Annotated in this window: 39 protein-coding genes, 2 pseudogenes and 1 riboswitch (2 of these 42 only partly in view); of the genes and pseudogenes, 19 read left to right on the forward strand and 22 right to left on the reverse strand. The window is 70.0% G+C overall.

The genetic code is table 11. The annotated features are described in order from the left end of the window. On the reverse strand, window positions 1-594 hold the start of the coding sequence (locus ABUW04_RS29210; protein WP_380567395.1) for a S53 family peptidase. The gene continues 1,053 nt to the left of window position 1, outside the view; 594 of the gene's 1,647 nt are visible here — the first part of the coding sequence; it begins with the start codon at window positions 592-594; its stop codon lies beyond the left edge, outside the window. A 324-nt stretch (window positions 595-918) separates the two neighbouring features. Here ABUW04_RS29210 and htpX point away from each other — a divergent pair, with 324 nt between their 5' ends. Continuing rightward, the gene (gene htpX, locus ABUW04_RS29215; RefSeq protein ID WP_380567396.1) at window positions 919-1,833 is read left to right on the forward strand and encodes a zinc metalloprotease HtpX; all 915 of its coding nucleotides are present in this window, start codon (window positions 919-921) and stop codon (window positions 1,831-1,833) included. Window positions 1,834-1,868: 35 nt separating this feature from the next. Here the strand turns inward: htpX and ABUW04_RS29220 are convergent, their stop codons facing one another. The 6 genes from ABUW04_RS29220 to ABUW04_RS29245 form a co-directional block, all read right to left on the reverse strand. Further along, window positions 1,869-4,649: a helix-turn-helix transcriptional regulator gene (locus ABUW04_RS29220; RefSeq protein ID WP_380567398.1), complete on the reverse strand. Its 2,781-nt coding sequence runs from the start codon at window positions 4,647-4,649 to the stop codon at window positions 1,869-1,871. Window positions 4,650-4,773: 124 nt separating this feature from the next. Continuing rightward, window positions 4,774-5,265, reverse strand: coding sequence for a hypothetical protein (locus ABUW04_RS29225; RefSeq protein ID WP_380567400.1), 492 nt, complete (start codon window positions 5,263-5,265; stop codon window positions 4,774-4,776). 69 nt (window positions 5,266-5,334) lie between these two features. Further along, complete coding sequence (locus ABUW04_RS29230; protein WP_380567402.1) at window positions 5,335-6,186, reverse strand: geranyl diphosphate 2-C-methyltransferase; 852 nt, start codon at window positions 6,184-6,186, stop codon at window positions 5,335-5,337. Next, entirely contained in the window at window positions 6,183-7,334 is a 1,152-nt protein-coding gene (locus tag ABUW04_RS29235) for a family 2 encapsulin nanocompartment cargo protein terpene cyclase (RefSeq protein ID WP_380567404.1), read from the reverse strand. The genes ABUW04_RS29230 and ABUW04_RS29235 overlap by 4 nt, the downstream gene beginning before the upstream one ends. Window positions 7,335-7,483: 149 nt before the next feature. Beyond that, window positions 7,484-7,876, reverse strand: coding sequence for an SRPBCC family protein (locus ABUW04_RS29240; RefSeq protein ID WP_030250023.1), 393 nt, complete (start codon window positions 7,874-7,876; stop codon window positions 7,484-7,486). 12 nt (window positions 7,877-7,888) lie between these two features. Continuing rightward, the gene (locus ABUW04_RS29245; RefSeq protein ID WP_380567406.1) at window positions 7,889-11,044 is read right to left on the reverse strand and encodes an ATP-binding protein; all 3,156 of its coding nucleotides are present in this window, start codon (window positions 11,042-11,044) and stop codon (window positions 7,889-7,891) included. A 96-nt stretch (window positions 11,045-11,140) separates the two neighbouring features. Between ABUW04_RS29245 and ABUW04_RS29250 the strand changes: the two genes are divergently transcribed. Both ABUW04_RS29250 and ABUW04_RS29255 read left to right on the forward strand, forming a co-directional pair. Then, complete coding sequence (locus tag ABUW04_RS29250) at window positions 11,141-11,512, forward strand: nuclear transport factor 2 family protein (protein ID WP_380567407.1); 372 nt, start codon at window positions 11,141-11,143, stop codon at window positions 11,510-11,512. A 54-nt stretch (window positions 11,513-11,566) separates the two neighbouring features. Continuing rightward, entirely contained in the window at window positions 11,567-11,926 is a 360-nt protein-coding gene (locus ABUW04_RS29255; protein ID WP_380567409.1) for a cupin domain-containing protein, read from the forward strand. Window positions 11,927-11,957: 31 nt separating this feature from the next. On the opposite strand, the gene ABUW04_RS29260 is transcribed toward ABUW04_RS29255, so the two are convergent. After that, a complete protein-coding gene (locus ABUW04_RS29260) occupies window positions 11,958-13,085 on the reverse strand; it encodes a HoxN/HupN/NixA family nickel/cobalt transporter (protein WP_380567411.1) in 1,128 nt (375 codons plus the stop codon). A gap of 34 nt (window positions 13,086-13,119) precedes the next feature. Continuing rightward, window positions 13,120-13,340, reverse strand: a riboswitch (cobalamin riboswitch). 80 nt (window positions 13,341-13,420) lie between these two features. Between ABUW04_RS29260 and ABUW04_RS29265 the strand changes: the two genes are divergently transcribed. Further along, window positions 13,421-13,783: an ArsR/SmtB family transcription factor gene (locus ABUW04_RS29265; RefSeq protein WP_030250035.1), complete on the forward strand. Its 363-nt coding sequence runs from the start codon at window positions 13,421-13,423 to the stop codon at window positions 13,781-13,783. 92 nt (window positions 13,784-13,875) lie between these two features. Here ABUW04_RS29265 and ABUW04_RS29270 read toward each other — a convergent pair whose 3' ends face one another. Continuing rightward, window positions 13,876-14,712, reverse strand: a complete 837-nt coding sequence (locus ABUW04_RS29270) for a siderophore-interacting protein (protein WP_030250037.1) — start codon at window positions 14,710-14,712, stop codon at window positions 13,876-13,878. Between the two features lie 147 nt (window positions 14,713-14,859). On the opposite strand from ABUW04_RS29270, the gene ABUW04_RS29275 reads away from it, so the two are divergent. Beyond that, window positions 14,860-15,549, forward strand: a complete 690-nt coding sequence (locus tag ABUW04_RS29275; RefSeq protein WP_380567413.1) for a (2Fe-2S)-binding protein — start codon at window positions 14,860-14,862, stop codon at window positions 15,547-15,549. 81 nt (window positions 15,550-15,630) lie between these two features. On the opposite strand, the gene ABUW04_RS29280 is transcribed toward ABUW04_RS29275, so the two are convergent. The 4 genes from ABUW04_RS29280 to ABUW04_RS29295 all read right to left on the reverse strand — a co-directional run bounded on the left by ABUW04_RS29280 (window position 15,631) and on the right by ABUW04_RS29295 (window position 22,137). Beyond that, window positions 15,631-16,716, reverse strand: a complete 1,086-nt coding sequence (locus tag ABUW04_RS29280) for a glycoside hydrolase family 19 protein (RefSeq protein ID WP_380567415.1) — start codon at window positions 16,714-16,716, stop codon at window positions 15,631-15,633. A gap of 166 nt (window positions 16,717-16,882) precedes the next feature. Continuing rightward, window positions 16,883-18,946: a phosphocholine-specific phospholipase C gene (locus ABUW04_RS29285; protein WP_380567416.1), complete on the reverse strand. Its 2,064-nt coding sequence runs from the start codon at window positions 18,944-18,946 to the stop codon at window positions 16,883-16,885. A gap of 106 nt (window positions 18,947-19,052) precedes the next feature. Continuing rightward, entirely contained in the window at window positions 19,053-21,803 is a 2,751-nt protein-coding gene (mgtA, locus tag ABUW04_RS29290; RefSeq protein ID WP_380567417.1) for a magnesium-translocating P-type ATPase, read from the reverse strand. Continuing rightward, window positions 21,787-22,137 (reverse strand): ArsR/SmtB family transcription factor, encoded by a 351-nt coding sequence (locus ABUW04_RS29295; RefSeq protein WP_051724888.1) that lies wholly within the window; start codon window positions 22,135-22,137, stop codon window positions 21,787-21,789. The genes mgtA and ABUW04_RS29295 overlap by 17 nt, the downstream gene beginning before the upstream one ends. A gap of 216 nt (window positions 22,138-22,353) precedes the next feature. On the opposite strand from ABUW04_RS29295, the gene ABUW04_RS29300 reads away from it, so the two are divergent. From ABUW04_RS29300 to ABUW04_RS29310, 3 genes and pseudogenes are all read left to right on the forward strand, one after another. Beyond that, on the forward strand, window positions 22,354-23,985 hold the full coding sequence (locus ABUW04_RS29300) for an LCP family protein (RefSeq protein WP_380567418.1): 1,632 nt from the start codon (window positions 22,354-22,356) through the stop codon (window positions 23,983-23,985). Between the two features lie 165 nt (window positions 23,986-24,150). Beyond that, the gene (locus ABUW04_RS29305) at window positions 24,151-25,419 is read left to right on the forward strand and encodes an FG-GAP repeat domain-containing protein (RefSeq protein ID WP_380567419.1); all 1,269 of its coding nucleotides are present in this window, start codon (window positions 24,151-24,153) and stop codon (window positions 25,417-25,419) included. A 115-nt stretch (window positions 25,420-25,534) separates the two neighbouring features. Next, window positions 25,535-25,681 (forward strand): annotated as a pseudogene (locus tag ABUW04_RS29310) (DUF255 domain-containing protein); the annotation flags it as partial. 275 nt (window positions 25,682-25,956) lie between these two features. Here the strand turns inward: ABUW04_RS29310 and ABUW04_RS29315 are convergent. The 5 genes from ABUW04_RS29315 to ABUW04_RS29335 all read right to left on the reverse strand — a co-directional run bounded on the left by ABUW04_RS29315 (window position 25,957) and on the right by ABUW04_RS29335 (window position 31,818). Further along, window positions 25,957-26,631, reverse strand: a complete 675-nt coding sequence (locus ABUW04_RS29315) for a hypothetical protein (RefSeq protein ID WP_380567421.1) — start codon at window positions 26,629-26,631, stop codon at window positions 25,957-25,959. 435 nt (window positions 26,632-27,066) lie between these two features. Beyond that, window positions 27,067-27,474 (reverse strand): PIN domain-containing protein, encoded by a 408-nt coding sequence (locus ABUW04_RS29320; protein ID WP_380567424.1) that lies wholly within the window; start codon window positions 27,472-27,474, stop codon window positions 27,067-27,069. After that, window positions 27,471-27,743, reverse strand: coding sequence for a hypothetical protein (locus ABUW04_RS29325; protein ID WP_380567426.1), 273 nt, complete (start codon window positions 27,741-27,743; stop codon window positions 27,471-27,473). The genes ABUW04_RS29320 and ABUW04_RS29325 overlap by 4 nt, the downstream gene beginning before the upstream one ends. A gap of 128 nt (window positions 27,744-27,871) precedes the next feature. Then, a complete protein-coding gene (locus tag ABUW04_RS29330) occupies window positions 27,872-29,686 on the reverse strand; it encodes a UvrD-helicase domain-containing protein (protein ID WP_380567427.1) in 1,815 nt (604 codons plus the stop codon). Beyond that, the gene (locus tag ABUW04_RS29335; RefSeq protein WP_380567429.1) at window positions 29,683-31,818 is read right to left on the reverse strand and encodes an ATP-dependent nuclease; all 2,136 of its coding nucleotides are present in this window, start codon (window positions 31,816-31,818) and stop codon (window positions 29,683-29,685) included. Before ABUW04_RS29335 ends, ABUW04_RS29330 begins: the two co-directional genes overlap by 4 nt. A gap of 611 nt (window positions 31,819-32,429) precedes the next feature. Here ABUW04_RS29335 and ABUW04_RS29340 point away from each other — a divergent pair. From ABUW04_RS29340 to ABUW04_RS29385, 10 genes and pseudogenes are all read left to right on the forward strand, one after another. Next, window positions 32,430-32,609: a hypothetical protein gene (locus tag ABUW04_RS29340; protein ID WP_380567431.1), complete on the forward strand. Its 180-nt coding sequence runs from the start codon at window positions 32,430-32,432 to the stop codon at window positions 32,607-32,609. Window positions 32,610-33,370: 761 nt separating this feature from the next. Next, window positions 33,371-36,022: a tetratricopeptide repeat protein gene (locus ABUW04_RS29345; protein WP_380567433.1), complete on the forward strand. Its 2,652-nt coding sequence runs from the start codon at window positions 33,371-33,373 to the stop codon at window positions 36,020-36,022. A gap of 103 nt (window positions 36,023-36,125) precedes the next feature. After that, window positions 36,126-36,281, forward strand: a pseudogene (locus tag ABUW04_RS29350) (DUF255 domain-containing protein); the annotation flags it as partial. A gap of 57 nt (window positions 36,282-36,338) precedes the next feature. Then, window positions 36,339-36,473: a hypothetical protein gene (locus ABUW04_RS29355; protein WP_269664950.1), complete on the forward strand. Its 135-nt coding sequence runs from the start codon at window positions 36,339-36,341 to the stop codon at window positions 36,471-36,473. A 204-nt stretch (window positions 36,474-36,677) separates the two neighbouring features. Beyond that, window positions 36,678-37,655: an Lrp/AsnC family transcriptional regulator gene (locus ABUW04_RS29360; protein WP_030250061.1), complete on the forward strand. Its 978-nt coding sequence runs from the start codon at window positions 36,678-36,680 to the stop codon at window positions 37,653-37,655. Between the two features lie 134 nt (window positions 37,656-37,789). Then, window positions 37,790-39,223, forward strand: a complete 1,434-nt coding sequence (locus tag ABUW04_RS29365) for an amidase (protein ID WP_030250063.1) — start codon at window positions 37,790-37,792, stop codon at window positions 39,221-39,223. Between the two features lie 92 nt (window positions 39,224-39,315). Further along, the gene (locus ABUW04_RS29370) at window positions 39,316-39,552 is read left to right on the forward strand and encodes a hypothetical protein (protein WP_051724889.1); all 237 of its coding nucleotides are present in this window, start codon (window positions 39,316-39,318) and stop codon (window positions 39,550-39,552) included. Continuing rightward, window positions 39,549-41,003 (forward strand): sodium:solute symporter family protein, encoded by a 1,455-nt coding sequence (locus tag ABUW04_RS29375; RefSeq protein ID WP_030250068.1) that lies wholly within the window; start codon window positions 39,549-39,551, stop codon window positions 41,001-41,003. Before ABUW04_RS29370 ends, ABUW04_RS29375 begins: the two co-directional genes overlap by 4 nt. Window positions 41,004-41,028: 25 nt before the next feature. Next, window positions 41,029-42,348 (forward strand): malonyl-CoA decarboxylase domain-containing protein, encoded by a 1,320-nt coding sequence (locus tag ABUW04_RS29380; protein WP_051724890.1) that lies wholly within the window; start codon window positions 41,029-41,031, stop codon window positions 42,346-42,348. Between the two features lie 74 nt (window positions 42,349-42,422). Further along, window positions 42,423-43,994, forward strand: a complete 1,572-nt coding sequence (locus tag ABUW04_RS29385; protein ID WP_037594325.1) for an AMP-binding protein — start codon at window positions 42,423-42,425, stop codon at window positions 43,992-43,994. Between the two features lie 1,011 nt (window positions 43,995-45,005). Here the strand turns inward: ABUW04_RS29385 and ABUW04_RS29390 are convergent. Then, window positions 45,006-49,307, reverse strand: a complete 4,302-nt coding sequence (locus tag ABUW04_RS29390; RefSeq protein WP_380567435.1) for a carboxypeptidase regulatory-like domain-containing protein — start codon at window positions 49,305-49,307, stop codon at window positions 45,006-45,008. A gap of 442 nt (window positions 49,308-49,749) precedes the next feature. Here ABUW04_RS29390 and ABUW04_RS29395 point away from each other — a divergent pair, with 442 nt between their 5' ends. Next, the gene (locus ABUW04_RS29395; protein ID WP_449341759.1) at window positions 49,750-54,012 is read left to right on the forward strand and encodes a carboxypeptidase regulatory-like domain-containing protein; all 4,263 of its coding nucleotides are present in this window, start codon (window positions 49,750-49,752) and stop codon (window positions 54,010-54,012) included. Between the two features lie 89 nt (window positions 54,013-54,101). Here ABUW04_RS29395 and ABUW04_RS29400 read toward each other — a convergent pair whose 3' ends face one another. From ABUW04_RS29400 to ABUW04_RS29410, 3 genes are all read right to left on the reverse strand, one after another. Further along, entirely contained in the window at window positions 54,102-55,034 is a 933-nt protein-coding gene (locus ABUW04_RS29400; protein ID WP_232242021.1) for a LuxR family transcriptional regulator, read from the reverse strand. A 110-nt stretch (window positions 55,035-55,144) separates the two neighbouring features. Beyond that, complete coding sequence (locus ABUW04_RS29405) at window positions 55,145-56,131, reverse strand: DUF389 domain-containing protein (protein ID WP_232242922.1); 987 nt, start codon at window positions 56,129-56,131, stop codon at window positions 55,145-55,147. A gap of 134 nt (window positions 56,132-56,265) precedes the next feature. Then, a protein-coding gene (locus ABUW04_RS29410) for a DUF2252 domain-containing protein (RefSeq protein WP_380567439.1) crosses the window boundary here: on the reverse strand, window positions 56,266-57,671 show its 3' portion. 16 nt of this gene lie beyond the right edge of the window; 1,406 of the gene's 1,422 nt are visible here — the last part of the coding sequence; the start codon falls outside the window, past its right edge — the gene reads right to left on this strand; its stop codon occupies window positions 56,266-56,268.

A 57,671-nucleotide genomic window follows, 5' to 3' on the forward strand; every position in this document is an offset into this window, starting at 1 on the left:
GCTGTAGTGCGAGTACTGCGCGTAGGTGTTGAGGCCCGACACGTCGGTGACGGCCGAGGCGATCGCGGCCGGCAGCACCGGGGCCGCGGTGTTCGCGTAGAAGTCCCGCTTGGTGCTGGCGTCGTGGTACGTCGCCAGGGTGGTGCCGAAGGCCTTCTGGACCTGGGCGGCGGTGCCGCTGGCCTGCAGGGTCAGGTGGTTGCCGGTGACCGCGCCGACGGTCAGGCCCTGGGAGCGCAGGTAGTCGGTGACCTGGCTGACGGTGGCGCTGGAGGCGCCGAAGCGGTCCGCGAACTGCTTGGCCGTCAGGTAGTGCTTGTACTGGCTCGACGCGGGGTCGGTGACCTGCTTCAGGAACGTCTGCAGTCCGGCCGGGTCGCGCTGGGCAAGGCTGACCGTGACGGATATCGCCTTGTTCGCCGCGACCTGGCCGGTGCGGGTGGAGTGGGCGATCGCGGGCAGGACGTCGCTGCTCAGCGCGGTCTTCTGGGTGTTCGGCTGAACGGCGGCGTGGGCGGCCGGGGCGACGGCCAGCGCGATGATGGGCAGGGGGGCGGCCAGCAGTCCGATGGCGGCGCGGAGGGGCAACTTCACGGGTGTCCTCCTGGGACGGATGAGCGCGCAGCGTCCTTGTCCCGGTGGGGACTTGTGCGCTGAGGCGCCGGAAGCGGTCGGGTCTCACGCTAGGAGCGCGCTGTCCCCCGCATAAGCGGGATAACCCTTGCCCCCCGCGTGAACGCCGCGTGTCCTCCGGTGTCCGTGTTGTGCAGGGTGCGCACGGTGCCGAGGGTGACCGTGTGGCGGCCGCGGGGCAGAACGGCCCGGTCCGGCCCTGGTCGTCCGGCGGCCGGACCCGGATAGTGGAAGCAGGCTGTGGACGTGGTGGCCGCACCGCAGACGAAGGAGTCCGATCCGGAGATGAGTGCCAACCAGGGCCGTTTCGCGCCCGATCGGGGACTGACCGCCCGCATGCTGCTCACGCTGTTCCTGCTGGGACTGCTCTACGTGGGCTTCATGGCGGCGCTGGTGGTCCTGCTCAGGTCCTGGATCGCGGTGGTGCTGATCGCCGCCGGGCTGCTGGCGGCCCAGTACTGGTTCTCCGACCGGATCGCGCTGTTCGCCCTGCACGCCCACGAGGTGAGCGCCGAGGAACAGCCGCAGCTGCACGGTCTGGTGGACCGGCTGTGCACCATGGCGGACCTGCCCAAACCACGGATCGCCGTCGCCGAGACGGATCTGCCCAATGCGTTCGCCACCGGCCGCAGCGCCGACCACGCCGTGCTCTGCGTCACCACCGGGCTGCTGCGCCGGCTGGAGGCCGACGAGTTGGAGGGCGTGGTCGCCCACGAGCTGTCGCATCTGGCCCACCGCGACGTGGCGGTCATCACCGTGGCCTCCTTCCTCGGCGTGCTGGCCGGGCTGCTGGTCCGGTTCGCGTTCTACTCCCAACTGCTGCGCGGACGGCGCGATCCGACCTCGGCCGCGCTGATCGGGGCGGTGGTGGGGGTCTCCGCCGGCGTCTATGTGATCAGCTTCCTGCTCATCAGGAGCCTGTCCCGCTACCGGGAGCTGGCCGCGGACCGCTCCGCCGCCCAGCTGACCGGCCGCCCCTCGGCGCTGGCCTCCGCACTGACCAAGGTCAGCGGCGACATCGCCCGCATCCCCGACAAGGACCTGCGCACCACGCAGCCCTTCAACGCCTTCCTGTTCACCCCCGCCGACGGCAAGGGCGGGCCCGGCGTGATGCGGCTGTTCTCCACCCACCCCAGCCTGGAGCGCCGACTGGAGGAACTCGCCAAGATCTCCAGTAACTTGAACCAGCCGGTCGCTTGAACCAGCCGATGTGACCCGGGTGGTCCGACGGACCGTCAGTGCGGGGTGGTGAGCACGGCCCGGCCGGGGGCGGCGACGGCGCGGGTGAGGGCGGTGCGGGAGCGGACGCCGAGCTTGCGGTAGACCCGGGACAGGGTGCCCTCGACGGTCTTGATGCTGACGAACAGCGCCGCGGCGACCTCGCGGTTGGTGGCGCCGCCGGCGACGAGTTCGGCGACGCGGTGCTCACTGGCCGTCAGGTCGTCCGCCGCGCCGGCCCGGTCGCCCGGTTCCAGGCGTTCGCGTTCCTGCTCGATCCGCAGCAGCAGCGGTTCGGCGCGCAGCGTCCGGCAGACCGTCTCGGCCTCGGCCAGTACGGCGCGGGCCGCCGCGCGGTGCCGGGCCCGGCGTTCGACCGCGCCCCAGGCGATCAGGGTGCGGGCCAGCTCCAGCGGGAGCGGCAGGTCCTGCAGCCGGGAGGCGGAGACTCGCAGCGCCGCGATGGCCTCCTCGGTCTGTCCCAGGGCCGCCAGGACCAGGCCTTCGGCGCGGTCCAGCGCCGCCACCGCGCCCGTGCCCCAGGAGCCGGGCCAGCCGCCGGTGAGCCTGCGCGACTCCGCGAGCACGGTGCTCGCCTCCGTGGTCTCGCCGGACTGCAGCAGCGCCTCCACCAGGTCGGCGAGACGCCGGACCGTGTCGGGATCGGCCAGTTCCATGGCCTCGCTCAGCTCGCGGGCCCGCTGCAGCGCCTCACCGGCCCGGGCGGCGCCCTCGGCCCGGCCGGTCAGCAGCAGCGCCTGGCCCAGCACCCCCAGCGCGCGGACCTGGAACAGCCGGTCGCTGGCGGCCGCGCAGCCGTCGACGGCGTGCTGGGCCAGCTCGGCCGCGCGGGCGGTGCTGCCGCCGGCCGCCTCGGCCAGCGCGGCGGCGTAGGCGGCCAGCGGAGAGGGCTGGCCGGCGTCGGCGACCAGCGCGGTGCAGCGTTCGGCGGTGGCCAGGGCCTGGCGGCACTCCCCGGCCCTGGTCTGGATCCGGACCAGGGCGACCAGGGTGGCCAGGGTGTCCTCCACCCCCTCGGCCCCGGCGCCGGGGTCCAGCAGCGCGGTGACCCGGCGTCGGGCCTGCGGCACCTGGTCGGCGTCGAGCTGGGCCAGGGCCAGCCGGCGCAGCAGGCTGGCGCTCTGCTCGGCCGCGGCCAGGTGCAGTGCCAGTTCCAGCGCGGCGTCGGCGGCCATCGGGTTGCCGCGCAGCCCCTGCACGGTGGCGACCAGGCCCAGCGCCTCCACCCGGGTGGCCCGGTCCTCGGCGGCGAAGGCGAGGGTCGCCGCCCGCTGCGCCTCGGCCGCGGCGGTGCCGGTCCGGCCGCCCAGCAACTCCCGGACGGCGGACCAGAAGTAGAGCGGTGCCAGCAGCGCCGGGTCGTCCCCGGCGTCGGTGAGCCCGCCCTGGATCAGGCCCCCCGCCTCGTCCAGTGCCTGTCCCACCGTCTCCAGCAGGATCATCCGGGCCCGGACCCGCTGGGCCGGGTCGGCGGAGTCGGTGAGCACCCCGGCGGCGCAGCGGCGGGCGTCCTCGTGCAGGCCCGCGTCGGCGGCGTGGGCCGCGGCGGCGAGCAGGTGCGCGGTGCGTTGCCGGGGGTCGGCGGCGGGGGTGTGCTCGGCGGCGAGGGCGGTGAGCTCGTAGGCGGTGTCGGCTTCGCCGCGGTGCCGGGCCACGTCGGCGGCGGCGGCGAGGGCGGCGGCCACCTCGGCGTCCTCCCTGGGGCGGGCCAGGGCCAGGTGCCGGGCTCTGGCGATGGGTTCCACGGTGGCCGCGGCGAGGGCCGTGTGGACCGCGATCCGCTCCCGGAGCAGCGCCTCGGCCTGCAGCGCCGCACCCAGCAGCGGGTGCCGCAGCCGTACCCGGCCGTGGGCCGCGACCGAGACCAGGCCCAGGCGTTCGGCCTCGGCGAGGGCGGCCACCGGATCGGCGACGCCGGCGGCGTGCAGCAGGCCGAGCGTGGGCTGCGGCGAGCAGGCGGCCAGCAGCAGTGCGGAACGGGACTGCGGGGGCAGCGCCCGGGTCGGGGCCAGCAGCAGGTTGCGCAGCCGGCGCGGTACCGGCGTCTCCTCCTCGGCCCAACGGCCGCCGGGCTGCGGACGGTTGTGCACGGCCAGGGCCAACTCCCTTGCGTAGAAGGGGTTTCCGGCGGAGAGCTGCTGGATCCGGCGCAGCTCCCGGATCGGCGTCGCGCCCCCCTGGCGGAGGATCAGCTCCTCGACGGCGTCCTCGGAGAGCGGGGGGACGGCCAGCTCCAGCGCGGTCGGCGGGCAGAGCCGGTTGCGCAGCGCGGATTCGCCGGAGCCGGTGCGTTCGGCGGCGGCCACGGTGACCGCCAGTGAGGCCGCCCGGCGGGTCAGGAAGGAGAGCACGGCGGCGCTGGGCGGGTCGAGGTCCTGGAGTCCGTCCAGGACCAGCAGCACGGGGAAGTCCTGGACCAGCGTCCGCAGCAGCCGGACCGCGGCCGTGTGCAGGGCCAGCCGGTCCTGGGCGGTGCCGGGCGCGGTGCGCAGCAGCAGCGGCGGGTGCTGGGCGAGGAGGTCGGGGGGCACGCAGGACAGCAGGTCGCCGAGGGCGGCGTAGGGGAGTACGGACTCCTCCGGGACGGGTGCGCTGCGCAGTACCAGGACGCCGGCGGCGGCGGCCTCCGCGGCGAGGGCGTCCAGCACCGCGCTCTTGCCGATCCCGGCCGGACCGGTGAGCAGCAGCCCCCGGTCGGGGCGGAGGGCGTCGCGGGCCGCGGCGAGGAGCAGGTCGCGGCCGATCGGAGGGGTGCTGCCGCTCGGTACTGGTTGCATGGAACCGTCCGTCCTCCTGAGTACCCCCGCCGCGCCTGCTACGCCATGGACCTGACACCCCGACATGGAGTGACAGCAATCCCAGCGTGCCGCGGGCGCGGCGTCAAGAAGGCGTACCTGTGAGTCAGGAGTTCTGCGGCACATTCGTCGAGGGTGCCCAGGCGACGGCGACGGCCCAGACCACACCCGACGGTGCGGTTACGGAGTAGACGTCGGTCGCCGCTGAGAACAACCCGGTGGCGTCCTCGTTGGTCTCCCCGGAGGGCGACTTGGTGCAGGGGAAGGTGAACGAGGTAACGCCCATCGTGACCGTCAGCTTCCCCACGCCCTGGCACTCGATCGCGGTGTCGACCGTCCCGCCGTCCCGGTGCGCCGCCAGGGTGCCCTGGTAGCCGTTGAGGGTCTGCTTCCCGCTCCGGGCGATCAGCTTGAAGCCGTCCTCCGCCAGCAGGTTCTGGGCCGGGTCCACCCACGGTGCGCTGCTCGGTTGCGTCGCCGGAACTGCTGCGTCGGCGGAGGCGGTTGCGGCGGGGCGGTGCGGCGAGGCCGCCGAACACCCCGCCGCCAGCAGCGCGACCGCGACTGCCGAGCCCGCCCGACCTGCTGTTCCGTGCATGCTGAAGACCATCGGTACTACCCCCCGTTCGTGGACCTCACTGGTCCGGAGGGCAAGAGTACGCGGTGGTCAGACCCGGTCGGCGGCGATCAGCAGGTACTGGAAGCTGCCGTCCTTGTAGGCGCTGAGGAAGGCGTCCTCGATCCCGGTGGTGAGGGACGACTGCGCGCGCAGTTCCCAGTAGGGGATGGTGGCCGCGGTGAGGTCGACCACGGTGACCGGCACCAGCCGGTTCGCGGCCATCTCCCTGAAGTAGGTGCTGCGCGAGTGGATGTCGCAGATGTAGTGGGCGTTGATCTGGCTGACGGCCCTGGACGGCAGGCCGTAGGTGTCGTTGTAGCAGCCGGTGATGGTGGCGTAGCGGCCGCCGCGGGCCAGCAGCCGCGAGTACTCGGCGAACAGCAGGGACAGGTCCACGTACATGGTGCTCTCGTTGTTCCAGATGCCGCGGAAGGAACCCGTCCCGAAGCCGGTGTCCAGCATGTTCTTGAGGTGGAAGCGGACCTTGCCGTCCACCCCCGCCTTCCGCGCCTGCTCGTTGGCGAAGGCCACCTGGGTCTCCGAGATGGACACCCCGTCCACCCGGCAGCCGAACCGCCGGTTGGCCACGAAGCTGCCGCCGCCGCGGCCCGAGCCGGAGTCCATCAGCCGGTCCTCGGGGGTGATGTCGCCGAGGTGGTCGGCCAGGAGGTCGGCCTGGGCGCACTCCAGGCGGTGCAGCTCCCTGATGGTCCGCTCCTCGCGGGTCTCCTCCGGTCCCTCCAGGACGGACCAGTCCGCTTCGCCGATGCCGTAGTGGTGGTGGTAGGTGCCGTCCACCTCGCCGAGGCGGAGGTTGACCGGGTTCTTCTCGGCGTTCCAGTACGAGGCGACGGAGTGCTGGTAGGGGCTGGCGAGGGGGGAGTCCTGAGTGGCGGTCAAGTCGCGTCCTTCTCTTCGGGGGAGGGGGAGTCGTTGTACCGGGCGCTGGTGGCGTGCCATTCCTTGCTGCCGCCCATCCAGGCCCACAGCCCGGCCAGGAACCGCCGGAGCTGGGGCGAGCCGGCCGCGCTCAGCAGCGCGGCCTCCGCCTCGATGGTGTACATCAGCTCGTCGTGGATCTGCGCCGCGCGGTCCACCGCCTCCTGGAGCGAGCAGTGCTCCTCCGCGGCGATGAGGTTGGGCAGATTGGTGTCGGTGGGGTCCTCCTTGCTCATCGAGTAGAGGTCGTTGAGCAGCACGTTGGCGGTGGCCGCGTAGAGGTAGGTGCGGCGGACCCGGGCGTCGGCGAACTCGTGGGCGGGCAGCTCGTAGCCGCCGATCGGGTCGATCAGGACCATGCAGGGGAAGAAGGCGTTCTCGTAGCGGTGCAGCAGGTACTCCCAGACCGCCGGGGTGCGGCCGGAGGAGCGCCAGTGCGCCTCCTGGGAGTAGCCCACGAACATCACGGCCAGTTCGTGCCGGAGCCGGGCCATCTGGGTCGGGCTGGCGATCCCGGCCAGGTGGTCGAGGCAGGAGCGGAAGGCGCGCAGCACCGGCTCCTGCCGCACCACCTGCTCGAACTGCGCCAGGTAGCGGGCCGGGAGCCGGACCGGGTCGACCACCGCATGGGTCAGCGCCAGCCGGTGGCCGAGCAGTTCCGGGGTGGTGTCCTCGCCCTCGTCCACCCAGTGGTCGTCGACGGCCCATTCGGCCAGGCCGCACCTGGCCGCGACCAGCAGGCGGTCGGGGTCGTCGCAGTCGGGGTGGGCCAGCATGAACAGCCGTCCGAACTGGTGCGAACGCAGCCGCTCCAGCCGTCCCTGGAAGAGCCCCATCTCCTCGGCCCAGTCCACCAGCCGGTTGTTGACCTCCTCCCCGAGCGCCGGATCGTCCCGTACCGCGTCGGGGCAGTGCAGCGGCGGCACCCGGACCGAGCCGCGGGCGGCGCCGGGGGAGGAGCCGTCCGACTCCTCCGGCCCGTCCTCCGGCGGACGGCGGGCGCGGGGGACCCGGGCCGCGGAGGTGCCCAGCCCGGTGGGTCCGGAAAGGGCGTGTTCGATTCTTCGCCATTCCGGGCCGGGTTGGGAAATGCGGTCGAAAAGCGACACACCTTCTCCTTCGCTCAGGCGTTCCCGTGGAATTCAACTCCCCCTGGAAGAAGGATTTCCGGGGATGCAAAGTCCGAATCGGGCGTCGGCGAACCAGTGCGCGCAGAAGTCGGCGCAATAGGAGTGCGGGAGGGCGCGCCGCGCGGTGTTCACTCCGATTCGGCGGCCAGGGTCGCCAGGCGGTGCAGCGAGGCGCTGATCGTCGCGGTCTGTGCGGCGAGGCGGTGGGCCTCGGCCGGTGGGATCACCACATGCGCGCTGATCTCGGTGCCCCCGGCGACGGGACGGAGCCGCCACTCGAAGCGGAGGTCGGAGACCAGGCAGGAGATGGTCACCGTGCGCCCCGCCGGGTCGGAACTGACCAGTTGGGGCATCGGGAAGTCCGGGTAGCCCTCCGGGTACAGGGTGAACCCGGCGTCCGTGCGGCTGTCCACGGAGCCGACGCCGGCCCACCACTGCGGGAAGCGGGACGGGTCGTAGAGCAGCTTCCAGACCTCCTCCGGCGCCGCCGCCGCGATCACGCTGTCGTCGAACTCCGGCATGGTGACGCCTCCTCAGCTGGTCGAGTGGAGTGCCGCCGCGAGCGCGGCGAGGTCGGTCCGTACGGCGGCCAGTTCCAGGGCGGGTTCGACCAGCGAGCCGATCGGCGGCCGCCCCAGGTCGATCAGCGCCCCGAGGACGGCCTCGCCGTCGAACCTGGTGCCCCGGCGCTCCCACGCCGCCGCGGACTCCGCGAGCCGGCGCAGCGCCAGCGCTCCGTCCCCCCGGGCGACCGCGATCAGGCCCTGGACGTGGCACATCCGGGCGACCAGGGTGTCGGGGAAGTCGCTCGCGGCGACCGGCTCCAGCGCCGCCGCCCTGAGCTGCACCTCCGCCTCGGCCGGCCGGCCGGAGCGGGCCAGTGCCTCGGCCAGCAGCAGCCGGGTCCGCGGTCTGCTGACCGGCGCCTCGGGAGCCAGCGCCAGTTCCAGCTCGTCGGCGGCCGCCTCCGGGCAGCCGGTGGCCAGGGCGAGCAGGCCGAGGTCGTGGTGGACCAGTGCCTGCAGCTCCGCCAGCCCGGTGAGCTCCGCGATCGCCCTGGCCTGCTCGCAGGCGGTCCGGGCCTCGGCGGTGCGGCCCAGTCTGCGCAGCGCCGAGGCCCGCGCGCAGTGCGTGCCCACGGTGTTGCGGAGCAGCCCGTTGGGGACGACCAGGGCCAGGCAGCGGTCGGCGAAGTCCAGGGCCCGGTCCCACTCGCCGGCCGCGGCGGCCGCGCTCGCCGCGTTCATCATGCAGCCGTAGGCCAGGTCCGGGCGCCCGGCCCGCCCCGCCGAGGCCGCCGCGGCCACCAGCGGCCCGTAGCTCTGCACCAGCCGTCCGGTGCGGATCAGGGCATGGCCGCGGGCCGAGCCGATGTCGTGGGCCAGCAGGTCGCCCGGGGCGCGGTGGCCGGTCACCTCGGCGACCTGCCGCAGGATCCGCTCGACCTGGTCCGGGTCGCCCGCGACGGCCTGGGCCCAGGCCAGCCCGGCCAGGGCCTCCGCCCTGGCCTCCGGGTCGTCCTGCGGAGCCCGGTCGAGCAGGTCCAGCGCGCTGAGGTAGGAGCGCCGCGACTCGCGCGGGTGGCAGACGCCGCCGCGGAGCCAGTGCCCGCGCCGCAGCCAGGCCCGGGTCAGCGCCGGGCCGTCGGAGGGGGCGAGCTGCTCCACGGCCCGCTCGAAGGCCTCGTCGGAGCTGGGCAGCCGCCCGCGCCAGGCCTCCACCTCGGCGAGGTCCAGCAGGATCTCGACCGAGTCCGGGGCGAGCTCGCGCGCCTCGCGGAGGAAGGCGGCCGCCTCCGGCAGGGCGCAGACGGCGCGGGCCGCCGCGGCCGCCTCGGCGAAACGGGCGCCGGCCGGGCCGTCCTGTCCGGACAGCCGCAGGTGCCGGCCCAGCTCGGCGGCGGAGCGGGCGCGGCTCGCGCTGCGTGCGGTGCCGGTGCCGGTGGCCGCCGACCGGGCCGCTCCGGCGGCCAGCACCTCGGCGAGATCCGCGTGCAGCGCGCTGCGCTCCGGCGCCGGCAGGTCCGCGTAGCAGGCCTCGCGCAGCAGTGCGTGCCGGAAGCCGACCCCGGCCGATGCCTCGGAGTAGACCAGCAGCCCGGAGCCGAGGGCCTCCCCGGCCGCGCGCCGCACGTCGGCCAACGGCAGCGCGGCCAGCTCCGACGGTCTGAGCTCGCGTCCGGCGGCGGCCAGGTAGTCGGTCAGCCGGCGCGCCCCGGGGCCGAGCCGCTCGCAGGCGGCGCGGACGGCGCCGCGCAGTCCGGCCGGCAGATCCGCACCGCGCAGGGCGACCCCCTTGGCGGTCTCGACCGCGAGCAGCGGGTTGCCGTCGGCGACACGGGCGATCCCAGACGCCTGATCCTCCGTCAAGTTGCCCTGGCAGAGCGCGATGCGACGGATCGTCGGCAGCGGCAGCGGGCCGAGTTCGATCTCCCGGCCGAGGCTGCCCGAGGCGCGCAGCGCCGCCACCGCGGCGTCCAGTTCGGGGCGTCTGGGCATCCGCCGGCAGGTCGCCACCAGCAGCGCGGGCAGCTGCCCGGCGATCCGCCGTCCGACGTAGGCGAGCAGTTCCAGGCTGGACGGGTCGGCCCGGTGCACGTCCTCCAGGACCAGCAGCAGCGGCTCCGCGCGGACGGCCCGCAGCAGCGCCTGGGTGGCCCGTTCCAGCTGCCGGATCCGCTCCGTCCTGGGATCGATCAGCGGGTCGGCCCTGGTCGGATCGTCGACCAGCAGGCCCAGCGGGTCCACCCACAGGGCGAACGGGGCGCCCCCGCCGGGGCCGCCGGCATAGCCGGTCAGGGTGCGGGCGCCCTCGTCGGCGGCCAGCTGCCCCAACTCCTGGACCAACCGGGTCTTGCCCATCCCGCCGTCGCCGCTGAGCAGCAGTACCGAGCCCCGTCCGGCGGCGGCCTCGCGCCAGGCACTGGTCAGCGTCGCGGTCTCCTCGGCCCTGCCGATGAGGCGGGACCGCCCGGTGCCCGGTCCGGTCGGCCCCCGGGCGGCGGCCCGCAGCCTCCGGGCCAGGGCGGCCGTCTCCGGTCCGACGCCGGTGTCCAACTCCTCGGCCAGCTGCCTCCGCAGCCGTGCGTAGGCCTCCAGGGCCGCGGGGGTGTCGCCCGACTCCGCCAGCAGCGCCATCAGCGTCCGTGCGGCGGCCTCGTCGAAGGGGAGCAGCGCGACCTGTCGGCGGACGGCCGCGATCGCGGCCGGGAGGTCCTCCTCCTGCCGGTAGCGCTCGGCCAGGGCCGAGAGCGCGGCGGACAGCCGGACGGCGTGCTGTTCACGGGCCTCCACCGCCCAGTCCTGCCCGAAGGACGGCAGCAGCTCGCCCCGGCAGAGGCCGACGGCGTCCGCCGGCCGTCCCAGGTCGACCAGGCGCCGGAACTCGTCCAGGTCCACGGTCAGCCCGTCCCGGCACAGGCCGACGCTGCCGCGGTCCGCGGTCAGCTGCCGGGCTCCGGCCGGGCCGAAGGCCGTGCGCAGGGCCCAGACGGCGCTGCGCAGGCTGGCCCTGGCGGCGCTGTCCGGGGCGTCGGGCCAGAACCGGGCGGCCAGGCGCGGCCGGGGCTGCGGCCCCGGGTGCAGCGCCAGCCAGGCCAGCAGCTCGCAGGCTCGTCCGGCCGGTAGTCCGATCCGCTGCCCGTCGAGCTCCGCTTCGAGCTCGCCGAACAGCCGGATGCTGAGCGCCACCGTTTCAGCGTACCCGCGTACCCGCCGGTCACCTGGGGCTTGACGGTGGATTGACGGTGCCGGCGCAGGGTGGGGGCCGGAGGAAGGGAGAGGGCGATGAACACCTTGCAGACGGCTTCCGGTTTCGACACCGAGGCGCTGCGGCGCGGGGTCGAGGAGCGGGACGCGGCGGCCCTGATCGGCCTGTACGCCGATGACGCGGAGTTGTTCCTGGTCGACCGGCAGTCACAGCCGAGCAGCCCGCGGTCGCTGAAGGGCCGCGAACAGATCGCGGACCACCTGGAGGAGATCAGCGGCAGGGACATGACGCACACCCTGGAGCGGGTCCTGGTCGACGGCGGGCACGTCGCCTTCCTGGAGTCCTGCCGCTACCCGGACGGCGTGCGGGTGCTCTGCTCGGCCGTGCTGGACCTCGGCGACGACGGACGGATCGTCCGGCAGACCTGCGTGCAGGCCTGGGACGAGTGACGAACGACGAGTGACGAACGACGAGTGGCGAGAAGGAAGAGAAGGGACGCGATCATGAAGCAGACCGAGCACCGCGATTTCGCCGCACCCGACGAGGTCCGCCGGTTCGACCACGGACGTGCGGAGATCCTCACCGTCGAGGGCGCCGCCATCGGCCGCCTGGTGCTGCAGCCCGGCTGGCGCTGGTCCACGGACGTCAAGCCGATCGCCGGCACCGAGTGGTGCGAGGCGCCGCACTTCCAGTACCACGTCTCCGGCACCCTGCGGATCAGGATGGCCGACGGCACCGAATTCGACGCCACGCCCGGTCAGGTCACCGCGCTGCCCTCGGGACACGACGCCTGGGTCGTCGGGGACCAGGAGGTCGTAGTGGTGGACTGGATGGGCGCGCTCGACTACGCCCACGGGGCCTAGCGGCACCTGGCGGCACCGCGGGGCACCGGTCTCAGGCCCGGTGCCCCCAGCGGTGCTCCACCTTGGCCAGCCGCCAGTAGGCCAGCGCGCAGGCCCAGACGGCCACGAACAGCCCGACGATGACGAAGCCGACGTTGTTGAGGTTGACCGCGGAGATCCAGTTGCTGACCGGATCGTCCAGCCCGAGCTGGTCGTGCAGCACCCCGACCAGCTCGATCGTGCCGATCAGGAACGCGACGGCGATGGAGAGGCCGGTGATGGTGAGGTTGTAGTAGACCTTGCGTACCGGGTTGGAGAAGGCCCAGTGGTAGGCGAAGTTCATGAAGGTGCCGTCGAGGGTGTCGAAGAGGCTCATCCCGGCGGCGAACAGCAGCGGCAGGCACAGGATGGCGTACCAGGGCAGGCCCGCCGCCGCGCCGGAGCCGGCCATGACCATCAGGGTGACCTCGGTCGCGGTGTCGAAGCCGATGCCGAACAGCAGGCCGACCGGGTACATCTGGCCGGGGCGGGTGATCGACTTGGTGAGCCGCCCCAGGATGCGGTTCATGAAGCCGCGGCTGTCCAGGTGCTTCTCCAACTCGTGCTCGTCGAACTGCCCCTGGCGCATCGCCCGGAACACCCGGTGGATGCCGAACAGGGAGACCAGGTTGAGCGCGGCGATCAGGTAGAGGAAGCCGCCGGAGACACTGGTGCTGACCACGCCCAGGGCCTGGTGGGTGCTGGAGGAGTCGTTGGTCAGGGTGCCGGCGAAGCGCGCCCCGGCGGCGATGCCGGCCGCCAGCACCACCACGATGGTGGAGTGGCCCAGCGCGAACCAGAAGCCGACCGAGATCGGCCGCTTGCCGTCGGCCATCAGCTTGCGGGTGGTGTTGTCGATGGCGGCGATGTGGTCCGCGTCGAAGGCGTGCCGCATGCCCAGGGTGTAGGCGGTGACGCCGAGACCGAGACCGAAGACCTGCTTGCCCACGGTGTAGTGGTGCGGGGCGACCATGACGGCCAGGATCCCGAAGGCGACGACATGGAGCGCGGCGATCACCGCCATCAGCCCGCCGGTGCGGATCCAGTCGCGGCGCTCCCAGCGGAGCACGGGCGTGGTCGGTATCGCGGTTGCCGGTGCGGTCGCGCCGGTCGGCGGGGTGGGGATTCCGGGCATGGACATATGGGGGCAGCCTCTCCAGCACCTCGTGGACAGTGAGTCGTGCGGTGCCGTGGCCGGTCTCCTGGCTGACGGGTATGACACCTCCGTCCCCGGCCTTCCCAGGCGCGCGGGCGCGCCCAGTGGCCGCCTGCTCCCCGGTCGAGGAGCAGGTGCGGTGCGGAGATTTCCCGATCACAGTGGCGAGGGCCGCTCCGGTCTGGGACCCCTGAGGGCCCGTCACCGGTCTTCCCGAACACCACGGCTGAACCACCGTAGGCGGGCGGAGGCAGATCAACAAGCCTGCACAGCTGTGCAGGTGTTGCATCTCACTCGGGTTCTGGGGTGGAGTGGGGCGCATGCATCTGGTTCCGGAGGAGCGCGCGCACCGGCGCACCATCGACGAGCACACCGTCTGCGAGGCCATCGAGGGCATCGGCGACACCGCCAGGATCGCCGAGTGGTCCTCGCGGTTCGCGCTGCTGGGGGAGCCGGGGCGGCTAGCCCTGCTGCTGGCGGTGCACCACGGCGGCCCGATCGCCGTCACCGACCTGGCCATCGCCACCGGGATCTCCGACACCGCGGTGTCCCAGATGCTACGGCTGCTGCGGGCCTCGGGCACGGTCACCCCGCACAAGGACGGGCGCATCGTCCGCTACCGGCTCAGCGACGCCCGCACGGCCGCACTGCTGGACTCGCTCGGGGCCGCCGCCCAGGGGTGACCCGAGGGGCCGACCTGAGGGGCCGGCCCGCAGGGCTGACCCGCGCCGCAGTTGTCCCCGGATCGTGGACAACTGCGGCGGGTCGGGCGGTCTCAGCCCTCCTGCTCCTCCTCGACGCTGCGGTTCCACTCCCGCTTGGAGGACTGCCAGCCGTCCTCGTCGTGGCCGGTCCGCCAGTAGCCGGAGATGGACAGCCGGTCCAGCGGGATGCTCCGCTCGACCCGCAGCAGCCGGCGCAACTCCTTCACGAAGCCGGCCTCGCCGTGCACGAACGCCTCGGGGAGGCCGGCCGGGAAGTCCAGCGCGGAGACGGCCCGCACCAGGGGCTCGCCGATCCGCTCGGCGCCGCGGTGCAGCCAGGTGATCTCGGCCTCGCCCGGGGTGGACAGCTTCTGCTCCTCCTCGGGGCCGGCCACCTCGACGAAGACATGGGCGGTGGCACCCTCGGGCAGCTGCTCCAGGGCGGCGGCGATGGCCGGCAGCGCGCTCTCGTCGCCGGCCAGCAGGTACCAGTCGGCGTCGGGGGACGGGGCGTAGCCGCCGCCGGGGCCGCCGAAGTGGATCTCGTCGCCGGGTCGGGCCTGCGCGGCCCAGGGCCCGGCCACGCCCTCGTCGCCGTGGTGGACGAAGTCCACGGTCAGCTCGCCCGCCTCCGGGTCCCAGCGCCGCACGGTGTAGGTGCGGGTCACCGGCCAGTCCTCGCGCGGGAGTTCGGCACGGATCACGGCCAGGTCGAAGGGGTCCGGATAGACCACGCCGGGGCGCGGGAACTGGATCTTGATGTAGTGGTCGGTGAGTCCGCGGGTGGCGAAGGCCGCCAGGCCCTCGCCGCCGAGGACCACCCGGATCATGTGCGGGGTGAGCCGCTCGACGCGCTCCACCCGGCCGCGGTGGGTCTGCTGTGGACGACGCTCCGGTCGGCCTGCCATAAACACTCCCTGGGGATTTCGAACCTGTGACCCCCATAGTGCAGGGGAGGACCCGGCGATCCCGGAAACCTTACCTTTCCAAGCCTTTGCGAGCTGCCCCGTTATGCTGCGACGGCATGATCACGGTCCCCTGAAGGAGGCTCCTCCGTGGACCAGCTCGCGGCCCTCGGGCCGTTCTTCGCACTCGACACCCACCATCGGGACGAACCTGCCCGTCCGCCGTGGCAGGAGCTGCGCACCCTGGTCGAGGATCCGGCCGTGCTGCGGGAGCGGGTGGACGGCGTCCGCGGCCACCTCGCCGCCGCCGGTGGGCAAGCCGTCGCGGTCGTGGAGCTGCGGGTGGCCGCCTCGGTGACCCAACTGGGCCTGACCGCCAGGCTGGTCTCGCCGACCCTGGGCGTCGCCGTGCTGTCCGGCCGTTGGCCGCGCCCGGCTCTGGACCTGGCCCGCTGGCAGCCGGTCCCCGGCGGGGCGTTCCCGCTCTCCTTCGACGCCGCCGCCTTCGAGCCCGGGACGCCGGACGACCTCCTTGCAGGCCCGGTCCGGGAACTGGTCCTGGCCACGGCCGGACTGTCCGTCAGCCCGAAGGTGCTGTGGGGCAATGTCGCCTCCGCGGTCAACGGCGCCGCGACCGTGCTGGCCGGGGCGCGTCCGGAACTGGCCGCCGAGGCCCGGGCCGCGGCCGCGTTGCTGCTGGCGCATCCGCTGCTGCGCGACACCGTTGCGCCGGTGCCCCCGGGTACCGGCCGGTTCCGTCGCCGCAGCTGCTGCCTGATCTACCGTGCCGCCCCCGGCGGGGCCGGCGCGCTGTGCGGGGACTGCGTGCTGTCCCGCTGAACGGGACGGCTGAACGGGACGGCGCCGCCCCCCCCGCCCGGAAGGGGGCGGGAGACGGCGCCGTGTCGGCCGCGAGCGGTTCTAGCAGGTGAGGTTGGAGCCCGGGGAGACGCCGAGGATCGCGGCGTAGGACTCGTACTTGTTGACCCGGTCCTGCATTTCGGCGGTGTTGCCGCCGTTGCACTCGATGCTGCCGTTGATGGCCCAGATGGTCTGGCCGAAGCCGGCGCCGTTGACCATGGCGTTGTGGCCGGTCATGGTGCCGGGGCCGGTGTCGGTCATCCAGTACCACAGCGCGGTCTCCCAGGAGACGGCCGCGTCGGTCGCGACCAGGCCGGGGTTGTCGAGCAGGTCGACGCCCAGCGCGTTGCCGGCCGCCTCGTAGTTGAAGTTCCAGCTGATCTGCATCGGACCGCGGCCGTAGTAGGCGTAGGTGCCGGCCGGGCAGCCGTAGGACTCCGCCGCGCAGTAGTTGCCGGACTGGTCGACCTCGTTGATGTAGACCAGACCACCGGTCTCATGGCTGACGTTGGCCAGGAACGCGGCGGCCTCCTGCTTCTGCACCGTGCTGCTGCCGGTGGTGGCGAAGCCGGGGTACTTGCTGAGCGCCGTGACCAGGCCGCTGTAGGTGTAGAAGGAGTTCCGGCTCGGGAACATCTGGTCGAACTGGGCCTCGCTGACCGGGAATCCGGTGCTGGGCGCGGTCGTGGTGCCGCCACCGGTGCCGGTGCAGGTGTAGGGGGACCAGTACCAGGTGCTGATGGTCGGGTCGTAGCCCGGGTTGTCGTGGGTCGCCTGGTAGTAGAGCCCGTTGCTGTACTGGACGATGGTCCCGGCCGTGTACGAGGTGCCGGCCACCCAGGCGGGGTAGGAGCAGCCGCCACTGGCGGGCGGCGTGGTCGTGCCGCCGCCGGCGCCGTCTCCACAGGCTCCCTGGTCGGCCCAGACGCCCACCGAACCACCGGGGGTGTCGTTCTGGGTCCACCACTGGGCCTTCCAGTTGTGGCTGTTGTACGAGGCGATGTTCCCGTTGGTGTAGACGGTCGTCGAGCTCCAGCTTGCCGCGCAGCTCACCGTGGCGGCATTGGCGGTGGGAAGGACCGCGGCGATACCGAAGGCGAGGGCGAGGGCGGCGAGCAGCGCGAATATCCGGCGCTGTTGGCGCATGGGTCACTCCTTCGTGCGGGTGGGGCCGCACGTCGTGGGGGACGGATTCGTCCCCCTTGGAAGCGCTCTCAACGAGGGACGTGATGAAGACTCAACTCCATTGGTCTATACCTGTCAATACCGGACGGGCCCGACTTTCCGATTTCTCGCCGACCGGACGACCGGTTCAGCCGCTGACGCTGGCCGCTCCGGTCTCGATGTGGCCGGTCACCCGGCGGGTCCAGCTGGCGTCGCTGCTGACGGTGACCGTGAAGTCGTACCAACCGTTCTGGTACGCAACGGCGTTGAAGTAGTCGGACACGGTCGCTCCGGCGGCGGCCTGGTAGGTCCAGGGGCCGTCGGTGCGGTAGTTGTTCGAGGTGACGGTGAAGGTGACGCTGCTGGTACCGGTGTTGGTCAGATGGACGAAGAGCGCCTCCTCGCCGGTGTCCGGGGCGGCTGCGTAGCTGGTGGTGGCCTCACAGGTCTTCCCGGCCGCGGTGGTGTCGCCGGTGAAGCGGCGCAGGAACCGGTTGGGGCCGACGCAGGTCAGGTCGTACTTGCCGCTGCCGTAGCCGGTGCCGACGTTGAAGTAGTCGCTGGTGGTGCCGTCGGTGCCGGTCGACGCGGTGTAGGGGGCGACGGTGTACTGCCAGGGGCCGCCGCTGCGGTAGGCGTTGGCGTAGATCGAGTAGTGCGCGTAACTGGTGGCCTGCGCCCCCTGGTTGGCCATCCGGATCCAGACCAGGGTCTTGCCGCCGGAGTCGAACTCCAGGTGGTCGACCCAGGCGTTGGGCTGGTAGGGCAGCGCGCGGGCCGGCCTGGTGCCGGACTCCTGCGCGGGCAGCGCGTTGGTGGTGGGGCCGGGGTTGGGCAGCGGGTCGCAGTTGGCCTGGCCGAAGACGGTGCTGGTGGCCGGGAGCGACGGCGCGCCGTAGACCGGGTTGGCGAAGTCGAAGGCGCCGGTGAGGTCGCCGCAGACCTGACGGCGCCAGGCGGAGATGTTGCCGCAGACGGCCGGGGTGCCCAGGGCGGCGGTCCAGGTCTCCAGGAAGCGGATCACCGAGGTGTGGTCGTAGACCCGGGAGTCGACGTGGCCGCCGCGGGTCCACGGCGAGGCGATGATCATCGGAACCCGGAAGCCCAGGCCGATGTTGGTGCCGGAGTAGAACTCCGCGGAGGTCCCGGACGGCGCGGCCGGCGGCGGGACGTGGTCGAAGAAGCCGTCGTTCTCGTCGTAGTTGAGGAACAGCACGGTCGAGTTGAAGGTGGTGGTGTCGGCCGCGATGGCCTGCAGCACCAGGTTGACGAAGTGCGCGCCGTCGTTCGGCGGGCCGTCGGGGTGCTCGGAGAAGGCCTGGTTGGCGACCACCCAGGAGACCTGCGGCAGCGTCCCGGCGAGCGCGTCGGCCTTGATCGCGGCGGCGATGTCGTCCGGCGTCGAGCCGGTGCTGGGCACCGAGCCCATACCGCGCTTGTAGAGGTCGCTGCTGGTGGCGGCGGAGCTGAACTGCTTGAAGTAGGCGAGGCCGTTGTCACCGTAGTTGTCACTGGCGTTCTGGTAGACCTTCCAGCTCACCCCGGCGTTCTCCAGCGCCTCGGCGTAGGTCTGCCAGGACAGGCCCGACTCGTCGCCGCCGTCGTAGGCCGGGCCGCCCGCGCTGCCGGACGGGTCGATCATGCCGGACCACAGGTAGGTGCGGTTGGGGCCGGTGGCCGAGAGGATCGAGCAGTGGTAGGCGTCGCAGATGGTGTAGGCGTCGGCCAGCGCGTAGTGGAACGGGATGTCGCTGCGGGACAGGAAGCCCATGGTCCGGTTGGTGCCCTTGGCGGAGATCCAGGAGTCCATCTTCCCGCTGTTCCAGGCCTTGTGCTGGGTCGACCAGGAGTGGTCCAGCGAGCCGTCGCACTGGGCGATGGTCTCGGCGGTCTGGCCGGAGGCGGGCGCGGTGGTGCTCATCTGCCAGGGGTACTGGCGGCTGCTGCCGTTGGGCTGGTTGAAGACGCTGTAGCCGCCCGAGAGCTGGACGGTGGCGCGGTCACCGAAGCCCCGCACGCCCTTGAGGGTGCCGAAGTAGTGGTCGAAGCTGCGGTTCTCCTGCATGAGCACGACGACGTGCTTGACGTCGGCGATCGTTCCCGTGGTCGCGGCCTCCGCGCTGGGCGCGGTGCCGGGCAGTGCGTCCAGGCCGAGCACCGCGCCGAGTGCGGCGGCGGAACCGAGGAAGGTACGGCGGGTTACGGGAGCCACGTGAGTCCTCCGGAACGAGAGAGTTCGACGTGGGGACTATGGAGCGCCCCGATGGCCTGGGTGTGACGGGGACATGAAGCCGGGCCGACCACCTGGCCTAGACTTGTTACCTTTGCGTTATCTGTGGCCGGCGGCGTACCGCGCCCCCGCGCCGCCGGCGGATCGCGCGTGCCGCGAACAGGGCGAGGACGTAGCCGCCGAGGATCGCCGTCAGCAGCGGGTAGTAGGCGAGGGGGAGCGCCCCCATGCCGAGCGAGCGTCCGGGCGGCGTCAGCGGCAGGAGCAGGCCGACGGCGACCAGGGCGCCGTTCCCGGCGCGGACCGGCCAGGGGGCCGGCAGGCGCGGTCGGCCGCCGGGGGATCGCAGGATGTGGATGGTGACGGCCTGGGTGATCAGGTTCTCGGTGAACCAGCCGGTGTGGAAGAGGACTTGGGTCCGCGGCGCGGAGAGCCCGTGGGCCAGGTGTCCCAGGACGGCGAAGGTCGCCAGGTCCGCTGCGGCGTTGACCAGGCCGAAGCACAGCGCGTAGCGGGCCAGGCCGCGGGCGTCGAGCGGGCCGGGGCGGTGCGCCCCGGTGGTGAGCGGCCGGTCGAAGGCCAGCGAGAGCTGGGCGGCGTCGAAGCACAGGTTCTGGACCAGCACCTGCGCGGGGAGCATCGGCAGGAACGGCAGGAAGGCTCCGGCGGCGAGCATGGTGATCACGTTGCCGACGTTGGCGGACAGGGTGGTCCGCAGGTAGTTGCCGATGCCGGCCAGCGAACGGCGGGCGGTGGGCAGGCTGCGGCTGACGGCGGCCAGGTCGGAGCCGGTCAGCAGGATGTCGGCGTGCTCACGGGCGGCGTCGACCGCGGTGTGGGGGCAGATGCCGAGGTCGGCCGCGCGCAGGGCGGCGATGTCGTTGGCGCCGTCGCCGAGGAAGCCGACGGTGCGGCCGGTCGACCGCAGGGCGCGGACGATGCGGGCCTTGTGGGCCGGAGTGGCCCGGGCGAAGAGGGTGGTCGTGGTGGCGAGCCGGGCCAGAGCCGCGTCGTCAAGGCGGTCCAGGTCGGGGGCCAGGACCGGGCGTCCGGGCCGGATGCCGACATCGGTGCAGGCCCGGACCGCGGTCTCGGGGTGGTCGCCGGTGATGACCTTCACGGTGACGCCGTTCGCCCGGAGGGTGGCGACGGCGTTACCGGCGCTGGGTTCCGGCTCGTCGCGGAACCCGACCAGCCCGACCAGGGTGAGGTCGTGCTCGTCCTTCTCGGTGTAGCGGAGGCCGCGGGCCGGACGGTGCGCGACCGCGACGGCGAGCAGGCGCTGACCGTCGGCGGCCTGCCGCCTGACGAGGCGGTGGATCCGAGTGCGCTGGTCGGCGTCGAGGGGCAGGGTGTCGTCGCCGTCCCCATCGTCACCGTCGCTGACGGTCAGTCGGGTGCAGCGGTCCAGTACGTCCTCGACGCCGCCCTTGACGACGAGCGTGTGCCCGCCGGGGCGACCCGATCCGCGCACCACGGCGGTGGCCAGGCGGCGCACCGGATCGAAGGGGATCACCTGGAGGCCGGCCGTCGCCGCGGCAGGGGACGGCTCCAGTTGGTCCGCGGCTTCCAGCAGCGCCTGGTCCAGGCTGTCCAGCACCGGCGGGTCGCCGAGCTGCAGGCAGACGAGGCTGTTGGTGGCGGCCCACCGCAGCACCCGGGGATCGCTGCGGCCCTGCGGGTCAAGGGTGCTGTGCACGGTGAGCCGGTCCCCGGTCAGGGTGCCGGTCTTGTCGACGCACAGGACGTCCATCGCGCCCAGGTCGTACAGCGAGCGCTGCCGCTTGACCACGACCCGTCGGCGGCGCAGTTCCGCCACACCCCGGGCCAGGACGGTGGTCACCACCACCGGCAGCATCTCCGGGGTCAGGCCCACCGCGACGGCGATCGCGAACGGCACCAGCTCCCAACCCCGTCCGCCCAGCAGCGTTCCCGCCGCCAGCACCAGGGTGAGGGAGGCGAGCATGAACCGGATCAGCAGCCGCGCCACCGAGCGCGTGGTGCGGTCGAACGCGGTGGCCCGCCGGTCGCGCTCCAGATGCCGGTGGGCGGTGGCGAGGTGGGTGTCCCGGCCGGTCGCCACCACCACCGCGGTAGCGGTTCCGGAGGCCACCCGGCTGCCGAGGAAGCACAGCTGCGGCTGGTCCAGCAGCGCCGGGCGGCGGTCGCCCCGGGACTGCGGATCGGATCCTGCCTGCTTGGGCACCGGCGCCGACTCACCGGTCAACGGGGCCTGGTCGACGGTGAGTCCGACGCTCCTGAGCAGGCGCAGGTCGGCGGGGACCAGGTCGCCCGCGGTGAGCCGAACCAGGTCGCCGGGGACGAGCTCGCCCAGCGGTACCTCGCGGGCCGTGGGTGCCGATCCGTCAACGGTGCGGCGCACCACGGTCGCGGTGCCGCAGGCGATGTCGCGAAGCGCGGCGGCGTCCTGGTCCGCGCGGCTCTCCCCGGCCATCCGCAACGCGCAACTGACCGCCACCAGCACGGCGATGACGGCCGTGCCCTGACGCGCCCCGTTGGCCGCGGAGATGACCGCCAGGAAGCAGAGGACCAGCGTGAACGGGTCGCGCAGCGCGCGGCCGAGCCGCCGCGACCAGGACGGCGGCTCCACCGTCGCCAGGACGTTCTCGCCGCAGGCCATGAGCCGGTGGTGGGCCTGGTCCTCCAGCAGCCCGCGCGGCCCGCTCCGGAGCCGGCGCAGCACCTGCAGCTCGGTGAGGTCAGCGGCGACGGCCGGGGGGATGCAGACGACGTCCTGTTTCGCGTGGTCCCCGTGGTCGGGATGGTGGGGCTGCCCCCGGTCCCGTGCCGCCTCGGACGCCTCAGACAGCCCGGCCACGCCGGTTCCCTTGCCCGGGGGTCGGGCCGGTGAGGTGGTTGATCATCGACTGGACCAGGGACACCAGGTGCGGGTCGTCCACCAGGTAGACCTGGCGGTGTCCCTCGCGTCGGGAGCGCACCAGGCCGGCCAGCTTCAGCTTGGCGAGGTGCTGGCTGACCGCCGGCAGCGCGCCGCCGACCTGTTCGGCGAGCCCGCTGACGTCGCACTCGCCCGAGGCCAGGATCCACATGATGTGCAGCCTCACCGGGGAGGCCAGCATCCCGAAGGAACTGGCGGCCTCGGCCAGTACGTCCGGGCTGGGGACAGCGCCGACGGCACTGCTGCGGGTCACCTGTGTCTCCCTGTGGTGGAGTGTCGTACCGCACCAGGGTACGGACCCGCGGAGGCCGCAGGAGCGCACAGCCACTGCGCGGGCCCGGCGCGGAGTTCCGCCACCGCGACTGACGATTACTTGCTAAGTTGCGCATCTATGTAACCGATCGCTGAGGATTCGCGTCCAGTCCTTCTGGCAGCACAAGACCGAGCAGGACTCTCCGAGGATGTGACGATGACTGGGCATTCAGCCGGCCGACGGGACCGCGATCCAGCACCTGTGCCCGGCGGCCGGGCCGCCGCACGCAACGGGCGGAAGGGTGGCCACCGCAAGGCCCTGAAGGTCACCGCCATGGTCACCGGAGGCCTGCTCGTGGTCGGGGTCGGCGGGGCCTACTACGAGTACCGGAGGCTCGACGGCAACCTGGCCACCGCCTCCCTGACCCAGGGGGACAACCCCGGGAGCGCCGGGACGGAGAAGGCGGACGCCTTCGGCCGCACCCCCATCAACATCCTGGTGATGGGCTCGGACGGCCGGCTGACCGCGGCCGACTGCAAGCTGGGTGGCGACTGCGGCAGCGGGGGCGGCGAGCGGGCGGACGTGGAGATGGTGGTGCACATCTCGGCCGACCGCAGCAGCGCCACGGTGATGAGCATCCCGCGCGACCTGGAGACCGCGCTGCCGGCCTGCACCGACAGCCAGAACCACACCAGCACCGGTGCCCGTACCGACATGGTCAACAGTGCCCTGAACTGGGGTCCGAGCTGTCAGGTCGCGGCCGTGCACCAGCTCACCGGGATACCGATCGACCACTTCGTCAAGCTCACCTTCTCCGGCGTGGTGACGATGTCCGACGCGGTGGGCGGGGTGAACCTGTGCGTCAGCAACGACGTCTACGATCCGGACTCCCACCTCAAACTCGCCAAGGGCACACACACCCTCAAGGGCGTCGCCGCCCTGGAGTTCGTCCGCACCCGGCACGGTTTCGGCGACGGCAGCGACCTGGGCCGCACCTACGCCCAGCACCTCTTCCTCAGCTCGATGATCAGCAGGATGAAGAGCGCCGGCACGCTGACCGATCCCGTCGCCGTGCTGAACCTGGCCGACGCCGCGACCAAGGCGCTCACCGTCGACACCGGCCTCGGCAGCGTCGCCAAGCTGACCTCGCTGGCCCTGGACCTGAGCAAGGTCCCCACCAGCCGCATCACCTTCACCACGATGCAGACCGAACCCGACCCCAGCAACACGTCGCGGGTGGTCATCGCCCCCGGAGCACAGACCCTCTTCGACACCATCGCCAACGACCAGTCCCTCACCGCCGCCGCCACCGCAAGCCCGCCGATCGCGAAGGCCCCCGCCACCGCCCCCACCACCACTGTTGCGATCGACACCAACACCGTCGCCGTCGAGGTCGAGAACGGCACCGGGATCACCGGCCGCGCCGGTGCCGTCGCCGCCTCGCTGATCAGCAAGGGCTACAGCAGGCAGACCTTCGCCGCCACCGGCAGCGCGGCGCCTTCGACCACCCTGAGCTACCCCGCGGACAGGAGCGCCGAGGCCCAGGCCGTAGCCAGGACGCTCGGCCTGCAGTCCTCCGCGCTGCGCCAGGGCACCGGCTCCCGCATCGTGCTGACGATCGGTGCGGACTGGAGGTCCGGCCTGACCTTCCCCGGCAGCGGCACCACCCCCAGCGCGGCCGACACCAAGGCCGCCCTGGCCAACGCCCACGCCCAGGCAGCCGACGACACCAAGGGCTGCGCCCAGGTCAGCACCTACAACGACGTGGTCACCCTGCCCGGCTACGGCTCCATGTCACCCACACGCGCCTACGCCCTCAGCCCAGGCGTCCCCGACTCCGCCCCCTGAGCCCGGTTCGGAGCGTCTCCAGCACCCCAGTCGGCTCACCCCCATTGGCATACAACTGCCGGCTTCGCCCCGGTATCTGATACCGCGCCGGTGATCAGAACGATGGCCCGCTGTCAGTGCCGGCCCGTAGCCTCGCGGGTGCGAACACCGAAACCAGGGGGGACCATGTTGCGCACCACCACGTCACGCCGTCTCACACTTGCCACCGCGATCACGGTCGCGGCCGGCTTCGTGCTGGCCCCGGGCGCACACGCCAGCGATGCACTGCCCGCGCCGAGCGTCAGTTCCAGCTACTTCCCCAACGTCGGATCGGGCGGTACCGCCCCGCTCATGCGCACCCCGGGAACGGTGACGTTCACCGTGGGCGCGGGCACCACCGGGGATCCCGTCCGCTTCCAGTACGACCTCAACAGCGAACTGTCCACCGTCGACGGATCCACCCCCTCACCGACCATGGCAGGCTCCGGATCCGGGTGGGTTCCGATCGCCGCGGACGGCACCGCGACCGTCACCTTGGACCCCACCGAGTGGGACAACTGGATCGACGTGCGCACCGAGAACGCGGACGGCCAGACGTCCCAGTCCACCCGCTACATGTTCTTCACGACGTGGAACGGACCCGACGCCCGCAGCGACCTCAACGGTGACAAGGTCCCCGACCTGGTCGCCACCGGCAAGGACGGAAAGCTCTACATCCTGTACGGCAGCGGCGGCGGGGCCCTGCAAGCAGCCACCAGCTACGCCGACTCCGGAACCGACTGGGCCTCCACTCTGATCGCCCAGAACGGTGACCTGGCAGCCGGCGACGGCTTCCAGGACATCCTGCGCATCAACGCCGCAGGATATGCCGGCACCGAGGTCAACAACGGCCTCGGCGACTTCAACCGCAGCTCCACGGGCTGGTACCGAAGTGACGGCAACACCTGGGCGGGTGCCACCCAGATCGCGCTCCTGGGCCCGGACACCGTCAGCGCCGGATCCGGCGGCGGAACCCTGCTCAGCGTGGAGAACGGGCAACTGCTCGACTGGCCGGGCACTCGCTTCGGCATCCAGGGCACATCCACCGTCATCGACCCGGGCTTCGGCACCGACGCCACCCTGGTCGCCCCCGGCGACATGAACGGCGACGGCCACGGCGACTTCCTGGTGCGCCAGGCCAACAACGGCAAGCTGTTCCTAGCGCCCAGCAACGCGGACGGCACCTTCGGCGGCCCCAGCACCTGGAAGGAGATCGGCAAGCACTTCAAGGCCTCCGACTATCCGCTGCTGACCTCGCTCGGAGACGTCAACGGCGACGGACTGCCCGACCTGTACGCCGTCACCTGCGCCGGCACCCTCGTACTGTTCCCCGGCACCGCGACCGGCGGCTTCGGTCCCGCACAACCCATCGTCACCTCGGGCATCGACTGGAGCCAGATCACCGCGATTGCCTGACCACCCGCCTGACGGTGGGCCGCGCTCCATGGAGCGCGGCCCACCGCGCACCCCCGCCACTCCGCGGCCTCGGTCCCAGCAGGCCGTTGGAGAACGGCGTGAGAAGCTTGGCCGTATGAACCGGTTGGCTGGTGCGACCTCGCCTTATCTGCTTCAGCACGCCGAGAATCCGGTCGACTGGTGGCCCTGGACGCCGGAGGCTTTCGAGGAGGCGCGGCGGCGCGATGTGCCGGTGCTGCTCTCCGTCGGGTATGCGGCGTGCCAGTGCATGTAGGGAAGCAGTAGCTTCTTAGCTGGCGTGATGTCACGAGGTCACATGGCAGGCACCAGCAGTGATGATCTGGGAGCTGCGATCGACGCCTGAGTGGGGAGCACCTCACTCGCTCACCCGCCTGGTCGCCGGAGAGGTGGGCGGAAATCTTGGCCGTCCTCGGGAACAGTCCCGGTGAGCCGAGTGAGCCCACCGAGCTGTAGTCGAGCCCGTCGGATGTGAGCCCGCCTTGCTTTGTGGCGGGCACACACTCCGGCACCGACGGTCTACTCGTCCGGTTCTTCGAGCGGGATTTCGGCTTCGAAGATGTCGACGACGAACTCCGAGGTCCCGCTGCCTTCGTAGTCGATGTCCCGATCGCTGTGCAGAAGCGTGTGGATCCTCACCATGCGTCCCTGGTCGCTGGCGGTGCCGGCGACACCCAAGGCGCTGCGTACAGGCCCGAGACCGGTGGTCAGACGAAGGCTCGTCCAGGTTTCCAGGAGCTTCACTTCTGCGGGGAGTGACCATGTGCGGGGCTCAGAACTGGCCGGCACGGTGACCTCGTCGCTCAGCAGTTGGAGCATCCATCCGACACTGCCGTCGACACCGCGCTCGTTCTGCATGCGGATGCCAAGGCCGATCATGTAGGCGCCCTGGATGTACTCCTCCAACTCCTCGTCGTTAGAGGAGAAGTAGACAGCAGAGCGCACGACCTCCACAGGGCCGAACTCCGTAAGGGCACCAACCTCAGGCTGGGGGACATTGCTGAGGTACTGCCTCGCGGCCATGCGCACCGCATTCGGGACTTGCTCGAGAACCTCGGCAAGGGAGTTGCTGTCGTGGTCAGCGAGGAAGCAGTTCAGTGCTCCGACCAGCTCGTCTGTGAGCTCCGCGTCGGCCGCGCCCAAGGTTGTGACAGCCTCCAGACGCTCATGCGGGTCCTTGACGAGGGCGTACACCCTGCTTCGCCCCGGACTCTTGTGCGCAATGAATGAGTGAATCATGACGGGTCTCCGATCGTCCTGGGTTGGTCATGCCTGCGTGAGCACAGGCATGACCAACTCACAAGAAGTCTGGGAATCCCGCTGGTTGGCGTGTCAGGCGAACTACATGCTCGTCTGCATGACCAACAACCGGGCGGCCGTCAGTCCCGGCACGGTAGCCCGGCACTGCATAGCCGGGCACACGTTAGCCCTGTGCAAGTCAGAACAGCAACGGCGCAGCAGAGTCGACGGATTACAGGGCGAACGATTCCCATGTCAGCGGACTGAGGCGAACGGTTTGGAGCGCCTCGTCCGATCGTCACGGTTGTCGAGGAGGTTCCGGAGCCGTGATCATGCCGTCTGCTCTGTAGCTTGGACAGGGCACGAGTGAGTCATCGTGGCTACAGGAAATTACACGTCCCGGATGATGACACGGTTGCCGCAGAGTTTCGACCAGTCGTCGCGGTCGGACGTCAGGACGACTACGGGAGCGGGCGCGCGGAGCGCGAGCGCAGCAACGAGGGCGTCGATCGCATACTTGTGACCATGGAGGCCGCCTGCCTCCCGCAGTAGCGAGACAGCAGTCAGAGAATCCTCCTGACTGACCGGCTCCACCTGTAGCCGTGAGAGCGTCCACTTCAACCGCGCCAGATCGGTCTTTCCCTGCACGGCTTCCACGACTGTCAGAACAGACAGAAGTACAGGGACTCCGGCCTGCCGTGACGCCTCGATGCGCACCGCCATCCTACGGTCGTTCTGCACGAGCAGCGAGAACGCCTCAGAGTCGAGCACCAGGGAGCGGGCCGGCTGCTCCTTCACGCAGCGCCCCGTTCTACGTCGCTGGCACCCTCATCGCCGAACAGCTCGCGACGGGCAGCCTCGACCTCTCGCTCAGTCAGCGCGCCGTGCTCCTCCTCATGAGCTGCCACGATCTCGGCGAGTCCGTCCATGGCGAGTTGGTGCCTGACGGCCTCGGTGATGTAGCCGGACAGTCCGCGGCGCCCGGTCCGGGAGCGGAGCTCACTGACCAGGTCGGCGGGCATGGACACGGAGATGTTCTCGGTGCTCCCAGCGCGTGTTGGCTTCATGGCTCCCAGTGTACGACGGAGAGTATTACAACTGAACCGGTGGGACGCACTCCGCACAGGCAGGACGGATCCGGTCCTGGAGCGACCTGCACGCACCGCACGTCACTCACTTTCTGAGAGGGAGTCCCTCAGCAGCCTGATTCTGAACTGACATTTCCCGGATGGTTGATTCGAGGAGTGCCGTCAGGAGAGTATTCAACCGTAACGATATTGAGTGGACCAATCCATTCCTCCATGGTTGCCAGAGCTTCTTCGGAGAGTTCTGTGGTGAAGAGTAGAGCGAGATTCTCTTGAGCGCGCGAGCAAGCGACGTAGAAGAGATTCCGCGACCGCTCGAACCTCTTGCGATCGTCCTCGTCGAGCGAGTGGCGGCGAGGGAAGTCAGCGAGCATCTTCGGGAAGTTGTATAGGGACCAGCCACCGAACACGGCCAGTACAGATGGGTATTCCTCCCCCTTGACACCATGCTGAGTGGAGAACGGCGTCTTTTCATCCACGTACGCGCGGAGTGCTACGACCTGGCGGTACTGGACTTCTCGGAGTTTCCCGTACTCGACGATCTGGCGTGGCTCAGACAACGTCTGGTCGGACTCCAAAACGCTCAGCGCGGCCGCCCATTTCTGTTGACGGTCGTGGACGGCCCGAGGGGGGGAGAAGTAGCTCTGATTCAGCACTAGGTCTAGGACGTCTCCGACCGTACCACTGGCACGAGTCTCGTCGAGCCGATGGAAAAGGTCCGTCCAGCCGGTTTTGTCACTGCGAAGTCTCATGCGAGGGCGAGAGCGTTTCAGAATATCGAACATTAGGCCGTACTGCCTGTTGCGAAAGTATTCGTAAGCCGGCTCCAGCGTCTCTAGTAGGAACGCCACGACCTCGTCCTGCTTGCGGACATAGTCGTCGTTGTATCTGAAAGCCTCATTAATCTTGCCGAAGCCTAGCTCTCCGGCGATGGACGAGTGGGTGAGCATGAGAGTCTTAAATGGCCGGTTCTGGGGGACTTGATTTCGCAGCAGGGCGTCCTCTGCGACACAGCGAAGCGTTTCTTTCAGCGCTCCATCAGAGATCTGACCCTTTTTGGAGCGCGACTCCCTAGGACCGGCCCACGAATTCGTGTGGTAGATCACGACGGAGCCGGTCTTGCGGCCTGGGACCGGAGCCTGGGGAAGCTCAGGTCGCATGCGGTTGAGAAAATCTACTACAGCCGGACTGGAACGCCAGTTCGCTCGCTTGTCGATTGCAGTGACCGGAAGGTGATCTATCCTTCCGCATGTTCGATCATAGATCTGCTGCCAGTGGTCCCCGAAGAAGCCATAAGTCGATTCACTGGAGGAGTCCGCAATATTTCCGATCATGGCTTCCGCTAGGCCAGCGGGAGTGTCTTGATATTCGTCGATGAAGATAATTGGGAACCTGTCGGCGACAAGCGACCGAAATTTCTTTCGACCGAAGAGCCTGATGGCAAGTGCCGGAACGTCGTCGTGATGGATACGGATAACGCCGTCCCTGACACGGCGGAATCCTAGGTCGTAGCTGATCGAAAATCCGTCTACAGGCCCCGCATCGGCCAGAATTCCATCCCAGCCAGGAAGCGTTTTTACTTCCTGTGCGAGTATCTTTTGGAACCTGGAGATGATCTCCCAGAGAAAACCATGGATGGTCCCAGCGAACACATGGACACTAGCGTCAGTGCGTCTAATAATTTCATTGCGGGCGACGTTAGTGTAGGTGACACACGCGACTTGCTGGCCTTCTCGGGGCAAGTATTTCGCACGGTCGTCCAGGATGTGGCGGAGCGCGTCGATGAGCGAGTGAGTCTTTCCTGCGCCTGCGCCGGCCTCTAGTTTGAAATTGCGTCGATCGTCTAGAGATGCGAGGATCTCGCGCAGTGAATTTTCACTTTCCTGGTTGGCTGTAGTGATGCCTTCAAAATGCGCGATATTCACTTTACTGTCACCCGACTCTCCGATGGCGTTTCGCCGGCCTCCGCGCCGGGATCCTGAATTACCGTCTCAGCTAGCGTCGGCGTCTGGTGGAGTAGCCATTCGAGACCTCGCGTGATGTAGCGAGGCGTCTTCCATTTCTCCTCCACAACAGCGAAGCGGAGGGCAAAATTGCTCTTCTTTTGTCCTTCCGCCAGGGATCTGGCCCATTGCTCCTGCTCTGCAGGGCTCTTGGATGCGAAGTCTCTCAGTATGAAGATCTCAGGATTGGCCAAGATGAATGCATCTTCGAATGTTCGCCCACATGCACCGCCTGGAAATTCCGACACCTGGTAGGCGAGTCCGCGCCTCTCGATCACGGGCACCTCTTTGTCGGCAAGCTTTTCTAGTTCAGCAAGGGTGATTTTTTCACTGTTGAACCACTTCTTGATCGCCTCGTTGGAGGTTGTGGTTCCCATGTTCACGCAGCATTTTTTTAGCTTCTTAGAAGAGCTGGGCTTAACCGGATCGAGGTCGGTGATGACGAGCGTCGGAAGCCCCAAGAAGTCCAGGAAGGGATAGAACAGGTGGGCGTAAGCACCGCCGACTTCCAGGACAGTGATGTACTGGCTTGTCAGGCTTTCCTTCCCTTTCTCGTCAGGTTGATCAAACCTCGCGATTGCGGCGGGGATGAAGAGGCGTTCGCTCGCTCCTTCGATTAGGATGGCCTTGTCGGCGAAAAATAGGTCGGCCCGTGTCAAGGTCAGATACTTGTGCAGGAACTCCTTGCTTACTCCCGGGGCATCGGCAAGATTCAGGACCTGCGAGCGCGTGGTGCCTTCTGGTTCGCTGCGCTCATCCAGTCGGAAGTATCGAACTGCGGAAAAGCCAACTCTGTTGGCAATATGAGCGGAGTGAGTGGTCACCAGAAATTGTACGTTCCATGATTCCGACTCTTGGTCCGCTGCAGGAAAGTTCTTTTTGAAGACCCCGAGCTTGTGAATGAAGATTTCCTGCATCTGGGGATGCAGATGGGCTTCGGGTTCCTCAATGAAGACCAAGTGGATGCAGGACTTGTTGCGTTGGGCCGCATAGTCTCGATAGTAACTGTATAGCGTGAGCAGGATAAGGAGGAGATTTCTTGACCCTAGGCCACTGTATGACTCGGGGAGTTCGATGCCGGCCGACCCTGGGTATTTGATGCTCGTGAAGTTTGAAAGAAGACGTTTCGCATCGAGAGTAGTCCGAGTAGAGAAATTTCGGTTCCCCAGGCCCGGATAGCCGAAATCAGAGACTGTTGGTGCCATCTTGTCGTACATGTCCTGGATTTTTCCATCCAGGCTTGAAAAGATCTCCTTTAGGGCATCTCCAGCAGCATCGGCAAAGTCTCGTAGGGGGGAATTTTCATCTGCTTTCGATGCGCCGATGAAGAGCGATTCGAAGACCTTTCCGATTGGCTCCTTGGGTCGCTCCGTCTCGTCATCAAGACCGCGTTGCGCTTTGACGAAGTCAACCTTGATCGCTCTGGCGACCTCGCTCATTGAAACGATGCGAAAATTCGTCGGATCGGCTGGGTCTACAGCCGTGGCAGAGCGCTCGAAGAGGTGCGGAATCCTAGGGCCAATAAGGGAAAGGAGGAGTGAATCTCCCCAGCCGTCCGCCAGATTGTCCGGTCCGTCGCGGAAGAGATCCTTCATTGCGCCGGGCTTCAACGCGTAACGGACGGTCACAACTGCCTCGGTGCAGTCCGGGTCGAGATCGACGATGAGCGAGCCGAGAGGGCCGTACTCCGTGGTCTCCTTGTCGTAGCTGATGAAGACAGTCAGCGAGATCTCTGGGAGCAGTTTCCGTGCTGCTTCCTCGTCTCCGGTCATGAACATCTTGTACGCCAGGCCGAACTCCGAGTAGGCCTCTGCGGAGAAGTCCTCCACGCGGAGTTTGAGGTCGCCGGGGCGGAGGAACCTGCTCAGTACCTCCGCCAGTGACGTCTTGCCGGTGTTGTTGCGGCCAACGCAGACTGTGACGTCCTTGTCGAAGGCGATGCGGGCGTCCCGCAGAAGACGGAAGTTCTTGACGTCCGTCCTCGTGACTCTGGGCGGGCACAGCTTCGGCAGGACCCGCGACTGCTCGGACGACTCTGGCTGACTTGCGCTCACGATCGCTCCTGTCAGGGCATGCACTTGGGCCAAAACAGTAGTCGCGTAACGGTGTTGGTGTGCCGGTTGTGGCGAATGCACAGGCTGGTCGGCTTGGAGAGCGGCCTGCTCGACAGCTTCGGAGAACTGGCCGCCTGCGGCTGGTAGCCGCTTGATTAGGGCGCCGATGCCTTGGCTGACCGCAGCTTGGAAGCCGCGCTGCATCGGCGCTGGCTCTGAGCAGTACATCCACAAGGTGCTGACTGATCGATCCTCTCTGGTCTCAGCGTGGAAGGACGCCCTGAGGTTCGGGCTGCACGTCTCCCCAGACTGGCGACACGTCAGAAAGTCGGAGTAACGCCAACGGCCTTGAGAGCCTGGTCGAGTTGGATCGGCCGTACCCGCGACTGGGCGTTGGGCACCAACGGTCCCCATGACCGGAGCGGAGCTTGCCCAGATCACCGAGTGCGGCCGCACGGCTCGCGCCGTCCCCCTACCTCGCGGTGCGGTCGAGGTCTCGGCCGCTGGCGCAGGCCCGGGAGCACATGCTCGTGGAGCCCTTCCTGCTCGCAGCGCTGTCCACCGCTGGCGATGATGGCCCACACCAGGTCGGTACATAGATTGGCGCTGCTGTGGTGGTGGACCCGTACGCCGCGGAGGTCGTCGTCCACACCCAGCCCACTGGCTCCGGTTACATCGCGGCCCGCTCGCATAAGTACGGCTCTGGCAAGCTGTCCGTCGAACTGGCCGACGGACGCACCTACACCCTCGACCTGGACGAGCTGCCCGGGCCCGAGGCAGACGCCCGCTGACAGACGGAGCCGGCTCCGTTCATCGCCCGACTCGTTGGCACTCTGCTCCCGGTCCACAGGACACAGGCACGGCGGATAGTCGAACCGTGTGTCCGGCCGCAAGTTCTGGCCATCGGAGGTGACGAAGATCAGCCCCCTCCGTCGCGCAGGAGCGAGGTCCCCGCTCGGGCGGGGATGCCCGCCTTTTGGGCAGCAGGGTCGTCATGGCCGGAGGCTTCCGGATGATGTGTTGTGATACCGATTCCGCTCCAGGCTGTCAGAAGTGGGCGTTAGCGTTGTCGGCAGGGCTCGCCTCGCAAGGAGGCGTAATCGGCGCCGCCGCTCACGTCGGGGGTCCGGCGGCAGATGAAGGGGAGATCTATGCCGACTATGGTCAGCAGGGGCGCGGCTGCGGCGACGGCCGTGGTTGCCGGCGCGGGAACGGGCGTCGTCACCAACGTCGCAACCAATGGGGCCTCTTGGAGTTGGTGGCTCGCTCTTCTTGTGCTGGTCGCGGTGGGAGCTGCCCTTGCGTTTTATGTGAGCCGCTCGTCCGGGCCGGACGTGAGGGGTAACGCGGCGGCACTGGGGCCCGGATCCGTTGCGGTCGGCGGCTCCGTGCAGGCCCCGATTACGACGAAGGCGACCCATGTCGCATCACGCATCGCGCCCGCCGTTGGTTCGGGCAGGGCGGAGGGCACCGTAGCCGCCGGCCCCGGCGCCGTCGCAGTTGGCGGGGATGCCACGGCATCGATTCAGACCGAAGTTCAAGGACGACTGTGATGCACCGTCACGACGCACGAGCATCAGGCGACGCAGCGGTTGCCATTGGTGGGGACAACAGCGCCGGAGTGATCACCAATCCGACGTTCATCACCTTCACCGCCACGCAGGCAGACCGTTCCTTGCAGGAGCGCCCATGCCTCCTCCCGCCCAAGGCTCCCAACTTCACTGGACGTGAAGCCGAGATCGATGCGTTGAGGTCGGGCTTCAGTTCCCCTGAGGGAAGCCCCGGACCCCGGTTAGCCGTCATTACCGGAAAACCGGGTATCGGGAAGAGCGCGCTCGCCATTCACATCGCGTACGAATCACGTAGCCTGTATACGGGCGGGGAGCTTTACGCCGATCTGCGTGGAGTGAATGATCGCCCAGCGTCGCCAGAGGAGATCATGGGTCGTTTCCTGCGGGCGATGGGCCTGCCCGAACAGGAAGTCCCCACCGACACCCATGCACGCCTCGACATGTACCGCCGCTTGACCGCCGATCGCCCAATTATTCTAGTGCTTGACAATGTCGCTGACGAGAAGCAGGTTCGCCCGCTGCTGCCGCCCGGTGATTCGGCATTGGTGCTGATCACCAGTCGTAACCGACTCTCCGGTCTTGAGGGGGCACAACGTACCGATCTCGACGTCTTCCCCGTCTCGACTTCACTAGCATTCCTTTGCGCCATCGCAGGGTCCGCCACGGTGGAGAATGATCCCATTAATGCCCGGGACGTTGTCTCCTCATGTGGTCATCTTCCGCTCGCGCTGCGGATCGCTGGCAACAGGCTGGCAACGAGACGCAATATGAGTATGGCCGATCTTGCCACGGAGTTGCGTGATCAACGTCAGCGACTGGAGCTCCCGGAGACCGGCGATCTCGCCGTGCGCGTGGCCTTTGGCCTCTCTTATCGGAAGCTGGGCAAGGGGGCAAAGAACGCGTTCAAAAGGCTGGCCCTTGTGCCCGGTGAAGACTTCGGCTCCGGCCTGTGCTCGGCGCTCATGGACTGCGACGCACGCCAGGCTGCTCGGCTGCTTGACAAGCTGTACGAAGCTAACCTGATCGAGCCGGCCGCCACCTTCGGGCGATTCCGCTTTCATGATCTATTGAAAGTCTACTCACGTGATAAGCTGCAGGCAGACCCGGAGAAGTCCTGGCGGGCTGCACAGAGCCGCATGCTGGAGTGGCTGAAACAGTTCAGCAGCCGCTCACACTTCACTCTTGTCGGCCAGATCAGTGCCCTGGGAATCGAGTCGCCCCGGGCCCCATCCGTGACCGAAACTGAATCGGCTCTCGCATGGGCGAATGCTGAGCTTCCCAACGCCGTGGCGGCTCTGCCTGTCCTGCTCGCTGACAAGGCCTCAGCCGATGCCGCCCAACTAGCTCTGTCGCTCAGCGCACTCTGCGAGATCCTCGGTGAGTGGCTGTGCTGGGACGAGGTGATCCGACATGGGCTCACCGCAGCTCAATTGATTGGTCAATCTCTGGTCGAGATCATGTTCCTGAGTTCAAAGACGAACCTTGCCCGCTCGCGCCGGGAGTTCGCCGCAGGGCTGGAACTGGCCCGCACGGCTCACGCCAAGGCCATCCAGGCTGGGAATGAGCTGGCTGTCGCGTCCTCGGCCAATCTACTGGGCTGCCTGCTGATGGATGTCGGCACACCTCACGAGGCCACTCCACTCCTGGAGCAGAGCCTGGCCCTCTTTCGCCAACTCGGCCTTAGGCATGAGGTTGCGCAGGGTTTGTACAACCTTGGGACGATACATCGGATGTCTGGCAACACTTCGGAGGCCATCGGGCTCTTTGAAGAGGACCTGCGCGTTTGCACGGAAATGGGCGATGAGTCCGGCGCCGCGGAGACGCTGAACACGCTTGGCCTTACCTACGGTGAGCTTGGACTACATGAAGAGGCCGAGGAACTTCAGCGGCGGTCGCTGGCCATCTTCGAGAAGATCGGGAATCCGCACAAGGTCAGTATGGTCTGCAATGACCTCGGGCTTACACTGAGAAACCTGAACCGCCCAGAGGAATCGCTCGCGCTGCACTTGCGGGACATTGAGATTTCGCGGCAGTGTGGGAACGTCTCTGGTGAGGCACTCGCACAGGCTAACGCCGCAGAGACGCTCCACGTTCTCGGCCGCTCCGGAGAGGCTCGCCCTCTCTTCGATTCCGCGCTCGCCACTCTCGCTGAGATCGGCGACGAGCTGCGGCTAGCCCGGACTCTGCTGGGCGAGGTGGCATACTACTTCGACATCGGCGCTGCCGACCAGGCAATGGCTTGCGCAGACCGTGCGATTGCCATGCTGACCACCTGGGGAGAACTCCGCGACGTGGTTGCCGCCCACCAAATCACCTCCACGCACAGCGGCAAGACGGGGGATTATGAAATGTCTCTGCGTCACGCACGCGAAGCGCTCCGAATTGGTGAATCCTTCGCTTCCCCCTTTGTGTGCGCCGTCAGCCTTAATTTGACTCTGGCTGCCTGTGAGAAGCTCGGCCGGCATGACGAGGCCCGCGACTACTTGGAGGAACTGCGCGCGCTCGCTGCCCAGCACCCGGGGTTGCTGCGAGTCTTGAGGAGGAACGGAGATCGGTGGTCGGCGGAACCAACATTGGGAAGTGTTCTGCAAGAGCCCTCGCCAACTGCTGGGACCGGTGTGCAAAAGGGGTAATCCTCGTCCACCGCGTGATGGAGCATGAGTGCAAATCGGGCAGGCTGAGGCAAGGTTCGCGGCCTCTCGTCCAGCGCTGTGGCGGTGTGAGAGGGTGGAGTACATGAACCGCTTGGGTGGTCTGACCTCGGCTTATCTGCTTCAGCACGCTGACAATCCGGTCGATTGGTGGCCCTGGGAGCCGGCGGCGTTCGAGGAGGCTCGGCGCCGCGATGTACCGGTTCTGTTGTCAGTCGGTTACTCTGCGTGCCACTGGTGCCAGTGCATTTGTAAAGGCTGGTAGTCCTGAACTGGACCTATGCCAAGAGGTGACAGCATGAGTACCGAACGTGATGAACTCGACGCGGAGATCGAAGCCTGGGTGGCGGCGCAGGTCGCCGAGTCGCCTTCATGGACTCCCGAGAAGTGGGAGAGCATCCTCGCCGGCTTGAGGCCGAGCAAGTCGGAGTAGTGTCAGGCGATCCGGTGGCCTGGTCGAGGTCGCGCCCTCGCCTTGCGCTGCAGGGCCGCTTGGCTGCCCCGGCGGCTGGGTGCGTTGGGCCGCTTCCAGGCGGGCGGGTGCCCGGGTGCGCTGGGTGATCAGCGGTTCCAGTGGTTAAGGTCGGCGGGTGACTGCCGACTTTGACTTCACCCCTGCTGCTGCGGGGGAGGCGCGATGACTTCGGGCCTGCAGCAGGCGCTCGACGCGCTGGACCGGCGGATCGTCGCCGCCCTGCAGATCGACGGGCGGGCTTCCTGGCGGCGGATCGCCGCCGCTCTGGACGAGCCCGAGCGGAAGATTGCGCGGCGCGGGAACCGGCTCCTGGAGAGCGGGGACGTCGAGGTGCGCGGGTTGGCGACGCGCGGTGAGACGGTCATCCTGCGGATGAACTGCCGGCCGGGGTCGGTGCGGGACATCGCCGTCGCCACCGGGCTGCGCGAGGACGCGATCTTCTCCTACGTCCTGGCCGGCGTGACCGACTGCGTCGCGGAACTGCAGTGCGCGCCCGGGCAGCTGGGGCGGCTGGTGCTGGACGAGGTTCCCGCGTTGCCCGGGCTGGTGCAGCAGCAGGTCTCGCCGGTGCTGCGGTACTTCCGCACGGTCCACGAGTGGTCGCCGGGGATCCTGCGCCCCGAGGAGGTCGAGGCGCTCGACAGCGGGGGCGTGCCGGCCGACGGGGTGGGCCTGCCCGAGCAGGAGTTGGCGCCTGACGAGCGCGCGGTGCTGGCAGCCCTGGTCGAGGACGGCCGGCGTACCAACGACGAACTCGCCGCCCTGGCAGGGGTGTCGGTGGCCACGGCGCGGCGCCGGGTGGAGTCGCTGACGCGCGACGGGCTGGTCAGCATCCGGGCCGTGGTGGAGCCCGCGCTGCTCGGCCTGCCGGTCGAGGCGCTGCTGTGGATCAGGACCAGGCCGGATGAGGTGGAGGAGGTCGGCCGACTGCTGGTCGCCTCGCCGCTGGTGCGGTATGCGGCGGTGGTCATGGGGGAGTACCAGCTGCTGGTGCACGTGACCCAGCCCTCGAAGGAGGAGCTGCACCGGTTCCTGACCGAGCCCGCGTGGGTGCGGCGGGCGGAGGCCGTGCAGTCGCATCTGGTGGTCGAGGCGTGGAAGCGGAGCGGCGTGGTGGGCCGGGGGGGTCCGCTGCACTGACTACCCCGCTCGTGCGTCTGAAAAGTTCATGCAAGTGGCTGACATGTCTTAAAAGTTCATATCGATTGAACCATTGACGAAAAAAGTCACATCGGCCAATGTGGTGGCACACGCCCTGCTGCCCGAGGAACGCCATGCATGTGAGCCCCACCGAAGCCGACGCGCTGTGTGCGCGCGACGCCGTCGAAATCGCGGACCTGGTCCGTCGGCGGGAGCTCTCCGCGCGGGAGGTCGTCGCCGCCCACCTGGACCGGATCGGGCGGGTGAACGCGACCGTCAACGCAATCGTCACGCTGGACCCCGAGGGCGCGCTGGCGGCAGCCGGCCGGGCCGATGAACTGGCCGCCTCGGGAGCCGAACTGGGCCCGCTGCACGGTCTGCCCATCGCCTTCAAGGACACCCACGAAACCCGTGGCATGCGCACCACGCACGGTTCGCCGATCTTCGCCGAGCACGTGCCGGAGCAGGACGACATCCTGGTCCAGCGCATCGAGGCGGCCGGCGCCATTCGCCTGGGCAAGACCAACGTCCCGGAGTTCGCCGCAGGGTCGCACACCTTCAACCGGGTCTTCGGGGCCACCCGCAACCCCTACGATCCGACCCGCTCGGCCGGAGGCAGCAGCGGCGGCGCCGCCGCTGCGCTCGCCGCTCGGCTGCAGCCGATCGCGGACGGCAGCGACATGGGCGGCTCGCTGCGCAACCCGGCCTCGTTCTGCAACGTGGTCGGACTGCGGCCGACCCCCGGCCGGGTCCCGGTGCTCGCCGCCGACGACCTGTGGGAGACGCTCGCGGTCGCGGGCCCCATGGGGCGCACCGTCGCCGACACCGCGCTACTGCTGTCGGTAATGGCTGGCCCTGACGCCCGCAGCCCGATCTCGCTGGAGACCCCCGGAGCGGTCTTCCGGGAGCCGCTCGCACCCGACCTCACCGGCCTCCGCGTCGCCTACGCGCCTGACCTCGGCGGGCGCGTCCCGGTCGACGCCGAGGTGCGGGCCGTGGTCGCCCGGCAGGTCGCGGTGCTGGAGGAGCTGGGCTGCCGCGTCACCGAGGACTGCCCCGACCTGGACGGTGCCGAGGACGTCTTCCGCACCCTGCGGGCGCACTCCTTCCGGACCGGCTTCGGAGCCCTGAACGACGGGTCCCCCGACCGGTTCAAGCCCAGCCTGCTGTGGAACATCGAGGAGGGCCTGAAGCTCACCGCGGGCGACCTGGCCCGAGTGCAGGCCGAGCACGGCCGGATCCACCTCGCCGCCGCCGACTTCTTCAGCCGCTACGACGTGCTGATCGCCCCGGTAAGCCAGGTCGCGCCGTTCGACGTGGAGATCGAGTACCCGACCGTCGTCGACGGCCGGCCGCAGCACACCTATCTCGACTGGATGCGATCCGCCTACCTGCTGACCGTGCTCGGCGCGCCCGCACTGTCGGTACCGGCCGGCTTCACGCCCGCCGGCCTGCCGGTGGGGCTGCAGATCGTGGCCGCGCCGCGCGCCGAGCGCACCGTGCTGCGGGTCGGCGCGGCGTACGAGGCGGCCACCCGCCACGGCCGGACCGCGCCCCTCCTCCCGTAGGTCTCCCGCCCGACCCCGTGGGCGTCGCTCTCGCCGACGCTCGCCGTGACGCCCTTCCGTCCCCCGTCCTGACTCCCTCTGCTGGAGCAACCATGATGCGAACTCCGCATGCGCTCTGGGCCGCCGTGCCCGTGCTGGCCCTCCTCGGCACGCCGTTCCTGCCCTTCGTCAACGGCCCCCACCTGTGGCTGGGCATTCCGTCCGTCATGTTCTGGTGCCTGCTGTGGACGGCCGGCACCACCGTGAGCCTGCTCCTGGTGGACCGCCGGTTCCGCGGCGGGGACGACGAGTCCGACGAGTACGACGACACCCAGGAGGCAGCAGCATGAGCACCACCATGGTCATCACGACCGCCGGCATCGTCCTCGTCGCGCTGGTGGGACTGAGCGGACGCCGCCCGCCCAGCCGTGAACTGGGGGAGTGGACCGTCGGCAACCGCCGGTTCTCCACCGCGACCACCTGGTTCCTCCAGGCCGGCGAGTCCTTCACCACCTTCAGCTTCCTCGGCCTCGCAGGCATGGCCTTCAGCGCCGGCGTCGCCGCCTGCTTCGCCCTGTGCTACCTCGCCATCAACCTGGTCCTGCAGTACTTCACCGCCCCCCGCATGCGCCAACTCGGCCTTCGCGGCGGGTACGTGACCCAGGCGGACTTCTTCGTCGACCGGTACCGCAGCCCGCTGCTGGGACGGGTCGTCGCGGTGGTGGGCGCAGTGTTCCTGCTGCCCTACCTGCAACTGCAGATCACCGGCCTGGGCCTGATCGTCCAGCTGGCCACCGGCAGCAGCGCGGGCGGCCGCCTCAGCATGGTCCTGGCGACCGTGCTGACCGTCGGATTCGTGCTGTGGTCGGGCATCCGCGGCATCGCCAGGGTCGCCTACCTCAAGGACGCTCTGATGATCTTCGGGCTGGTCGCGCTGCTCATCGGCGTCGCGGTGACCGTCCACGGCGGCATCGGCGGACTGTTCGCGACCGTCCGCGACACCCACCCGCAGCTGCTCACGCTGAACCAGGAGGGATACGACGCGACCTTCTTCTTCACCGCGGTCCTCATCTCCGGCATCGGCGGCGGGCTGGGCACCATGGCCCACCTGTGGCCGCCGGTCCTGGCCGCACGCAGCGGGCGCGCCCTGCGCTCCAACGCCATCTGGCTGCCGCTGTACCAGATCGCCCTCGGCATACCGGTGATCATCGGATTCGCCGGAGTGCTGCTGGTGCGCAAGGGCACCGCGCCCAACGGCGTCGCCCTCACCCTGGCCGGACAGACCCTGCCGGGTTGGCTCGTCGGCGTCATCGCCGTCGCCGCAGCGTCGGCGGCGATGGTGCCCTCGGCGGCCATCCTGGTCGGCATCTCCAGCATGCTCTCCCGCAACCTGGTCGCCATCCGCTCCCCCCGCACCCAGCTGCGGGTCAACCACCTCTGCGTGGTCGTCGCCGCCGGACTGGCGCTGGCCCTCGGACTGGCCCGCCCCGGACTGCTGTCCAACCTACTGCTGCTCACCTACGGCGGCCTGACGCAGCTCGCCCCGGCGATCGCCATGGGCCTGGCCCGTACGGTCCGGCTGCACGCGGCAGCCGCCCTCGCCGGCATCCTGGCCGGGGTGGCCGTGCTGGTCTGGCTGACCTTCGGCGGAGTGGACGTCGGTACCGTGGACACCGGCCTGATCGCCCTGGTCGTCAACATCGCCGTCACCACGGTGGCGGAGATCGCGGTCCGGCTCCGCCGTCCGGCCGCGACCCCCGTCGCACCAGCGCCCAGCACGCCGGCCCCCGTGTCGTCCTGATCCACACACCGAGTCGGGAGTTCCGATGAACGCACGCGATGAGCAGCAGCGGGACCGCACGGAGGGGACGCCGACCCTCTCCCCGCTGCACCAGCTGCTCACCGACTGCGCCTCGCTGATGGGCGACGGCGGCGAGGCCTCCGTGCGCGCCGTGGCCACCCGGGCGCTCGCCCACTACGGGGAACTCGACGACGACGCCAAGCGGGAGTTCTTCGCCCACATCACCCGGGCGTACGACGCCGACGCCGACCGGGTGCGCGCGAGCTACCGGCAGTGGGAGGCCGCGAGGGCGGCAGGGGGGCAGGGCACCGAGGAGCTGACCGGGCTCTTCGACGCGGTCGAGCCCGCCCGCCAGCAGCTGCTGCGCCGCATGAACCACGCCCCCGAGGCCACCCCGGCCCTGGTGGACATGCGCGCCGACCTGCTCCGGCTGCTGCCCGACCACCCGGAACTGCGCCCCCTCGACCACGACTTCCGCCACCTGCTCACCTCGTGGTTCAACCGCGGCTTCCTGCGGATGGCGGAAGTCACCGCCGACGCCCCGGCCGAGCTGCGCGCGCACCTGCTGCGCGGCGAGCGGGTCCACCCCATGGCCGGCGCCGACGAACTGCGCCGGCGGCTGGACCCCGCCGACCGACGCATCTACGCCTTCTTCCACCCCTCCACCGGGAACATCCCGCTGGTCTTCGTGGAGGTCGCCCTGGTGCGCGGACTGCCCACCGAGATCACCCCGCTGCTCGCGCTCGGCCCCGCGATTCCCCCGGGCACGGCCGACACCGTCGCGCTGTACTCCATCAACAACACCCTCGACGGGCTGTCCGGGGTGTCCTTCGGTAGCTTCCTGATCAAACAGGTCATCGAGCAGGTGGGCGAGCAGCTCCCGCAGCTGACGCTGTTCGCCACACTCTCGCCGATTCCGGGCTTCCGCAGCTGGCTGGCGGAGCAGTCCGGGCAGGACGGCGAACTGCGGCGCCTTGTAGCGGACATGGATGCTTCCAGCGACCCGTCGATGCTCGGGCCAGCCGGGACCGCCCGGCTGCGCTCCCGGCTGCTGCCGGTCCTGGCCCGGTACATCGCGGTCGAGCGCCGCGCGGACGGGCGCCCGCTCGACCCGGTGGCCCGCTTCCACCTGGGCAACGGCGCCGCCGCCTGGCAGCTCGACTGGCCGGCCGACCCCTCCCCCCAGGCCTGGGACCAGTCCTACGGCGCGATGGTCAACTACCGCTACGAGCCGGCCGAACTGGAGCGCCGGCACGAGGACTTCGTCCGCCGAGGCGTGGTGGCTGTCGACGGCCCCATGCGCGCCCTGCACGCCCCGGGGCCACCCCCGGACCGCCGCACCTGAGCCGCGACCGCAGCAACGACATGTCTACGTCCCCGCCCTGGAAGCGGACGGCGATCACGAGAACGGAATTTCCGATGGTCTCCTTCACCCCCGTCCACCGCTCCTTCGAGGAACAGGTGCGGCTGCGCGCCGACCGGACGCTCTTCGAACTACCGGACGGCCACGGGGTCACTTGGCGGCAGACCGACCTGGCCGCCGGGCGGATCGCCGCCCGACTGCTGGCCGACGGAGTCCGGCCCGGTGACCGGGTCGCCGCGCAGGTGGAGAAGTCCCCCGAGGCCATCGCCCTCTACCTGGCCACCCTGCGCATCGGCGGCGTCTTCCTGCCCCTCAACACCGCCTACACCGGCGCGGAGGTCGACTACTTCATCGGCGACGCCCGGCCCCGCGTGTTCGTCTGCGCCCCCGAGCGTCGCGAGCAGCACGCCCACCGGGCCGGCGATGGCATGCTCGTGGAGACGCTCGGCACCACGGGGGACGGCACCCTCCTGGACGGTGGTCCCGGACCGGACGGCCCCGGAGCCGACGACCGGGCGGGGCGCTCCTTCGAAGCCCGCGCCGAGGACCCCGCGGCGATCCTCTACACCTCCGGGACCACCGGGCGCTCCAAGGGTGCGGTTCTCTCGCACGGCAACCTGGCCTCGAACTGCGCAGCCCTGGTGGAGGCCTGGCAGTTCACCGAGGTGGACCGGCTGATCCACGCGCTGCCGATCTTCCATGTGCACGGCCTGTTCGTCGCCGTGAACATGGCGCTGACCACCGGCGCCACCCTGCTCTACCTCCCGAGATTCGACGCCGGGCAGATCGTGGGGCTGCTGCCGCGGGCGACGGTGTTGATGGGCGTACCGACCTTCTACACCCGGCTGCTGGACGAGGACCGGCTCACCCCTGCCGCCTGCGCCTCCATGCGGCTGTTCGTCTCCGGCTCGGCACCCCTCCTCGCGAGCGACCACCGGGCCTTCGAGGCCCGCACCGGCCACGCCATCGTGGAGCGCTACGGCATGACCGAGACCGGGATGAACACCAGCAACCCATACGCGGACGGCCCGCGCCGGCCCGGCACGGTCGGCAGGCCGCTGGCAGGCGTCTCGGTCCGGGTGGTGGAACCGGAGAGCGGCCGGGAGCTGCCCGCCGGCGAGGTGGGCGGGATCGAGGTGCGCGGACCCAACGTCTTCGCCGGCTACTGGGAGCTCCCCGAGAAGACGGCCGCCGAGTTCCGCGCGGACGGCTACTTCAAGACCGGTGACCTGGGCCGCTTCGACGCGGACGGCTACCTCCACATCGTGGGCAGGGACAAGGACCTGGTCATCTCCGGGGGGTTCAACATCTATCCCAAGGAGATCGAGGAACTGCTCGACGCCCACCCCGCCGTGGCCGAGTCCGCCGTCATCGGCGTCCCGCACCCGGACTTCGGGGAGACCGTCGTCGCGGTGGTCGTCGCCGCACCGGGCCAGGAGCCCCGGGAAAAGGAACTCCTGGCCTCCGTGGCGGAGCACCTCGCCCGCTTCAAGCACCCCAGGGCTGTCCACGTGGTCGACGCTCTGCCACGCAACATCATGGGCAAGGTGCAGAAGGCCGAGCTCCGCCGCCACTACGCGGACCTGTTCACCGGCCCCGACCCCCGGGCCGGCCGGGCGCCCCGCTAACGGCCTAGGACTGCTCCCCGGATCGGGCGGATGGGGGCACACCTGGCGCTTGAGGCTGTGACGGGCGGCCAGGGCGGCCTTCCAGACCTTGCGCGCCAGCTCTCCGGCAACCTCGTCCGAGGCGACCAGGTGATGGCGCCTGTCTCCCTGAGTGCGCAGGCCCGACGCGCCGAGCGGGCGTCCAGGTGTGCACCCTACGGCCGAGGGCGTGTGCAACGCTGGTGCGTATGAACCGACTTGCTGGTCTGACCTCGCCGTACCTGCTTCAGCACGTCGAGTAACGCCAGGGGCTTTGAGCGTCTGGTCGGGGCAGCTTCGGCATACTTGATCAGGCGGGCCACCAGTGCCTGTTCAGAAGCACTGGTCCGGCTCGTTGGCGTCTACGCAAGTCAGTGTTGCCACTGTCCGATTCACGACGACCAGACGGTGGCAGGTGGCGGCCCGCCTCCCCACGGCATGAGCCAGGCAGAGACGGTTACGGGCCAGGGCCGGCTACTACGAACGCTTTTGGCGAGCGAGGAAGCCGTCAACGAATCGTTCGACCTGGTGTAGTTGAGTGGAGTCGTCCACGTTCAGCCGGTCGAAGGGCTTCACTCCTGCGTTCAACAGCAGACGGCTTCGGCTGTGATCGTAGCCCGCATGCTCCCGGTGCTGTGGTCCGTCGATCTCGATGACACCCGCCTACCCGCATGCCCTAGCAAGTCGGAGTAGCGCCAACGGCTTTGAGAGTCGGTCGGATCAGATCGGATGATCTCTCGAAGGTCTCGTTCTGCGAGTACACGACGGTCTCGACCAGGGTCTCGTGGCCGTGTGGTCGACGCGCTGTCCCGCAACGTCATGGGCAAGGTGCAGATGGCCGAGCTTCGTCGCCGCTGTGCGGACCTGTTCGCCGGCTCCGCTGCCGGAGCGGGGCAACCGGTCCGCTGACGGAACCGGGAGCAGCCGGGCCCGGTGCGACCGTTCACGGGGGACGGTCGCACCGGGCCTCGGGGCTGGCGGGATGTCACCAGGTCACTGCCGTAGCAGGGTCCAGTCCTGGGTGGTGGTCACCCCCTTGGCGACCTTGACGGAGACTGTGTCGGGTTGGTAGCCGTCCTTGGCGGCGAGGACGGTGACCTTGTCGCTGGGCAGCCAGTACCCGTACTGGCCGTTCCTGTCGCTGTGGACGGTGTACGAGGCGGTTCTGGAGATGATCCGGATGGTCACGCCCGACAGCGGGTGCAGCGCACCGGCGGCGTCCCGGTACTGGACGGTCCCGGCCAGCTTGCCCCACGTGTTGGGCGGTTTGACGGTCATCGTCACGCCGACCGCCGGGACGCGGTACGGGGTGTCCGTGGTCGCCAGCATTCGCCCGGTGTAGTTGCCCGGCTGGGCCACGGAGGCGTCCGCGGCATCGAATGTGACGGTCACCTTGGTGCTGGCGCCTGCCGCGAGGGTGAGCGTGGGGGTGTTGAGCGAGAGCCACGGCGCCGGGCCGTCCGAGGGTTGGTCCCAGCCGGCGAGCACCTGGGCGGTCGGCTGCGCGTCCCCGACGCCGATGCTGCCGCCGATGGCGTAGAAGCCCTGGCTGCCGCCGAAGCGGTACGAGGCGACCGGGGTGTTCGGCAGCTCGGTCCAGCTGTCAGTGGCCGGGTCGTAGGCCCAGCCCTGGTTGGACAGAGCGGTGTCGACGACACCGTCCTGGAGCAGCAGCTGCCCGTTCGCACTGGTGTAGGCGGTGCCCCAGTCGGTCTTCGGGAGCGAGGCGATCGGGCTCCAGGCGTCGGTGGCCGGGTCGTAGACGTAGGCATGGGCGCTGTCGGCGTTCGCCGCCGAGTACCCGCCGGCGCAGTAGAGCTTGCCGGCGATGCCGCCGCAGGCCTCCCAGGCGGTGGGCTCGGGGTAGTCGGCGATCTTCGTCCAGGTGTTCTGCGACGGGTCGTAGGCGAGGGCGTCGGTGCTGCCGCAGCCGGTGTTCGTGCAGCCGCCGACGACGTACATCTTGCCGCCCGCCGCGGCGCTGGCGGCCCCCGCGTGTCCGGACGGGATGGTGGCTCCGGTGCTCCAGCTGTCGGTGGCCGGGTCGTAGATCTCCATCGAGGAGTCGACGGTGGACTGCGGGGTCCATCCGCCGACGACGTAGATCCTGCCGTCGATGGCGGCGTGGGCGGGCGCGTCCCGCTTGTCGTGGGCGCTCGCCTTCTGCGTCCAGGACCCGGTGGCGGGGTCGTAGGCGTAGAGGGTGTTCACTTCGCCCACGTCGTTGCCGGCGAACCCGAGGCCGGAGTAGACGACACCGCCGACGGTCTCGACGACGTTGTCGGTGCTCGCGGCGGGGACGTCCGCAATGGGCTGCCAGCCCTCCGAATCGGCGGGTCCGACGGCGTTCTGAGCCGCTGTCAGAGCGGTGGCGGCCGCCTTCCTCTCGGCGGGGGTCGCGCTCGCCGCGGCGAGGGCCGCGGGTCCCGCGGAGAACGGGCCGGCAATGCGCCGGGTCGGGACGTTCCCGGTGGCGCCGACGGACGCTGCCGTGTAGCCGGAGGACTCGGCCGAGAGCGTGACCGTTGCGGGCGCGGTTCCGGTGTTGCGGACGGTGAGCGTGGTCTTCGCCGTGCCGCCCATCTTGGCAGTGGCGGACAGCGAGGTGGAGGAGAGCTCGACGCGGCCGGCCTTCATGGCGAAGTCGGCCTCGGTGACCGTGCTCTGGACGATGGCCACAGTCGAGGCGGCGGAGGCGTAGTGCGCCAGCGCGGCATCGACGGTGTGGCTGCCGACGCCCGGCACGAAGGCCCAGTAGAAGGCACCGCCGAGGGCGGTGTCGTCAACGACCGTGGACGTGGCGGAGACGGTGCTGTCGGCGGCATCGGTGACGGCCACGCCTGCCAGCGCGGCACCGGTGTTGGCGTCGGTCACCTTGCCGACGAGCAGGCCGCCCTGCTGGGGGTCGCAGGTGGCGCCGCCCAGCTGGACGTTGTCCACCTCCCAGTAGCCGCCGGTGGTGGCGCTGTAGGCGAAACGGATCTGCACCTGGGACTGCCCGGCAGCCTGCGGCAGCGGGACCGAGACGACAGTCCGGATCGAGGTGGCGGAGGGGGAGTTCCAGACGGTGGTCCAGGTGGCGCCGCCGTCGGTGCTGAGCTGGACGGCACCTGCGGTGTCGGTGCCCTTGGCGTAGCCGTCCCCGAAGGAGAGGACCGGAGGGTCGTCCGCGGTGAAGGTGGACAGGTCGGTTGCCGGGCTGGTCAGCGTGGTGTTACGGATGTTGTCCTGGTACGCGTCGGCGTCGACGATCGCGAAGTTGCCGTCACCGGTGGTCAGGTTGGAGTGCCCCAGCGGGTTGGTGAAGACCCAGCCGGCCTTGGTCCCGGCCGCGCTGGCGACGCTCCAGCCGTCCGGGACGGCCTTGTCGTCGAAGCTCTGGAAGAGTCCGTGGTGGTTGAGCTGATACCCCGCCGCCGTGCACGCGGCGGTGTCGATCGGCAGTTGGACGTCGTCGGTCAGCGAGGACGTGCCTGCGCTGATCGTGCTGGTGGTGGACTGGTAGCCCCGGTAGTAGGGGGTGAAGTCCAAGGTGTAGTCGGCGTTGACGGGAACGTAGACCGTGTAGGCGCCGGTCTTCGGATCGGTGTGGACCGGGCCGCCGGTGGCGCCTTCGACGCTGATCGAGGCGTAGAGCGGCCAGCCCTGCCCGGAGCCGTCCTTGACGGTGCCGGACACCTTGACCCGGGCCACCTCGGCGAGCGCGAGGTTCTCGGTCACCACACCGCCGTCGGTGACGGTGACGCCCACCGCCTTCCCGGTCGCGAAGCCGTAGGCCCCCGCGGTGACGTCGTAGGTGCCGGGGGAGAGGTAGAGGTCGTAGCTGCCGTCGGCGGCTGTGGTCACCGAGCGGCTGCCGGCCGAGACGACGGCGTCGGCTACCGGATCGCCGGTCGTTGCGTCCGTGATCGTGCCCTTGACCTGGCCGTGTGGTGCGGCCGAGAACGCGTCCGTGCCGTTCGGGGTGCCCAGGCCGGTGGGGCCGTCGTAGCCGGTCTGCGCGGTGCAGTAGTAGGCCGGCGTGCAGTGGCCGTTGCTGCCGCTGGTCACGTCGTTGAGCGCGGAGCGGTCGTTGTACGGGTAGGAGCTCGGGTAGCTGCCCTGGGCCGGGGTGCCGGCGTCGGCATAGGTGGCGGTGATGATCGGAGCCGATGCGGAGGTGCCGCCGTAGACGGCCCAGCCGCTGCCGCCGTAGGTCTGGTACACGGCCAGGCCGGTGGCGGGGTCGGCGACGGCGGAGACGTCGGCGACGGTGCGTTTGGCGCAGCCGGTGTCGGTCTGCCAGGTCGGCTTGGACTCGTAGACCGAGCAGCCTGAGCCGCCGCCACCGTAGCTGTTGCTCCACGCCGACTCGGTCCAACCACGTCCGGTCCCTGCGGACTTGGTGAGCGAGGTGCCGCCGACGGAGGTGACGTACTGGGAGGCGGCGGGGTAGGTCACGCCGTAGGCGCTGTCGCCGGAGCTGGCCACGACGGCCACGCCCGGGTGGTTGTAGTACGGGTCGGCGGCGGTGGTCTCGGAGGCGTCCTCGCCGCTCCCGGGGGCGGAGGAGTAGCCGCTGCCGTAGGAGTTGGACACGTACTTCGCGCCGAGAGCGACTGCGGTGTCAACGCCGGTGCCCAGGTCGTCGGTGGACGCGGTGCTCGCCTCGACCAGCAGGATGTGGGCGTCGGGTGCGACGGCGGAGACCATGTCGAGGTCGAGCGAGATCTCGCCGGCCCAGCTGCTGTCGGCGGGCGGGAGGGCAGGGCCGCCGGTCTGGTTGACCTTGCTGAGGCAGCCGTTGGCGGTGGTGCAGGCGGGCAGCCCGTACTGGGCGCGGTACACCGCCAGGTCGGCTTCTGCGTTCGGGTCGTCGTAGGCGTCGACGATGGCGATGGTCGCGCCCGCGCCGCCGTCTGCCGGAAGGCTGTAGGCCGAGAGCAGGTCGGAAGGGCCGTAGCCCGCGGGCGGGTTGGTGTTCGGCTGGGCGTCCGCCGGGGTCGCCGCGCCGCTCTTGGCGCCCTTTCCGCGCATGACGCCCTTCACGGCCGAGATGTCGGTGCGCTTCAGGGCGAAGCAGGTGGCCTGGCCGGGCTTGGGCGCGGTCGTGCAGACCGGTTCGCTGTGCGGCGTGCCGGTGTGCCGCTGCGTGTCCGTCGTGGTCGGTATCGTCGGGGCCGAGGCGCTGGTCGCGCCCGATGCCCCGGCGGTTCCGGCGGTGGCGGCCAGCGCCGTCGGGCCGTTGAGGCCCGCCAGCGCCAGCGCGCCGACGGCCGCGGTGGCGGCAGTCAACCGGAGGCGTCTGATTCCCATCGGGTTGGAGCTCCTGTCGCGTGCGTGGCCGGGCCTGATCGCCGACTGGGCGGGCGCACAAGCTCCCGTTCCTGCAGGGAGATCGCACGGAAACGGGATGCCCGGACGGAGGCGCGGCTCGGGAAGCGGATGCGCTTCGTTTCGAGATCATTCTGGTGAATCCCGGATGGACGGAACGGTCTTCCCCTGTCGAGACTGCGACATGACGTGATCTCGCCGCGTACGCGCAAGCCCCCGTGCCGGCTGAGATGTCGTGGTCTCGCCATGTCGTGCTGTCGCCAGTCGACAGCCCTCCCGGACCACCGTCGCCCCGGGTCAGGATGACGCCCCGAAGCGCCCTGCTTCCCGAGCCGTGCGGACACGCAGGCCGTCCCGCACCTGCCCGGCCTCCACGACGGACGGAGAGCACGTGCACCAGCGCATCCCACTCCGCAGACGGGCGATGGCCGTCGCGGCCCTGGCCCTGGCGGGCCTCGCGGCACACCCCGCCCTGGCTGCCGCGGCCAGCTCCCCGGCCGGATCCGCCGTCTCGACGGCCCCAGCGTCCTCGATCCCCACCACCACCGAGACCCAGCAGAGCACGGGACGGATCAGCTCCCAACGGGTGTGCGGCACACCCGCGCCGGGCCGGGCGTCCTGCTTCGCGCTGAAGCGCACCGACATCTCGGCCGTCAAGGGTGTCATGCGCGGCCGTAAAGTGAAGCCCGCAGGTGTGTCGGCCGCGGGCGACACCGTACCCAACACGCCCGCAGGGTACGGTCCTTCGGACCTGCTGTCCGCTTACGCCCTGCCCGCGAACGGCGGCGCCGGGGCGACCGTCGCCATCGTCGACGCCTACGACGACCCGAACGCGGAGGCCGACCTGGCGGTGTACCGCACCCAGTACGGGCTGCCCGCCTGCACCACGGCGAACGGTTGCTTCAAGAAGGTCGACCAGACCGGCGGCACCGGCTACCCGGCGGCCAATTCCGGCTGGGCCGGGGAGATCTCACTCGACCTGGACATGGTGTCGGCGGTCGCGCCGAACGCGCATGTCGTCCTGGTCGAGGCGACCACGGCGTCCAGCACCGACCTCGGCACAGCGGTGGACGAGGCAGTCGCCCTGGGAGCCAAGTACGTGTCCAACTCCTACGGGGCGTCCTACAGTTCGGCTGCTGGCAGCGGCGAGGACGCCTCCGAGGCCGCTGCCTACGACCCGTACTACGACCATCCGGGCGTGGCCGTCGTGGCCAGCTCCGGCGACAGCGCCTACGGCGTCGCCTACCCCGCCGCCTCCCAGTACGTCACGGCCGTCGGCGGCACCTCGCTCACCAAGGACGCGACGACCGGCCGGGGTTGGGCCGAGTCGGTGTGGAAGACCAGTGCCACCGAGGGCGGCGGCTCCGGGTGCTCGCTGTACGAGGCCAAGCCCGCATGGCAGAAGGACACCGGCTGCGCCAAGCGCAGCGTGGCGGACGTCTCCGCCGTCGCGGACCCGGCCACCGGCGTTGCCGTCTACCAGACCTACGGCGGCAGCGGCTGGGCCGTCTACGGCGGCACCTCCGCCTCGGCTCCGATCATCACCGCCACCTACGCTGACGCCGGCACCCCGGTCGCGGGCAGCAACCCGGCCTCCTACCCGTACGCAGTCGCGTCCGCGCTCAATGACGTGACGACAGGAAGCAACGGCACCTGTACGCCGGCCTACTTCTGCACGGCCGGACCCGGCTACGACGGTCCGACCGGACTGGGCACCCCCAAGGGTCTCGACGCCTTCCGCTCCGGTCCGCACGGCGAAGTCAGGGGCACCGTCACGGACTCCGCGACGGGGCAGCCGATCGCCGGCGCCGCTGTGACCGTCGGGTCCGACCAGGTCGTCACCGGGAGCGACGGCAGCTACGACGTCGTCCTGGCCCCCGGTACCTACGACGTCACCGCAGGCGCCTACGGCTACACCAGCGCCAGCGCGACCGGCGCGGTCGTCACCGACGGCGGGACCCTCACCCGGGACTTCGCTCTCGACGCCGAGGCCCGTGCCACCATCAGCGGCAAGGTGACGGACGGATCCGGCCAGGGCTGGCCGTTGTACGCCTCGATCTCCGTCGACGGGGTGCCCGGCGGACCGGTGCACACCGACCCGAGAACCGGCCGGTACAGCCTCTCCCTGCCGGTGGGCTCCGCCTACACCCTGCACGTGACGCCCTACTACCGCGGCTACCAGGTGACCACCCAGCAGGTTTCCCTCGGTGCGACGAACCTGGTCCAGAACATCCAGGTGCCGATCGCCGCGGGCTGCACGGCCGCCGGCTACGCGATGGCCTACCACGGTCTGCACCAGACCTTCGACACCACGGCCACGCCCGCGGGCTGGACCGTGGCCAACGCAGCCGGTACGGGCAACGGTTGGACCTTCACGTCCCCGACGCGCGGCAACATCACCGGCGGCGCCGGGGGCTTCGCGATCGTGGACAGCGACAGGGCGGGCGCCGGGAAGACGCAGGACTCCTATCTCACCGCCCCCGCCACCGACCTGTCCGCCTACAGCGCGGACGCGCCGCCGGTGCTGTCCTTCGCCAACGCCTTCCACGTCGCGCCCAACTCGGCCGGCCAGGTCCAGCTGAGCACCGACGGCGGCACCACCTGGACCACGGTGTGGAACTCCGCGGCGGTCACCACATACGCCCAGAGCGTCACCCTCCCGCTGCCCCAGGCGGCCGGTCAGTCCGCGGTCGAGGTCCGGTTCCACTACACCGGGGCCGACTCCTGGTACTGGGAGCTCGACAACGTCGTGCTGGGCAGGTACGGCTGCGAACCCCTCACCGGCGGCCTCGTCGTCGGCACGGTGAGCGACGCCAACACCGCCGCCGCCGTGCCGGGCTCGACCATCGTCGACGCCGGCGACGCGAAGCTCACCGCCACCTCCGCAACTGTGGCCGACCCGGCCTTGAAGGGCGCGTTCTACTGGTACTTCTCACCCGACTCCGGTGACCGCACCGTCACCGCCGCCATGTCCCGTTACACCACAGGCTCCGCGGTGGCCGCCGTGATCGCCGGCAGGACCACCGAGGCCGACTTCGCCCTCAAGGCGGGCCAGATCACCGCCTCCCCGGACACCGTCGCCAGGACGGCCGCCTGGGGCGGAACCGCAAGCAGTACCGTCACGCTCAAGAACACCGGCACCGCGGCCGCCACCGTGCACCTGACGGACACTCCGACCGGCTACTCCATGCAGGGCGTGACAGCGGGCCCGGACGAGGTCCCTGCCCTTGCCGTGCCGACCAGCACCACGTCCGGAAGCGAACTCCTGGCGGCCAGGAATGCCACGCCCGACCAGCTCGCCACCACCCGCAGTGCGCGGCAGGCCGTGCAGGCGGGCGTCGGCGCCAACACCGCCGACCATTGGCAGAGCGTTGCAGACCTGCCCGTCCCGCTCAGTGACAACATCGCGGACACCGTCAACGGCATCCTCTACACGGGTCTCGGCTACGACGGCAGCAACGACACCAACCAGTGGTACGCGTACAACCCCGCCGCCCAGACGTGGGGTGAGCGGGCACCGGCCAAGGACACCCGTGAGGGCGCGGCGCACGGCGTCGTGAACGGCAAGGTGTACGTCACCGGCGGCTGGCTGCCGTCCGGTGAGACCGACTCGCGGACCGAGGTCTACGACCCGGCCGCCGACGCGTGGAGTACCGCCGCCAACGCTCCTACGGCGTACGCCGGCTCGGGAAGCGCCGTGCTGGACGGCAAGCTCTACACCATCGGCGGATGCACCGACGCGGCCTGCGGCAGCACCGCCGCGTACGCCTTCGAGCCGGCCACGAACACCTGGACGCAGATCGCCGACTATCCCAAGGCGGAGTCCTGGATGTCCTGCGGTGGAGTGGGCGCGAAGGTCTACTGCGCCGGAGGCGTCGCCGACGCGACGGGCGCGACCGCGTACTCCTACGCCTACGACCCGGGGAGCAACACCTGGTCGCCGATCGCCCTGCTGCCGTCCTCCGTCTGGGGCGCGGCGACCACCGCCGCCAACGGCCAACTGCTGCTCCAGGACGGCATCCAGGCGAACAACCTGTCCAACCGGGGCTATGCCTACGATCCCGGCACAGGCACGTGGTCAGCCCTGCCGAACACCCCCACGGCCGGCTACCGGTTCGCCGGCGCGCTCGGCTTCTACACCGTCGGCGGCAGCACCGGCCTCGGCAGTACGTCCAACACCGCCCAGGTGCTGGCGGGCTGGGAGTACTCGGACAGTGTCAGCACCGACTGGCTCTCCCTGGACCGCGACCAGTTGACACTGCAGCCGGGAGAGTCCGCGAAGGTGACGCTCACCTTCGACGCCGCGGTGCCCTCGATCTCCCAGCCCGGCACCTACACCGCCTCGCTGCTCCCCGACGCCGACACCCCCTACCCGGTCGCGGCGGTCAAGGTCGCACTGACGGTCAGCCCGCCGACCAGCTGGGGGAAGATCGCCGGCACCGTGCAGTACCGGAACGCGGACGGCGAGATGAAGCCGGTCGCCGGGGCAACCGTCCAGATCACCACCTGGACGGCCTCCTACACCCTGCACACCGACACCGCCGGTCAGTACCAGATCTGGATGGACACCCGGAACAACCCGCTGACCGTCATCGCGGCCAAGGACGGCTTCGTGCCGCAGACCGCGACCGTGAAGCTGGTCAGGAGGTCCGCGGTGACCAAGGACTGGACACTGGTCCAGGACTGACGCCGGGTCGACACCCCGCCCCGGCCCGGCAGGAACTCCCGGGCCGGGGCACACCGGACCCCGTGGAGCCGTCCTCGGGCAGGCCGGGATCAGATCCAGCTGTTGCGCAGTGCGTGCCAGGCCAGTTGGAGCCTTGAGGTGACGCGTGCCGTGTCCATCAGCGCGCGCAGCCTTCGCTGCACGGTACGTGGGGAGGTGCCGATCTGGTGTGCGGTGGCGGTGTCGGTCAGGCCGGAGAGCATCAGCTGCAGGATCTGGCGGTCCAGCGGCTCCAGTCCGCTGTCGTCCCGCAGGTAGGGCCGGGCCCGTCGCCAGGTCGCCTCGAACAGCTCGCAGGCGAGGACCACGAGCGGCTGGCGGATCATCATGGTCCGCTGCGGGCTGGTGCGCACCAGGGCCACGCTGCGGTCGGCGATCGCCAGCTTCATGAGCGGATGGTCCACCACCCGCACCTGGTGGCCGAGGCTGAGCCGGTCGTTGAGCGCACGGACCGCTTCCGGCTCGGTGAGGAACTCGCTGTCGACGATGACGCGGTTCTCCAGGCCCGGCGGTGCCGCCGGCTCCATGGTGACCGTGCTGGCAACGGAGGTGACGGTGTTGGTGCCCGTCTGGAAGGCCCAGAGGGATTCCTTCGCCGCGGACTGGATCTCCAGTAGTCGCTGCGCCTGGGCGGGACCGTCGATGTACTCCACGAGATCGCTCGGGGAAGACCCCCGTTCCCGGCGGTAGGCCTCACCGAGTTCGGCGAGCGCGACCTCGGCCCGCCGGGTGCTCTCCCGCAGCCGGGTCAGGCGCGGCCCCAAGGCGATCTCAGGCGGGAGCGCGGCCCAGCGACCCTCCCCGCCCGAGACCGGAGCCATCAGGCCGTGCGTGGCGAGGCGTTCGACGATCCCTTCGGCTGTGGCGAGCGGGCAGCCGAGCGCGTCCGCAATGTCCCGCGTGGAGGCACTGGGCACCGACGCCAGATAGCGGAACGCCTTGACGTCGTCCGCGGAGCCGTCCAGTCCGAGATCAGTCAGCACCGGGTCAGTCTGGACGACAGTCCACATGCTTGTCACATGAAACAGACGCGCCCGCAGTGCGCATCGCCTGCCCGCATGCGGGTGTCCGCGGCTGTCGCGCCCCCGGTCGTTCAGTTGCTGCCGCCGGTGCTGGTGGTGCAGGTGTCGCCGTGGGCGGGACAGGTGCGGGTGTTGCCGCCGACCAGGTGGATCTGCAGGGGGTGAGCGGCCAGGCCGGCGCTGTTCAGGGCTGTGCGGAGCTGACTGGAGGCGGGGGTCGGCGGGATGCCGAGGACGGTGACGACGATGGTGCCGGAGCGGGACTGGACGTCGGCGACCTGCCAGCGGCCCTGCGCGGCCCACTGCTTGGCCACCGGGGTCGCGTCGGCGGCGGTGGACAGGTCCTGCGAGACGGTGACCGTGCCGGTGGTGAGCGGGACGGCGACCAGGAGGACGGCGGCGGCCACCACTGCCAGGGTGCGGCCGGTGAGCCGGCCCAGCGGCAGGCCGGCCTGGCGGGCCGCGTCGCGGACGCGGTAGACCAGGAAGACGACGGTGCCGGTGGCCACGATGGCGGCCACGTTGGTGGCGAACAGCAGCGCCGACTCCCCCGCGTCGTGGTACCGGCCGACCTGAAGCAGCAGCCCGGTCACCGCCAACGGGGGGACCAGGGAGATGGCGATGGCAACGCCCGGCAGGGTGTCCGAGATGTCGGAGCGGATCAGTGCGAAGGCCCCGACGGTGCCGGTGGCCAGCGCGCCGACCAGGTCGATCAGTCGGGGGCTGATGCGGCCCGCCACCTGGCTGTTGCTGGCGAAGTGGTCCGGCGGTGCGGCCACCACCGCGAACAGGTAGCCGACGGCGACCACCGCCACGGCCCCGCCCAGCACCAGCAGGATGCTGCGCTGCAGGTGCCGGTGGTCGGCCAGGACCAGCGCCAGCGCGCTGCCGAGGATCGGCGTCATCAGCGGGGCGACGATCATCGCACCGATGACGGTCGCCGTGGAGTCGCCGATGACCCCGGCGGTGGCGATCACGGCGGCCAGTACCAGCAGCACCCAGAACCGGCTGGAGCTCGGGCTGCGCCAAGACTTCTCGATGAACAGTGCGTCCGTCATGCGGTGCACGGCCGCGGTGTCGATGCCCAGCAACTGCGTCCTCTCCCAGGGCCTTCCCGGTCACTGACATCCAGTCGACCGGCAGCCGATCCGGCCCGCCACCGGGGCTGCGCCGTCCGGCGCAGCCCGATCGCTCATGCGGCCTGGGCGCTGACCCGGCCGCGGGCGGCGGCGTTCACCAGGGCCTGGTGGTCGCGTTCGTTCTGGTCGGCGTAGTGCTCGGCGAAGCGGGCCAGGGCTCGGTCGAAGGAGTCGTTGGTGCCGAGGTAGGCGGCGATCGCGATCCGGTCCCCGGAACGGGCGTGGGCACGGGCGAGGGTGGCGCCGCACAGGCGCCCGAACAGGCTCAGGCCCTCGGGGAGCATGGCCTGGGGTTCGGCGATGCCCTTCCAGTCGCGCAGCTGCCGGACGTAGAAGTCGCGGGTCCGCCCGTCGATGCCCTCGGCTCGTTCCCAGCCCAGCAGGATGTCGCTGGTGGCCTGCATCGTCCGCTGCCCGGCCACCACCCGCCGGCCCTGGTTGGTGTACTCGCTGGCGCCGGCGTGTTCGGCCAGCACCGAGGTGTCGGCCTCCTTGACCTGGAGCAGCAGCGGGTCCTGGTCGTCCCTGCCGAGCAGCAGCACGATCCAGCAGCGGGTCCCCACACTGCCCACACCCACCACCTTGCGCGCCACGTCGGCCAGGCGGTACTGGGCCAGCAGGTGCCGGTGGTGCTCCTGCAGCGTGGAGCCGTAGCGGGCGAGCAGGCCGCGCAGGGTGCGCTCCACCGTTTCGCGTTCCTGGTCCGGGAGCAGGTCGGTGATCGGCACGATCAACGGCGGGGCGGCGGTGATGCGGCGCTGCCCGTCGACGAGCCCGGTGAGCTTGTCGAAGGCCTGCAGGGTGTCGCGCGACCGTGCCTTGTCCAGGGTCCGGGCGACGATCCTGCCTCGGCGCGCGTCGAGTTCCCTGGTGGCCAGCGCCTGGAGCCGGTCGGTGTCGATGCGGGCGTACCAGACGTCGAGGTTGCCCATCCGGGCGAAGCCGCGCATCTGCTCGCGGTAGCTGCGGACGGTCGCGCGCACGATCGCGGCCCGTTCCCTGTCGGTGAAGCCGTTCTCGCGCCCGGCGATCACCAGGCTGGTCGCCAACCGCTTCACGTCCCACTCCCAGGGGCCGGGCAGGGTCTCGTCGAAGTCGTTGATGTCGAACATCAACCGCCGCTCCGGCGAGGCCAGCAGCCGGAAGTTCAACAGGTGCGCGTCCCCGCACAACTGCGCCCGGATCCCGGTCCGGGGCGTACCGGCCAGGTCGGCGGCCATGATCCCGGCCGCGCCGCGGTAGAAGCGGAACGGGGATTCGATCATGCGTCCGTAGCGGATCGGCACCAGCTCCGGCACCCGGGCGCCGGACTGCGACTCCAGCAGCGCCACCGGGTCGAAGCGCCCCGACCCGGGCTCGTACTCCTCGTGGCTGCCGCGGGGCGCAGCTGCCCGGGCCGCCTTGCCGATGGCGGCCCGCTCCTGAACCGACAGGTGCTCCGCCGAGGGCCCGGCAGGCC

It is taken from the genome of Streptacidiphilus jeojiensis, assembly GCF_042510965.1.
Classification (GTDB): Bacteria; Actinomycetota; Actinomycetes; order Streptomycetales; family Streptomycetaceae; genus Streptacidiphilus; species Streptacidiphilus jeojiensis.

Excerpts from the sequence above, each read along its gene's own strand:
- ABUW04_RS29370 (WP_051724889.1), top strand. The coding sequence starts at position 39,316 with ATGATGCGAACTCCGCATGCGCTCTGGGCCGCCGTGCCCGTGCTGGCC.
- ABUW04_RS29360 (WP_030250061.1), top strand. The coding sequence starts at position 36,678 with ATGACTTCGGGCCTGCAGCAGGCGCTCGACGCGCTGGACCGGCGGATC.
- ABUW04_RS29240 (WP_030250023.1), bottom strand. The coding sequence starts at position 7,876 with ATGCCGGAGTTCGACGACAGCGTGATCGCGGCGGCGGCGCCGGAGGAG.
- ABUW04_RS29375 (WP_030250068.1), top strand. The coding sequence starts at position 39,549 with ATGAGCACCACCATGGTCATCACGACCGCCGGCATCGTCCTCGTCGCG.
- ABUW04_RS29395 (WP_449341759.1), top strand. The coding sequence starts at position 49,750 with ATGGCCGTCGCGGCCCTGGCCCTGGCGGGCCTCGCGGCACACCCCGCC.
- ABUW04_RS29250 (WP_380567407.1), top strand. The coding sequence starts at position 11,141 with ATGAACACCTTGCAGACGGCTTCCGGTTTCGACACCGAGGCGCTGCGG.
- ABUW04_RS29260 (WP_380567411.1), bottom strand. The coding sequence starts at position 13,085 with ATGTCCATGCCCGGAATCCCCACCCCGCCGACCGGCGCGACCGCACCG.
- ABUW04_RS29365 (WP_030250063.1), top strand. The coding sequence starts at position 37,790 with ATGCATGTGAGCCCCACCGAAGCCGACGCGCTGTGTGCGCGCGACGCC.
- ABUW04_RS29380 (WP_051724890.1), top strand. The coding sequence starts at position 41,029 with ATGAACGCACGCGATGAGCAGCAGCGGGACCGCACGGAGGGGACGCCG.
- htpX (WP_380567396.1), top strand. The coding sequence starts at position 919 with ATGAGTGCCAACCAGGGCCGTTTCGCGCCCGATCGGGGACTGACCGCC.
- ABUW04_RS29405 (WP_232242922.1), bottom strand. The coding sequence starts at position 56,131 with ATGACGGACGCACTGTTCATCGAGAAGTCTTGGCGCAGCCCGAGCTCC.
- ABUW04_RS29325 (WP_380567426.1), bottom strand. The coding sequence starts at position 27,743 with ATGAAGCCAACACGCGCTGGGAGCACCGAGAACATCTCCGTGTCCATG.
- ABUW04_RS29305 (WP_380567419.1), top strand. The coding sequence starts at position 24,151 with ATGTTGCGCACCACCACGTCACGCCGTCTCACACTTGCCACCGCGATC.
- ABUW04_RS29385 (WP_037594325.1), top strand. The coding sequence starts at position 42,423 with ATGGTCTCCTTCACCCCCGTCCACCGCTCCTTCGAGGAACAGGTGCGG.
- ABUW04_RS29345 (WP_380567433.1), top strand. The coding sequence starts at position 33,371 with ATGCACCGTCACGACGCACGAGCATCAGGCGACGCAGCGGTTGCCATT.
- ABUW04_RS29255 (WP_380567409.1), top strand. The coding sequence starts at position 11,567 with ATGAAGCAGACCGAGCACCGCGATTTCGCCGCACCCGACGAGGTCCGC.
- ABUW04_RS29220 (WP_380567398.1), bottom strand. The coding sequence starts at position 4,649 with ATGCAACCAGTACCGAGCGGCAGCACCCCTCCGATCGGCCGCGACCTG.
- ABUW04_RS29390 (WP_380567435.1), bottom strand. The coding sequence starts at position 49,307 with ATGGGAATCAGACGCCTCCGGTTGACTGCCGCCACCGCGGCCGTCGGC.
- ABUW04_RS29280 (WP_380567415.1), bottom strand. The coding sequence starts at position 16,716 with ATGCGCCAACAGCGCCGGATATTCGCGCTGCTCGCCGCCCTCGCCCTC.
- ABUW04_RS29355 (WP_269664950.1), top strand. The coding sequence starts at position 36,339 with ATGAGTACCGAACGTGATGAACTCGACGCGGAGATCGAAGCCTGGGTG.
- ABUW04_RS29300 (WP_380567418.1), top strand. The coding sequence starts at position 22,354 with ATGACTGGGCATTCAGCCGGCCGACGGGACCGCGATCCAGCACCTGTG.
- ABUW04_RS29270 (WP_030250037.1), bottom strand. The coding sequence starts at position 14,712 with ATGGCAGGCCGACCGGAGCGTCGTCCACAGCAGACCCACCGCGGCCGG.
- ABUW04_RS29265 (WP_030250035.1), top strand. The coding sequence starts at position 13,421 with ATGCATCTGGTTCCGGAGGAGCGCGCGCACCGGCGCACCATCGACGAG.
- ABUW04_RS29225 (WP_380567400.1), bottom strand. The coding sequence starts at position 5,265 with ATGCACGGAACAGCAGGTCGGGCGGGCTCGGCAGTCGCGGTCGCGCTG.